This window comes from Sphaerisporangium album (assembly GCF_003323745.1).
GTDB lineage: Bacteria > Actinomycetota > Actinomycetes > Streptosporangiales > Streptosporangiaceae > Sphaerisporangium > Sphaerisporangium album.
In genome coordinates, this window is the sequence record NZ_QOIL01000028.1 from 1 (window position 1) to 44400 (window position 44400).

Sequence of the window (44400 nt, forward strand, 5' to 3'; positions counted from 1 at the left end):
GCCCTCCGGCGCCCGCCGTGTTGCCGGTGTGCCGACGTCCACTGTGGCTGTGGCTGTGTGTGTCGTGTTCCCACGCTCCGGGTGCTGACGGTTTCCGCGTGCCGCGGGAGGATGGGTCTCCCCGTTTCCTTCCCCGTTCCCGGGGTTCTGGCTTATGGGTGTTTCCGGGGTGGCGGGTGCGGGCTGGGGTTTGGTGTCAGCCGGGTTCTGGAGGGGGGTGTCCCTTTTCCGGGGCCCGGCTTTTGCATGTCCGGGGCCGGGTCGGCGCCGGGCCGGAGGATGGCCGGCGGGTGGCGGGTGGCGGGTGGCGGTGGGTGGTTGCCGGTGGACCGCCGTATCAGGCGCCGGGTTCGCCGACCCGCGTCCCGCCGCGCCGGCGCCAATGGCGACGAGCCATACCGCGGAGACTCGTCGAGACGGGCGTACGACGGAGAGCTACGACGGGGACGAAACGACAAGGGGGAACCGGAACGACGGGCCGTACGACGGAGACTCGAGACGGGCCGTACGGTGGAGTCTCGTCGAGACGGGCCGTACCACGGGGAGCTACGACGGGGACGAAACGACGAGGGGGAACCGGAAACGACGGGCCGTACGGCGGAGAATCGAGTGCGGGGTGTCGGGTCATACGTGGAGGTGGCCGGACCAGATGGTTATGGCTTGGCCTGCGAGGGCTACGCGGTCGTCTTGGACCGTGGTGTGGACGGTGCCGCCCCGTTGGGAGAGTTGGGCGCCTATGAGGGAGGCCGGGCCGAGCTTGGCGGTCCAGTAGGGGGCCAGCATGCAGTGGGCGGATCCGGTCACGGGGTCCTCGGGGATGCCGACGGCGGGGGCGAACACGCGGGAGACGTAGTCGGCCTCGCCTGACGGGTCGGCGGCGCGGGCGGTGACGCAGACGGCGCGGGCCGGCAGAGACGCCAGGGCGTCGATGTCCGGGGTCAACGTACGGACCGCGTCCTCGGACTCGAGCTCGGCCAGGATGTCGAAGCGACCCATGCCGACCCACGCCGGGAACGCCCCCAGGGCCTTGCCGAGGGCCTCCGGAGGGGATATCTCAGCCACCGGGATGGCCGGGAAATCCATCGAAATACGGTCGTGATCAAGCTTCTGAGTGGTCAGGATTCCACTCTTCGTAGAAAATTCGATCGAATCGGAGGCCGCTCCGATCGAATACAGCACGTGTGCGGATGCCAGGGTGGCGTGCCCGCACAATGCCACCTCGGCCGCGGGAGTGAACCAGCGCAGGGAGTACGGCCGGCCGTCGTCCTGCTCCAGAACGAACGCCGTCTCGGAGTGCCGCATCTCGCTGGCCAGGGCTTGCATCCACTCGTCGGATCGCGGACTCTCCAGCAGGCAGACGGCGGCGGGGTTACCCTTGAAGGCCTGATCGGTGAACGAATCGACGGTGAAGATACGCATGCCGGCGATCCTATCGACCCCCGGATAACCGGTCGAAACCGCTGTGCAACCCGTGCAAAATCAAAAGGACGTGGGCGTGTCGCACCCTCCCCGGCGGCGGGTCCGTTACGGTCATTTGTGTCGGGGCACGGCGAATGTGGCCGGTTCTCGCGGAAAGGACAGCCGATGGGGGCAGTGCGCAGGGTGGTGAGTTACCTTGGCCTGGGCGATGGGGATCAGTACGACGAGCCCTACGACTATGACGAGTACGAGGATGAGTGGATGCCCGCGTCGGAACGGGCCGCCAGGCGCTGGGGGTCGGGTGGGGATCCCGCACGGATCATCATGATCCGCCCGCGGAAGTACTCCGACGCGCTCATCGTGGGGCAGCACTTCCGGGACGGCCAGGCGGTCATCATGGACGTGGCCGGCATGTCCATGGCCGAGGCCACCCGTATGGTCGACTTCGCCGCCGGTCTCACCTACGGCTGCGAGGGGCGCATCGAGCGGATCGCCGACAAGGTGTTCCTGCTCGCCCCCGCCGACGTCGAGATCACGAACACGTAGGCCCAGGAGACAGATCGGGTCGTGTCCGGCGGTGGTGCTGCTGAGGACCTGGAGTCCCTGGGGCCTAGGGCTGTGGACGACGACGCGACGACGCCGGCCATGGAACGCCGCGCTGGGGATCCGGCGCCGCGTTCTTCGTTCGAGGAGAGGTACCTGGCGGGCTCAGTGAGCCTGCTCTACCAGGATGACGAACGAGGCCGTCGTGATGGGCGGCCTCGTTCTCGTATACGCCCCGTCTGGTACATGCCCGCCGCGAACCTCGTCGCGGCCGATCTGCCTCGGTCGCCGCCGGTCAGCGTGATGCGGGGGGACGCTGGTCGGCGACCGCCGGGCCTCGGCGCAGGAGGCGGGTGAGTGCCGTGAGGTTCTCCTGGGCGGTCGTGGACCGCTGCTCCGCCTCGCGCGCGTAGTCGTGCAACGCCCACACCGCCGCCTCGGCCTGCTCCCGCAGCCGGGTGATCTCGGCCTCGACGCGGCGGGCCTCGGCCTGCTCCCGGACGTTCGCGCGCCACAGCAGGAAGCCGGCGATGCCGCCAAGGACGAGAGAGGCGACGGCGAACAGCTCGGACACCGTGAAGGCCAGCACCAGGGCCGCGACGGGCAGCAGCGCGGGGCCGTACACCAGCCAGCGCGAGGAGCGGCGCGCGGCCCCCTCGGCGTGGATGGCCGCCTCGGCGGCGGTGAGGGAGGGCACGTCGGGGCCCTCGGGCCGAAGGATCACCTCGTGTCCGAGCAGGGGCACGGTGATCTCCGAGGGCGGCGCGACCCCGGTCGCCTCGGCCAGTTCCCCGGCGGCGGTGCGGACGACGGGCGCGGCGACGTGGAAGGCGATGGCCGCGAGGTACGGGTCCGAGCCGGGCTGGATGTCGTCCAGGAGGTGCGCGCTCAGCGCCCCGAGCGGTCCCGGTTCCTCCGCGTGGACGAGGGAGCGGAGAACGGTGAGCGGCTCTGTGTCGGGCCAGGGGCCGGGGCGCTCACCTCTGGGGATCAGCGGCGGGCGGGTGGAGGTGATCTCGGTGCAGCGTTCGAGCAGGCGCTTCAGGCGGGACGCGGCCCGTACCGGCTCGGCCAGCTCGGGGACATCGGCCAGCGCGGGCAGGGTGGTCATTGCGGGTGACGCGGCGGAGGCGTCCTCCGGGGCGAGGGCGCGCAGCCACAGGTCGGGCTCGATGGCCGAGGAGACGCCTGAGGCGTCGAGCTTGCGCAGCACGAAGATCTTGCCAGCGGGTCCGTACGCGCCTCGGGCGGCGGCGGTCCACAGGGCGCGCTGGCCTGGTGTCACGGGCCGGTCGGCGGACAGCTCGCCGAAGGCGGTGCCGAGCCACGAGGCGTGGATACGGTCGCCGTTGCCGCTGATGGCGAGGGCCAGACAGAGGAACAGGGCGGTCCCGGCCTCGTCGAGCTGCGCGGCGCGGCTGAGCGGCTCCAGGGCGTCGTCCCCGGAGAGGATGAGGACGAGTGCCTCGATCGCCGGGGCGAGCCAGGAGCCGGGCATGTGGAGGCCGCCCGGCGGCAGCGCCGGCGCGGTGCCGTCCGCGGCGAGCTGAGTGAACAGACCCTCGGCATACCGCCGCAACTCTGAGACGTCCCCGACACCGCTCCCCGAGAGGTCCCCGACGGCGGCGCCTGCGGCACCCCCGAAGGCAGGCCCGGAGAGGTCTGCGGCGTTGGGGCCCACGGCATCCCCGGGGCCACGTCCCAGGACGTTCCCGGCGGGGAGTCCTGTGGTGGTCCCGGCGGGAGGTTTCATGGCGTTCCCCGTGGTCGGAGCGGAGGGGCTCGCCGTGGGGGGTTCTGCTGGGGACCCCGCCGGGGCGGGGGTGGGGCGTGGGGGCGGCACGGGGTTCGCGGCGCCGGAGATGCCGGAGTTCTCGGTCAGGTCCATGCTCAAAGCGGGCAACTCCCCGAAGGCGTGAGGAAGGCCCCCGGTGGCGAGGGTTCGGCAGGCATTCCCATGACCGCGCCAAGGTTAGTTCTTTGGGCGCCGCCGTGTACGACGGCACGCCGACGTGCGGGGCGAGGATCGGGGACCGGGGGCGGAGCAGGTCAGATCGCGTGGTGCCGGCCGGGGGTGGGGGTGGGGGTGGTCACATGCGGTCGGGGACGGGGACGCCGAGGAGGTTCAGGCCGGACTGGAGGACGTGCAGGGCCAGGGCGCACAGGGCCAGGCGGGAGGTGCGGGTCGCCGGGTCGACGTCGTCCTTCAGGACCGGGCACTTCTCGTAGAAGGTGGTGAAGGCGCTCGCCGTCTCGTAGAGGTAGGCGCAGACGCGGTGGGGCTCGGCCGTGGCGGCGGCGTTCTCGACGACCGTGCCGAACCCCAGAAGCTGGAGCGCCAGGTCGCGCTCGGCCTGCTCGCCGAGGATGATCGGCCCGCTGACCTCGGACGGGTCGACGCCGCCCTTGCGGAAGATCGAGCGGATTCGCGCCGTGGCGTACTGCATGTACGGCCCGGTGTTGCCGGTGAAGGCCAGCATACGGTCGAAGTCGAAGATGTACTCGCTGTCGTGGCTGACCGACAGGTCGGCGTACTTCACCGCGCCGATGCCGACCGTGCGGGCGATCTCGGCGCGCGTCGCCTCGTCGTAGCCGCGCTCGGCGATGGCCGCGGAGGCACGCTCGACGGCTTCCTCCAGCAGGTCGGTGAGCTTGACGCTCTCGCCGCTGCGCGTGCGGAACCGGCGGCCGTCGGCGCCGAGCATCATGCCGATCTGGATGTGCTCGGCGGAGGCCTCGTCGGGCAGCCAGCCCGCCTGCCGGGCGGCGGCGAAGACCATCTGGAAGTGCAGGGCCTGATCGGCGCCCACGACGTACAGGATGCGGTCGGCCTTCAGGTCGCGCACGCGGTAGCGGATGGCGGTCATGTCGGTCGTCGCGTAGCCGTACCCGCCGTCGCTCTTCCTGATGATCAACGGCAGGGGCTTGTCGTCGCTGCCCTTGAAGCCGGGGGGGAACACGCACAGCGCGCCCTCGCTCATCACCGCGACCCCGGCGGCCTCCAGGTCGTCGCAGGTCTCGGCGAGCATGGGGTTGTACATGCTCTCGCCGGCGATGTCGGCGTCCGTCAGCGTGACGCCGAGCAGGGAGTAGACCCGGTTGAAGTAACGGATCGTGGCGTCCATGAACAGGTGCCACAGCCGGAGCGTCTCCGGGTCCTCCGACTGCAGGGTGCCCACACGGCGGCGCGAGCGCTCCTTGAAGGCCGGGTCGGCGTCGAACTTCGCCCGCGCCTCCTGGTAGTACTCGTTGGTCTCGCCGGACTCCAGGCGGGCGAGGGCGTTGGCCTCGCCGATGTCGAGCAGGTGCTCGATGAGCATGCCGAACTGGGTGCCCCAGTCGCCGAGGTGGTTCTGCCGGATGACCCGGTTGCCGAGGTGGTGCTGGATGCGCGCCAGCGAGTCGCCGACGATGGTCGTGCGCAGGTGCCCGACGTGCATCTCTTTGGCGGCGTTGGGCGCGGAGTAGTCGATGACGACGGTCTGCGGGGGCGTGGAGCGCCCGACGCCGCTGCGCGGGTCCTGGAGCGTGAGCCGGGCCTGCTCGGCGATCCAGTCGTCGTTCAGCGTGATGTTGAGGAAGCCGGGACCGCTGACCTCGATCTTGGAGAACGCGTCGCCGGCGCCGGCCGCGCCGAGGGCGTCGGCGATGGCCTGGGCGACCTCCCGCGGGGCACGTCGCAGCCGCTTGGCCAGGCTCAGCGCGACGTTCGCCTGGAAGTCGGCGAACTGGGAGGGCCGGATCAGCGGGTCGGCGCCCATGTACTCCGGACCGAAAGCGGTGGCCAGCGCCTGCTGGACCCGCTCGGTGAGCACGAGCTGCGGGTCGGTCATGCCCCCAAGGATATCGGCTGATCACCCGGCCCGCAGATGTTATCCACAGCCATGATCATCACGAGGGGGGCGCCTCGGGGTTGAGGGTCGGAGAGGGGTCGCCTTGGGCCTCGTACGGTACGTCCAGGGCGTCTCCAATGGGAGCGGTGGAGGGCTCAGCGGCGGCGCAGGGACTTGTGCCCGGCCGCGATGCGCTCTCCGACGTGGGTGACCGTGCCCTGGCGCGCGAGGGTGCGGGCGAGCACGCACGCCGCGGCCACGCCCTTGGCCGTCGAGGCGCCGTGCGCGATCACCACGGTGCCGTTCAGGCCGAGCAGCACTGCCCCGCCGTACACCTCGGGGTCGAGGCGTTTACGCAGGTCGCGCAGCCGTCCGCGCTGGAGCGCCGCCGCGAGTCGCGAGAGGCGCCCGGCTTCGAGGGTCTCGCGCAGTTCGGCGAAGGCGTACCGGACGGCCCCCTCCATGGTCTTGAGGGCGATGTTGCCGGTGAAGCCGTCGGTGACGATGACGTCGACGACGCCGTTCAGCAGGTCGTGCCCCTCGATGTTGCCGGTGAAGTTCAGGGTGGGGACGGCGGCGAGCAGTTCGTGGGCGCGTTTGGTGAGCTTGTTGCCCTTCTCGGCCTCGCCGCCGATCGTGAGCAGCCCGACGCGGGGCCGTTCGATGCCGAGGGCCGTCTCGGCGTACGCGGCGCCGAGGTGGGCGAACTGCACGAGGATCTCGGGTTTGACGTCGGCGGTCGCGCCGGCGTCCAGCAGGACGGTGGGGTGGGGCCTGGTCGGCAGGGGGACGGCGATGGCGGGCCGCAGCACGCCCTGCTGGGCCCTCAGCCGCAGCTTGCCGGTGGCCACGACCCCGGCCGTGGAGCCGGCGGAGACGACGGCGGAGGCGTCGCCCCGGCGCACGAGATGGCAGGCGACGGCGATGCTGGATCGGGGACGGCGCAGGCTGGCGAGGGCACCCTCGTCCATGGCGAGTGCCTCCTCCGCCCGGACGATCGGGATCTCTCCGACGGCGTCGTGCGCGGCGAGCGCCTCGGAGATCGTGCGGGGCGCGCCGACGAGCACGATGGGCACGCCGTGGTCCCGTACGGCCGCCACGGCTCCCGCCACGATCGCGCCAGGGGCGTTGTCGCCTCCCATGGCGTCCAGGGCTATCGGCGGAATGCCGTCCAAGCGGTCACCTCGTACGGAATCAGTGTGTGTCCCGCATCGTAGGTGGCCGAGCCGAGTGTTCTGCGCGCCAGGGCGGACGCCGGGGTGGTCAGGGTGGTCGTCAGCCGGACTGTCCGGGCCAGGGGCCGGAGTGCCCGGGCCAGTAGTGCCAGGGCCAGTGGGGAGCGCTGTCCCCGCGTGAGACGACGACCTTGCCGAACATCGCCCGCCCCGTCACCCGGATGAGCGGGCCGTTGGGGTCGCCCCCCTCGTTGCCGCCGGAGATGTGACGCTTGGAGAAGATGGCGCTGCCCTCGTCCATCACCCGGGCGTTCTCGGGGACGCGGACGATGAGCTTGCCGCAGAACGAGTTGAGCTCGAGGGTGACCTCGCGGCCGGGCAGTACGGCGTCGGTGAGGTCGATGATGAGCGCGCCGAAGGTGGAGCGCAGGACGGTGTGGCGACCGGCCACCCAGCGGCCTCCACGGATGATCTTGCTGAAGACGGCCGTGACCTCCTGCTGGTCCGCGCTGTAGCCGGACGTGGAAGCGGGGGCGAGGCCGGGCAGGTCGCGGGTGAGCGGGACCAGGTCGCCGACGGTGACGGCACTGTAGGCGGCCTCCAGCCTGTCGGCGTGCTCGACGCTGGTGAGGCGGCCGGTGGCCAGAGCCTCGCCCAGGATGGCGGCGATGTGATCGCGGTCGGCGTCGGACGCGCGCTGCGCGGTGTCGCCTGATTCGAAGGGCGTAAGAGAGCTCACACGGACCAGCGTAGCCCAACTCAAGATATGTCGCGATATCCGGAAGGTTTTACCAACGCTTTTCGGTCATACGGAACCAAGCCGACGCGTCGGCGCGTCCGTAAGAGCAACAGACGCACAACATGCGCATCAGGTTTACCGGACGGCCCCACAAGAGAGGAAAAATCTCGAGTGACTCTGACACAGGCCGGTACGCGAGGGTTCCGGGCCTACACGGCCAAGCATCTGGACGACCTACTACTGCGCGCGGGACTCGGCTCCGAGGCGCGGCTGCGCGTCCGGGCGGTGGCGTCGGTGCTGCCGTTCAGGACCAACCAATACGTCGTCGACCAGCTGATCGACTGGTCGGACATCCCAGGCGATCCCATCTACCGGCTGGTGTTCCCTCAGGAGGACATGCTGCCCGAGGAGGACGTGGCCTCCATCGCCGGCCTGCTGCGGGCCGGAGCGTCCCCCGCCGAGGTGCAGACGGCGGCGAACAGGGTGCGCATGAGGCTCAACCCGCATCCGGCCGGGCAGATGGAGCTCAACATGCCGCGGGTGGGGAACGAGCCGATGCCCGGCATCCAGCACAAGTATCCGGAGACCGTTCTCTTCTTCCCCAAGCAGGGGCAGACCTGCCACGCCTACTGCACGTACTGCTTCCGCTGGGCGCAGTTCGTCGGCGAGCCGGATCTCAAGATGGCCTCCGACGACGTCCAGGGCCTGGTGCGCTACCTGCGCGAGCACCCGGGGGTCACCAGCGTGCTGCTCACCGGCGGCGACCCGATGATCATGAGCGGCCCCGTGCTGCGGAGGTACGTCGAGCCGCTGCTCGGGGTGGAGCAGCTGGAGTCGATCCGCATCGGCACCAAGTCGCTGGCCTATTGGCCCGGCCGGTTCGTCACCGACCCCGACGCCCCGGACGTTCTGCGGCTGTTCTCCACGGTCGCCGAGTCCGGCAAGAACCTCGCCTTCATGGCGCACTTCTCGCACCCGCGCGAGATGGAGCCCGAGCTGGTGCAGACGGCCGTGCGGGCGATCCGGGACACCGGCGCGGTCGTCCGCACGCAGGCGCCGCTGATCCGTACGATCAACGACCACCCGGACACCTGGGCGCGCATGTGGAGGACCCAGCTCACGCTCGGCATGGTGCCGTACTACATGTTCGTCGAGCGCGACACGGGGCCGCAGGACTACTTCGCGGTGCCGCTGGCCCGCGCGCATGAGATCTTCCGCGACGCCTACGCTCAGGTCTCCGGGCTGTGCCGCACCGTGCGGGGCCCGTCGATGTCCTCGACGCCGGGGAAGGTGTGCGTGGACGGCGTCGCCGAGGTGGCGGGGCGGAAGGTCTTCGTGCTGCATCTCATCCAGGCGCGCGACCCCGCGCTCGTCGGGCGCCCCTTCTTCGCGGAGTACGACCCGAAGGCCGTGTGGATCAGCGATCTGCGCCCGGCCTTCGCCGACCGATTCCCGTTCGAGACCACTCCCCTGGATGAAGTACGCCTCCCGGTCGCGCCGGGCGGCCCGCTCGGCCGGCCGTAAGACCGCCCGGCGGGCCGGGAGGCACATCCGAACACACCGGCCGGCGCCTCGGGCGAGGCGCCGGCCGGTGTTCGAACGCCGAAGCGAATATCGGTGTGGTCGATGACTTGACTTGACTCAGGGGCAGATCTCTGTCAGGAGCCCGGATTGCGCACGTAGGTGCGGCGGGCGATCTGGGCCTGCAGGCGGGCCATCTGCCAGTGCAGCTCGATGAGCTGCTCGGCGAGCAGGCCACGTGGAATGTCCGAAGGGTCTTCCGCGGACAGGTGATCGATCGCGATCGCCAGCTCTTGCACCCCGCACCCCCACTCCATCACGTATCCCTCAGATCGAATCTTCGTTCGAATCATAGTGGAACGCCGTACGCGATGTCAGCAGATTCGGGGGCGCGTGTCGGACTTCTGTACGGTCTAGCCCGTCCGGCATCACCGGACCCGCGTGGCGCGGCGGACGCGCCGCGCCACGGCGGCGGACGTCCGTCACAGCCCGCGGGGGTCCGGGGCTCAGGTCTCGTAGATCGGGGCGATGTAGCCGCGGGCGAGCGTGTTGGCGGTGATGTTGAAGCCCACGACGGCGGCCGCGGGGTCGTCCCCGAGGTCGAGCTTCTCGGCGCCGAGCGCGTGGACGGCGAACAGGTAGCGGTGCGGCGTGCCGGGAGGCGGCGCGGCGCCGCCGTAGTGCTTCAGGCCGTAGTCGTTGCGCCCGTGGACGGCGCCCTCGGGCAGGCCCTGGAGGTCGGCCGACCCCGCGCCGGACGGCAGCTCGGTGACGTCGGCCGGGATGTCGTACACCAGCCAGTGCCAGAAGCCGCTGCCGGTCGGCGCGTCGGGGTCGAAGCACGTCACGGCGAAGCTCTTGGTACCCGAGGGCGCGCCGGACCAGCGCAGGTGCGGGGATACGTTGCCGCCGCCCATGCCCCAGCCGTCGAAGACCTGGGCGTCGGACAGGCGCTCGCCGTCCCTGACGTCATCGCTTTCGACGGTGAGCGGCGGGACCTCGGGCAGGAAGTCGTACGGAATCGGTGGTTGCTTGGCCACAGGGACCTCCGATGGAAGGACGTTGCTCGATCGCCCCCATCTTGCCGTGTATATGGCCGCACCTCCGGCACGCGCCTCCGGCACGCGCTTATGGCCGCGCCTCCGGCACGGCGGTTCGGAGCGCCTTAGAGGCGCCCCGAACAGTGCTTATGGCCGCGCCTGTGGCGCGGAGGTGCGGAGCGCCCTGGAGGTCCCGAATGATCAGGCGTTGTAGGCGGCGAGGACCGTTGTGGGGTCGCCGTCCATCTTGATCTGGCCCTTGTGCAGCCAGATGACCCGGTTGCAGGTCTCTTCGATGACGTCCAGGTTGTGGGCGACCAGGAACACCGTGCCGGCCTCCTTGCGCATCTGGTGGATGCGCTCCTGGCTCTTGCGCTTGAAGTCGCGGTCACCGGTGGCGAGGGCCTCGTCGATCAGCAGGACGTTGTGGGCCTTGGCCGAGGCGATGGCGAACCGCAGCCGGGCGCCCATGCCCGAGGAGTAGGTGGACATGGGGAACTGGACGAACTCGCCGATGCCGGAGAACTCGACGATCTCGTCGTAGCGCTCCCTGACCTGGGCGGGCGTCATGCCCATCGCGTAGCAGCCGAGCACGATGTTGCGCTCGCCGGTCAGCTCCTTCATCAGCGCGGCGTTGACGCCGAGCAGCGACGGCTGGCCGTCGGTGTAGACCGACCCCTTGTGCGGGGGCAGCAGGCCGGCGATGGCCCGCAGCAGGGTGGACTTGCCCGAGCCGTTGCGGCCGATGATGCCGATGGCGTCGCCGTGGCGGGCGATGAAGGAGACGCCCTTGACGGCGTGCACTTCCTTCATCTGCGGCCGGCCCTGGCGGCGGATGATGCGCATCAGGGCGTTGGCGGCGTTGCCCTTCTCGGCCTCGCTGGCCGCCCCGAACACGCGGTAGACGATGTGGAGGTCGTCGACGATGACCGTGGGCGCGCCTGGCTCGGCGGCGTCCTGCGGCGCGGCGTCGGCCTGGATCGCCTGCTCGTTCGCCATCTGGGACAGCTCCTTGGTCAGCTCAGCCACGGCCGTACCTCTCTTCGGCCCGCCAGAAGTACCAGAAGCCGCCGATCAGCGCGACCGCGGCCCAGAACGCAGCGTATAGCCACAGCTGGCCGAGGCTGCTGTGCGGGTAGCCGAACTTGTCGAGATCGCGAGGATACGTCGCGAGGAGCAGATGCCGCATCAGGTCGATGAAGACCGACGGCGGGTTGAACTCAAGCAGGATGCGGGCCCATGCGGGCTGGCCGTCCATCTTCGCCGGGATGCTGTAGAAGACGCCCGAGGTGTAGAGCCAGGTGCGGAGGATGAACGGGAGCAACTGGTTCATGTCACGCACGAACGCGCCGATGCGGGCGAGCAACAGGCTCATGCCGACGTTGAAGATCGTCTGCAGCAGCAGAACCACCGGGATCAGCAGCCACATCCAGGTGAGCGGCTCGCCGGTGACCAGAACGATCACCGCCAGCACGCCCATGGAGATGGCGAGCTGCTGGAACTCCTGGATCGTGTACGCCAGGGGGAGCGCCGCGCGGGGGAAATGGAGGGCCCGGATCAGCGAGAGGTTCCCCGAGATCGACTTGGCCCCGCCCGTGATCGACCGCTGGGTGTAGGAGTACACGAACACACCGGTGATGAGGAACGCGGTGTAGTTGGTGATGTCCTTCTTCTGACCCAGGATCAGGCCGAACATCAGGTAGTAGACGCCGGCGTTCAGCAGCGGCGTGAGCACCTGCCAGAGCTGGCCCAGCATCGAGTCGGAGTACTTCGAGACGTTACGCGACGTGGCGTACGTCAGGACGAAGTGCCGCCGCTCCCACAGTTGACGCAGGTAGACGGGCAGACTGGGGCGCGCGATGGCGCGTCGCAACCCGTGGCGCTCGGCGAGCGCGGACAGCGATTCCTTCCCGCTCTGGGAGGAGCCGCGAGCCCGGTCGCCCGCTCGGGAGTCCGCGACGGCGGATTCCGGCTGACTCATGGCATGGACTCTATTGGATCCGGGTGAATGAGATGCCTGCGGTGCCGTTCGATCAGGGCGCAGGTCTGGTACACGGGTGCGCGACAGGGCCCGCCGCCGGTCATGCGAGGCATGTCCGCGCAGGTGGGAGCCGGGAGGGGAGATGCCCGGAAGAGATGCCCCGGGTGCGACCATTGCCCAATTGTGTGTACCTTAGTGAGGACTTTGTGCCATATCAAGGCATTATTGACGGCCTAGATGGTATGCGTGTGACGCCGGACAGTGCCACGTGTGACCGAACTGCAATGCGCCAGAGACTCGCTGGTGAGAAGTAGTGAGGGATGCTCGCGGTCGACTGGCAGGGCGTCAACTGACTTGACCGTGTCCGCGAATTCCAGGGCCGGATCCCCTGGAGGCGTACGACACGGCGCGGTTCAGTGCCAACGCCCACCTTAGAGGGAGGATTAATCCACGATGCGTGTGACCAAGGGCGCACAGATCGTCACGGCGACCGCGTTGCTCGCGCTGGCGGTTGCGGCGTGTGGCGGCAGCAGTGACAACACGAGCACCAACTCCAGCACCGCCGCCGGTGGCGGGGCTGCGGGTGCGGTCAGGGTCGAGATCGCTGAGCCGCAGCACGACCTCATCCCGGGCAACACGACCGAAACCAGTGGCGCGGAGGTACTGAACGCCCTGTTCGTCGGACTTGTTGACTACGACGCGGACAAGAAGCCGTACAACCGCGTCGCCGAGTCCATCGAGTCCCCGGACTCCACGACGTGGACGATCAAGCTCAAGGACGGGTACAAGTGGCACAACGGTGAACCCGTCGTGGCCCAGAACTTCGTCGACTCCTGGAACTTCACGGCGAACGGCGCCAACGCCCAGGAGGGCAACTACTTCTTCGGGAGCATCGTCGGCTACGACGAGATGAACCCGGGCGAGGGCAAGACGCCGACGGCGACCTCCCTCAGCGGCCTGAAGGTCGTCGACGACAAGACCTTCACCGTCCAGCTCAAGAACCCGTTCTCGGGCTTCCCGACGATGCTGGGCTACACCGCGTTCTACCCGCTGCCCAAGGCGGCCTTCGAGTCCGAGGGCAAGCTGAAGGCCGACTACGGCTCCAACCCGGTCGGCAACGGGCCCTTCAAGATGTCCAAGGCCTGGAAGCGCGGCACGGACCAGACGATCTCCACGGTCCGCAACGAGGACTTCAAGGAGGGCAAGGCCAAGGTCGACGCGGTCGACTTCAAGATCTACACCGACCTCGCGACGGCCTTCAACGACCTGCGCGCCGGCAACCTGGACATCATGGACCAGCTGCCCGCCGAGGCGATCGCCACCGCCAAGACCGAGTTCGGCGACCGCTACATCGAGCAGCCCTCCTCCGGCATCGGCTACATCGGCTTCCCGATCGAGAGCGGCGCCAACTACGCGAAGAGCGCGGACGTCCGCAAGGCGATCTCCATGGCGATCGACCGCAAGACGATCACCGAGACCGTCTTCTCCGGCACCCGCGTCCCGGCCGACGACTTCATCAGCCCGGTCGTCTCCGGCTACCGCCAGGGCGCCTGCGGCGAGGCGTGCACCTACGACCCCGCCAAGGCCAAGGCCCTGTTCCAGCAGGCCGGCGGCGACAAGATGGACGAGATCGTCATCGGCTACAACGGTGACGGCGGCCACAAGGAGTGGATCGAGGCCATCGCCAACAACCTGCGCACCAACCTCGGTGCGAAGGTCACGCCGAAGCCGGTCGAGAAGTTCGCCACGATCCTCGACGACCTGGGCGCCAAGAAGTGGCCCGGCGCCTTCCGCATGGCGTGGATCATGGACTACCCGTCGCCCGAGAACTACCTGCGGCCGATCTTCGGCTCCGGCGGCAGCTCGAACTACTCCGGCTACAAGAGCAAGGAGTTCGACGACCTGCTGACCCAGGGCGACGCCGCCAAGTCGATCGACGAAGGCATCCAGTTCTACCAGAAGGCCGACGACCTGCTCCTCAAGGAGCTGCCGTACATTCCGGTCTACTTCTACCAGACCAACGGGGCTTACTCGCAGCACGTGAAGAACGTCAAGATTGACCCGTTCGAGCGGGTCGACCTGTTCACCGTAGAGAAGGCCTGACGCCGACCACTCCGGGTGGTTCGATACATTCGAACCACCCGGGGTGGAGGCCACCCACGAGGGCAGCCCAGAGGTTGCGGCGGGCTGCCCTTTGTAATGATCGGGAGTACTGAATGGGCCGCTACGTCCTACGGCGCCTGCTCCAGGCGATCCCTGTGTTGCTGGGCACCACCTTCCTCATCTTCGCCATCGTCTACGCCCTGCCGGGCGACCCCCTCCAAGCACTGGCCGGTGAGAAGCGCGTCGACCCCGTCTTCGCGGCGGCGATGAGGGAACAGTTCCATCTGAACGAACCGCTGCTCGTGCGGTACGGGTACTACCTCCGCGACATCCTCAGCGGTGACTTCGGGACCACGTTCCGCGGGCTCCCCGTCTCGACGATCTTCGAGGGCAAGTTCCAGGTCACGTTCAAGCTGTCGATGACCGCCCTCGTCTTCGAGGCCGTCATCGGCGTGGGCCTCGGATTCTGGGCCGCGCTGCGCCGCGGCAAGTGGGAGGACAAGGCGGTCCTGGCGTTCACGCTGCTGCTCGTCTCGATCCCGACCCTGGTCAGCGGCTTCGTGCTCCAGCTCCTCCTCGGCGTCAAGCTCAAGCTCGGCACGGGCATCGCCTTCTTCCCCGTCGCGGGAGTCCAGGACGGCCTGCGCAGCTACCTGCTGCCGGGATTCGTGCTCGCCACCGTCTCCATCGCCTACCTCACCCGCCTGACGCGGACGAGCCTGATGGAGACCCTGCGCGCCGACTACGTCCGGACGGCGGTCGCCAAGGGCATGCCGAAGAGCCGCGTGCTGGGGCGCCACGCGCTGCGCAACTCGCTGATCCCCATGGTGACCTACCTGGGCGCCGACCTCGGCACGCTCATGGGCGGCGCGGTCATCACCGAGACCATCTTCAACCTGCCCGGAATCGGCCAGCAGCTCTTCCAGTCGGTCTACCTGCAGGAGAACCCTGTCGTCGTAGGCATCGTGACGGTTCTGGTCCTGATCTACATCGTGGCCAACCTCGTGGTCGACATGCTGTACGCCGTCCTCGATCCCAGGATCCGCTATGAGTAACGACACCCTGCCCGCGACGGCGCCCGCCGCGCCGCCCGCGAAGACCCCCAAGAAGGAAAAGGCCGCCAGTCTCTGGTCGGACGCGTGGTACGACCTGCGGCGCAACCCGGTGTTCGTCATCGGCGCCGCCATGGTGGGGATCCTGGTCGTGATCTCGGCGTTCCCCGGCGTCTTCGACAGCGTGGGCGTGGACCCCTCCACCTGCAACCTGGCCAACGCGCGCAAGGGCATCACCTCCGAGCACTGGTTCGGCAGCGACAACCTGGGTTGTGACGTGTACTCCCGGGTCATCCACGGCGCGCGGGTGTCGATCCTGGTGGGCTTCATCAGCGCGGCCGTGACCGGCATCGTCGGTGGCGTCCTCGGCCTGCTGGCCGGCTTCTACGGCCGCTGGGTGGACATCATCCTGTCCCGCGTCGCGGAGATCTTCTTCGCCATCCCGTCGATCCTCGGCGCCCTGCTGATCCTGGCGGTGATCGGCCGCGACAACGCCGGCATCGGCAGCGTCGTCCTGGCCCTGGGCCTGCTCGCGTGGCCGATGGTCCTGCGCATCATGCGGGCCGCGGTCATCACGGCCAAGCACCAGGACTACGTCGTGGCCGCCCGGGCGCTCGGCGCGGGGCCGTGGCGCATCATGCTCAGGCACATCCTGCCCAACGCGCTCGCACCGGTGATCGTGGTGTCGACCATCAACCTCGGCGCGTTCATCGCCGCCGAGGCGGCCCTGTCCTTCCTGGGCGTCGGCATCCAGTCCCCGCAGATCTCCTGGGGCCTGATGATCGCGGACGCGCGCAACCGCTTCCTGGAGGCGCCGCTCCCGCTGCTGTTCCCCGCGCTGTTCCTGAGCCTGACCATCCTCAGCGTCGTCATGCTGGGTGACGCGGTTCGCGACGCGCTCGACCCCAAGCTGCGGTAGGAGAGGCACCGATGGTGAAGAACCCGTCAATCGACACGAGCCTGCTCCCCGCGGACGCGGCGACCGAGCCCCTGCTCGCGGTGGACAACCTGCACGTCGAGTTCACCACCCGCCAGGGCCTGGTCAGGGCCGTCAACGGCGTGAGCTACACGGTGAACGCCGGCGAGTCGCTGGCCGTCCTCGGAGAGTCGGGGTCCGGCAAGTCGGTGACCGCGCAGGCGATCATGGGCATTCTGGACATGCCGCCCGCGCGGATCCCCAAGGGCGAGGTCCGCTTCCGCGGCACCGACCTGCTCAAGCTGTCGGACCAGGCGCGCAGCCAGATCCGCGGCCAGCGCATCGCCATGATCTTCCAGGACGCCCTGTCGGCGCTGAACCCGGTGTTCACCGTCGGCTGGCAGATCAGCGAGATGTTCCGGGTGCACCGGGGCATGGGCAAGCGCGACGCCATGAAGAAGGCCGTCGAGCTCATGGACCGCGTGCGCATCCCGGCCGCCAAGCAGCGCGTCAACGACTACCCGCACCAGTTCTCCGGCGGCATGCGCCAGCGCATCATGATCGCGATGTCGATCGCGCTGGACCCCGAGGTGCTGATCGCCGACGAGCCGACCACCGCGCTGGACGTGACCGTCCAGGCGCAGATCATGGAACTGCTCGCCGAGCTTCAGCGCGAGAGCAACATGGGGCTCATCCTGATCACGCACGACCTCGGCGTGGTCGCGGACGTCGCCGACAAGATCGCGGTCATGTACGCCGGGCGCATCGTCGAGAACGCCCCCGTGCACGACCTCTACAAGAACCCGGGGCACCCCTACTCCAAGGGCCTTCTCGACTCGATCCCCCGGGTCGACCAGAAGGGCCAGGACCTGTACGCGATCAAGGGCCTGCCGCCGAACCTGCTCGACATGCCCCCGGGCTGTGCCTTCCACCCCCGCTGCCCGTACCGCCGCGACAACTGCGTGACCGACGTGCCCCCGCTGTACGAGATCAGCGGGACCCGCGGCAGCGCGTGCCACTACTACAGGGAGGTGCTCGATGGCACCGTCGAGTGAGGCCATCCTCGAGGTCCGTGATCTGGTCAAGCACTTTCCGCTGAGCCAGGGCATCGTCTTCAAGCGGCAGATCGGCGCGATCAAGGCGGTGGACGGGGTCTCCTTCGACCTGCACCGCGGTGAGACGCTCGGCGTGGTCGGCGAGTCCGGCTGCGGCAAGTCCACGCTGGCGAAGCTGCTGATGGCGCTGGAGCGGCCGACCTCGGGCCAGGCGAAGATCAACGGGGTCGACCTGGCCAAGGCGCGCGGATCCGAGCTCAAGCGGATGCGCCGCAACATCCAGATGGTCATGCAGGACCCGTACACCTCGCTGAACCCGCGGATGACGGTCGGCGACATCATCGGTGAGCCATACGAGATCCACTCCGAGGTGGCGCCCAAGGGCGACCGCCGCCGGAAGGTGCAGGAGCTGCTGGAGGTGGTCGGCCTCAACCCCGAGCACATCAACCGCTACCCGCACCAGTTCTCGGGCGGCCAGCGGCAGCGCATCGGCATCGCCCGCGGCCTGGCGCTCCAGCCCGAGATCATCATCTGTGACGAGCCCGTGTCGGCGCTGGACGTGTCGATCCAGGCGCAGGTGATGAACCTGCTGGAGAAGCTGCAGAACGAGTTCAACCTCGCGTACATCTTCATCGCGCACGACCTGTCGGTCGTCCGGCACATCTCCGACCGCGTGGCGGTGATGTACCTCGGCAAGATCGTGGAGCTCGGCAAGGACGCCGACATCTATGAGCGGCCGGCGCACCCGTACACGCAGGCGCTGCTGTCGGCCGTGCCGGTCCCCGACCCCGAGGGCCGGGAAGGGCGCGAGCGGATCATCCTGCAGGGTGACCCGCCCTCGCCGGCCGACCCGCCGTCCGGGTGCCGGTTCCGCACGCGCTGCTGGAAGGCGCAGGACATCTGCGCCGAGCAGGAGCCGCTGCTGGAGATCCGCGCGGGCGGCCACCTGAGCGCCTGCCACTTCGCCGAGGCGCACGACGTCATTAACGCCTGACCGTTCGGGCGCCTCCGGGCGCCCGAACATGCCGTGCCGGAGGCGCGGCCATGAACACCGTTCAAGGCAATAGGCACAGGCGGTGTCCATGGCCCGGCCCCATGAGACACCGCCCTGCCGATCATCCTTGCGTGGGTCAGAGGATGTCGATGTTGCCCACGCCGACGCCCACGAGGCCGCCGGTGCCCACGCCGACGTTGCCGCCGCCGTAGCCGCCGCCGTAACCCCCACCGTAGCCGCCGCCGTAGCCGTACCCACCGCCGTAGATGCCGCCGTAGCCGTAGCCGCCACCGTAGATGCCGCCGTAGCCGTAGCCGCCGTAGCCGACCGCGCCGACGCACGGGACGACGGCGGTCGGGACGACCGTCGCGGTGGGGACGATGGGGCAGCAGTTGGCCTTGGCGGCCTTGGCGGGACGCGCGGACGAAGCGGTGTCGGCGGAGGCGGCGGCGGCGGTGCCGACGAGGGCGATGCCGACGCATGCCGTAGTGACCAGAAGGCGGCGAATCATTGCACTTTCTCCTTACGAGAATCATCGGCGCATGGCGGCAGTGCGCACGCTCGGCGCGCCGATGACTACTGACTGTGACCGATCAGACAGTACCGATGGCGGCGGGGGATCGGCGCGAGACAAAGGTCAGACGAGAGCAATGATTGGCAGGCCATATCGCTGGAAAACAGGGGCGCACGCCGCAGGGGCACGGTCAACCACAAGGTCAGCGCACATGCCGGGTGATCTTCTCTCCCATGGGACATCCTTGTGGGCGTGGCTGTCGCACCGCGAAGTTGACCGAATCTTTGCCCGCCGGGCCGTTCATGGTTTCGGGTGAGACGGAGGCTTTCGCCCGGTCTACGGGGGCGGGCACCCGGAGGGCTTCACGTTCAGGGCACGCGTGAGAGCCGCACATGCGCGCCCGGAGGCAGGCCCAGGCGCTGCGCGGCGTCCCCTGAGTTGATCGCGACCGAGACCATGCCGGCCGAGTCGGTGAACGCGACGAGGTCGCCCGGCGGGACGGCCGCGTAGGTGTCGCGGAAGGGCACCGTGATCTGCCGCCTGCCCATCGACACCGCCAGCGCGTCGCCGACCTGGATGCCGAGGGTCGCGAGGTCGTCCGCGGTCACGGAGAGCTGGACGTTGCCGTAGCGGTCCAGCGAGAGGACCTCGCCCTCGGCCGCGCCCTCCCCGATGCGGGCGGTCGGCGTGGGCAGTGACAGCAGCCGGTCGAGCGGGATCCGCGGCCCGAGCTCGTCGGGCCTGCGGCCGGCTACCAGGTGGGCGGCCACGGGCGCGTACACGTCCCGCCCGTGGAAGGTGGGCGAGACGGGCGTGAGGAACAGCTCCTTGTTGGTGATCTCGTACGCGACCCGCGCGCCGCCCGAGGCGAGCAGGGCCCACGACAGCAGGCCGTTGTCCGGGCCGATGAAGATCCGCTGCCCGGCCTCCACGGCGATCGAGCGCCGGGCGCTCGCGGCCGACGGGTCGACCGCGGCGATGTGCACGCCGGCCGGCAGGTACGGCAGCGTCTGGGCGAGGATCGCGGCGCCGCGCCGGATGTCCCCGGCGGGGACCAGATGGCAGACGTCGATGATGCGCGCCTCCGGGGTGATCCCGATGATCACCCCGTGGCACGACGCCACGAAGCCGTCTTCCAGCCCGTAGTCGGTGAGTAGCGTGATGACTGAGGTCACACTTGGTGACCTTACGTCGTGCGCTCGCGGTGTCATAGAGGCGGCCCACAGGTCTCCCGAAGTGTCATGAACAGCCGCGAATTCCCGACTACCATGGCCACGGGTCGCACGCGCGCGGCGCGGCCCAGGGTCGCGCTCGCCCGGGCGCACGTTCGCTGGTCTCCCGCTTCCCCCGCCCGGCCTGCCGTCCGCCTCTCCGCGTGCCCGACCGAGGAGGACCTGATGGACACCGCGCCGGATCCTGGTGACAGCGACCCCGAGGAAGGGCCGGCTCCCCGCGTCGCCGGGGAACTGACCGCCCGGGAGCGCGAGCTCCTCGCCTTCGAACGTCAGTGGTGGCGGTACGCGGGCGCCAAGGAGCAGGCGATCCGCGAGACCTTCGAGATCTCCGCGACCCGCTACTACCAGCTCCTCGGCCAGCTCATCGACCGTCCCGAGGCACTGGCCCACGACCCGATGACGGTGAAGCGGCTGAGGCGGCTGCGGGCCTCGCGTCAGCGCGAGCGCGCGGCGCGGCGTCTCGGTATGCGCCCCTGACCGATGGGGTAGTGCTCCCCGCGTGACTCATGACCTGTTGCCGGACAACGCCGGTTTAGCGGCCATCAAGGCGGATCCCGCGGGCGCGGTGATCGGACTCGACTTCGACGGCACGCTCGCCCCGATTGTCCCCGACCCCGCCGACGCGCGCGTCGCCCCCGAGGCCGCCGCCGCGCTGGCGCGTCTCGGCGCCCTGGTGCGCGCCGTCGTCATCGTGACGGGCCGCCCCGCGGCCACGGCCGTCGAGTACGGGCAGGTGGCGGGCGGGCCGGGCCTCGCGGACGTCCCCGGCCTGGTGGTGCTCGGCCAGTACGGCCTCGAGCGCTGGGAGGCCGGGCAGGTGACCTCGCCCCCGCCCCCGCCGGAGATCGACCGCGTGCGCGCCGAGGTGCCCGCCCTGGTCACGTCGCTCGGGTTCGCGGTCACCGACGGATCCGTGCCCGGCGTGACGATCGAGGACAAGGGACGGGCCGTCGCCGTCCACACCCGGCGGGCCCCCGACCCCGAGGGGACGCTGCGGGCCCTGCGCGAGCCGCTCGGCAAGTTCGCCGCGGCGGCCGGGCTGACCGTCGAGCCCGGGCGGCTGGTCCTGGAGCTGCGGCCCGCGGGCATGGACAAGGGGCACGCCCTCGGCGCCTTCCTCGCCGAGCGCGCGGCGAGGTCCGTGCTGTTCGCCGGGGACGACCTCGGCGACCTCGCGGCGTTCGAGGCCGTGCGCCTGTCCGGGCTGCCGGGTGTGACGGTGTGCAGCGCCTCCGCGGAGGTCACGGAGCTGGCCCGGCGCGCCGACGTGGTCGTGGAGGGCCCGGCCGGGGTCGCCGCCCTGCTCACATCGCTGGCGGACGCGATTCCCCCGCCTGCCGCGCGCTGAGCGCGATGCCCGCGATGGCGCAGGCGATCAGCACCGGCACCATGAGGAACGCCGTGTGGGTGCCGAAGCCGTCCGCCAGTGCCCCGAGCAGGAACGGGCCCGCGCCGACCGCGACCGAGGCCCAGATGGACGCCGCCGCGCTCGCCTCGTCCGGCCGCCCGCCGGACGAGGCGATGACCCGGGAGAGGCCGAGCGGGAACTGCACCGCGACGCCGAGGCCGCTCAGCACCAGGCCCGCGTAGCAGAACAGGGGCCGGTCGCCGAGCCAGAACACCGTCCAGCCGGCCAGCGTCACCAGCAGCGCGCCGCTCAGCAGCCGCGTGGGGTCGACGCGCAGCGCCAGCCGCCCGGCCGCGAACCTGCCGGCGGCGATGCCGATGGTGAACGCCGTCAGCCCGGTGGCTGCGGTCGCGGGGGACATGCCCGTCTGGTCGGCCAGCAGTTCGGCGGCCCAGACGTTGAACAGGAACTCCATGGCGACCAGGCAGAACAGCACGCCGCACGCGGCGTGGAACCGCCAGTCGTAGCGCGACTTCGCCGGGACGGGGGTCGGAGAGAGCGTGTCCGGGCCGCGCGAAGGAGCCGCCGACGGCACCCACACCCGGCCCATGAGCACGAGCAGCAGGAACGTCGCCACGGGAGTGACCAGGATGCCGGCGCGCCAGCCGAGCGGGGTGGGCGCCAGCGCGCTGATCAGGTAGGACACGCCCATGCCGATCGTCACGGCGACCGCGTTGGCCTCGTTGATGGCGGCGGGCCCCGCCGCGCCGTGGTGGTCGCTCAGCACGGACATGCCGATGTACAGCGCGATCGAGCCGCCGCCGCTGGCCACGCCGAACCCGAGCAGGGTGACGGGCAGCGCCGTGGTGGCCGCGACGAGCAGGACGCCACAGGTCATCGTGGCCAGGCCGAGCCAGGTCGCCCTGCGCCTGCCGACCTTGGCGATCACGCGGGGCATGAAGAGCCCGGCGATGATGCCGCCCACGGCCATGGCCGTGCCGTGCAGCCCGGCGACCGCCTGCGACACGCCCTGGTCGATGCGGAGCAGCGGGAGCGCGGCGGACAGGCCGTACAGATACGTCGCGAAGGTGGCGAGTTGGAAGTAGATCAGCCAGGTCGGGCGGTCGCGGGCGAGCGATCGGACGACTGCGGTCGAGCTCACTGATCCCCCGTGCCTCGAAGCCCTCGAACGAGCACGAAAGTATCACTACGCGGATGTTCGCCGTGATCCACCCCAAGGTCAGAAACCCCCTACCCTCGGACCTCGGGCCCGCCCCGAACCCGCCGAGCGGAGCGGAACGACTCAGGTGTCCAGGGCGGCTAGTTGGTCGGCGAACCAGCGGTGCGGCGGCAGGGCGGTCGCGGCCGCGCGCAGGCGGGCCCCGCGCTTGGCGCGTTCCTCCTCCGGGAGCACCAGCGCGTCGTGCAGGGCGTTCGCCGTGCCGGACACGTCGTAGGGGTTCACCATCAGGGCGTCGGCCCCCAGCTCGCTGGCGGCCCCGGCCTCGCGGGACAGCACCAGCGCGCAGTGGGGCGCGAGGATGGGCCCCTCCTTGGCGACGAGGTTCATGCCGTCCCGGATCGGGTTCACCAGCAGCACGTCCGCCATGCGGTAGGCCGCGAGCGAGCGTGCGTAGTCGTCGTTGACGTTGAGGATCAGCGGATCCCAGTCCTCGCCGCCGAACTCGTCCTCGATCTCGGTGGCGCAGCGCTGCACGGCCGCGGTGTACTCACGGTATTCGGGCAGGTCGTGCCGGGAGGGATAGGCGAACGCCAGGTGCACGACCTTGCCGTGCCACTCCGGATGGTCGGTCAGGAACTGCTTGTAGGCGAGCAGGCCCCGGACGATGTTCTTCGACAGCTCCGTCCTGTCGATGCGTACGATGAGCTTCTTGTCGCCCACGCGCTCGCGCAGCGCCGTCATGTGCGACTCGACGTCCGGCTCCAGCGCGCGGGCCCACAGCGCGTCGCCGTCCACGCCGAGCGGGTGCACGCCGACGTGCGTCGTGCGGCCCTCGTACGCGATGGTGCGGGCGGCGCGGTCGACCCGGGCGCCGAGCAGCACCTCGCAGCAGTCCATGAACGCCGACGCCCACCGCGCGGTGAGGAAGCCGGCGCGGTCGGCCCCGAGGATGCCCGACAGCAGCTCGGCCGAGATGTCGTCGGGAAGCAGCGAGAAGTACTCCGGTGGGGCCCACGGTGTGTGCGAGAAGTGGGATATGCGCAGGTCCGGGCGTTCCACGCGGAGCATCGCGGGGGCCAGGGTCAGGTGGTAGTCCTGGATCATGACACGGGCGCCGTGCGCGGCCTCCTCGGCCAGGGCCAGCGCGAACGCGGCGTTGTAGTCCTGGTAGGACTCCCACTCGCGGCGGAAGCGGGTGTCGAACTGCGGCGAGTTCGGGGTGTCGTAGAGCAGGTGGTTGACGAACCACAGCGTCGAGTTGGCCACCGCGTTGTACGCGCGGTGGAAGGTGGCGGGCGGGATGTCCAGCATGCGCACCGCGCCGGTGTCGTATCCCGCCTGGTCGAGCCGGCCGCCCGGTGCCCGGCGCACGGCGCTGCGGTCGCCGTCGGAGAGCGCGGCGCACACCCACAGCACGTCGGCGTCCTTGGCGATCTCGGACAGGCCGGACACCATGCCGCCTCCGCCCCTGCGCATGGTCAGCGTGCCATCGTCGGCGAGCGTGAACGAGACAGGGCCCCGGTTGGAGGCCATGAGAACCGTGTTCATCCGCTTACCACTCCTCGTCCGCCGTGTGGCGGCCGTCCCTCGCCGTTCTTCTCCGCTGGGATGCTCACCTGGCCGCAGATTATTTAAATTTAACGCTCCCAATAGGATGGGCTGGTGGTGGTCAGGGCGAGGCAAGGGGCTTGCGGCCGAGGAGGGCTCCGACATGGCGCTTGACGAGACGACCGAGGAGCTTGCCCGTGCCGCCGCCCAAGGCGACCACCGGTCCCTCGGGGAGCTTCTCCGCCGCATCGAGCCCGATGTGCTTCGCCACTGCGCGCGGCTGCTGCCGTACCACCAGGACGCGGAAGAGGCTAGCCAGGATACTTTGCTGGCGGTCGCCCGCAACATCGGCAGGTTCGAGGGCAGGGCACGTTTTTCCACCTGGTTGCACATCGTCACGGCCAACTGCGCCCGCACCACCTACCGCTCGCTGAAGCGGCGGGCCGCCGAGCAGACGTCCGACGAACTGCCGGAGTCACGTGCCGACCCGCGCAGGGTGAGCGTCATCGCCGGGTCCCGGCTCGACCTGCTCGACGCGATGGAGGCCCTGGAGGCCGACAAGCCGGAGCTCGCGCAGGCGCTGGTGCTGCGCGACATCTGCGAGCTGGACTACAACCAGGTGGCCGACCAGCTCGGCATCCCGCTCGGCACCGCCAAGTCGCGCATCCACCAGGCGCGCAAGTACGTCCAGGGCGTCCTCGGCGACGAGTACGGCAGGTTCACCTGACCGGTCCGCGGTCGTGGACGTCTCGCCGTTTGAGACGGCGGGTCCTCGCCGCTGGGCGGCGAGGTACAGTGACGTTGACCTGCCTGTGATGTCGGCGGGTCTTACAACTGCATATTGCTCATCCAGAGGGGTGGAGGGACCGGCCCTGCGAAGCCCCGGCAACCCTCTCGGCTGTGGTCATCGCGTCTCCGAATGTCGCGGCACTAGACCAGTGAGACCGGCCGGGACAGGTGCCAATTCCGGCCCGTGACCAAGGTGGTCCGGGCGAAGATGAGGGAAAGGCCTCGCTTCATGGCGCTCGCAACAGCTGAGATCACCACCTCCAACGACTTCGGTCCCGCCGTGGCGCTCTCCTGCCGCGAATGCGGCACCCGGTACGACCTCGGCCCCACCTTCGCCTGTATCGAGTGTTTCGGGCCACTCGAAGTGGCCTACACCTGGAACAGCCCGGACTTCGACGGCACCGCGCCGGTCACGCGGGAGCAGATCGCGGCCGGGCCCGCGAACATCTGGCGTTACCGGGCGCTGCTGCCGGTGCCCGTGGACGTCGGCGTCAAGCCCAACCTCGCCCCCGGCTGGACCAAGCTGGTCAAGGTCGACAACCTGGCCCGCGAGCTGGGCCTGCGCAGCCTTCACGTCAAGGACGACTCCGGCAACCCGACCCACTCCTTCAAGGACCGGGTCGTCGCCATCGCCCTGGAGGCGGCGCGAACCTTCGGTTTCCACACCCTGTCGTGCTCGTCCACCGGCAACCTCGCCGGCGCGGTCACCGCCGCGGCCGCCCGTGCCGGGCTCGACGCCTGCGTCTTCATCCCCGCCGACCTCGAACAGCCCAAGATCGTCATGGCCTCGGTGTACGGCGGCCGCCTGGTCGGCATCCAGGGCACCTACGACGAGGTCAACCGCTTCTGCTCCGAGCTCATCGGCGACCCGCTGGGCGACCGGTGGGGTTTCGTCAACGTGAACCTGCGGCCGTACTACGCCGAGGGCTCCAAGACGCTCGCCTACGAGATCGCCGAGCAGCTCGGGTGGCGCGTCCCCGACCAGATCGTCATCCCGGTCGCCTCCGGCTCCCAGCTCACCAAGGTGGACAAGGGCTTCAAGGAGCTGATCAGGCTCGGCCTGGTCGAGGACAAGCCGTACAAGATCTTCGGTGCGCAGGCCGAGGGGTGCTCGCCGGTGTCGGCCGCGTACAAGGCCGGGCGCGACGTCGTGCAGCCGGTCAAGCCCGACACCATCGCCAAGTCGCTGGCCATCGGCAACCCCGCGGACGGGCCCTACGTGCTCGACATCGCCCGCCGCACGGGCGGCGCGGTGGAGGACGTCACCGACGCCGAGATCGTGGACGCCATCCGGCTGCTCGCGCGCACGGAGGGCATCTTCGGCGAGACGGCGGGCGGCGTCACCGTCGGAGTGCTGCGCAAGCTGGTGGACAAGGGGTTGCTGGACCCCGCCGCCGAGACAGTGGTGCTCAACACCGGCGACGGCCTGAAGACGCTGGACGCGGTCTCCGCCGAGGCCCGGCCCACCGCGGTCATCCGTCCCTCGCTCGACGCATTCCGTACGGCTGTCGTCGAAAACTCCTGAAAGGTCCCGATAAATGAGCGTTTCTGTGCGGATTCCGACGATTCTGCGTACGTACACCGACGGTGCCGCCGAGGTGAAGGGCGAAGGGGCGACGCTTCGCGACGTGTTGCAGAAGCTCGACGCGGACTTCCCCGGAATCGGGGCCCGTATTCTGGACGAAACGGGCAACCTCCGCCGTTTTGTCAACGTGTATGTCGGAGAAGAGGACGTCCGTTTCATCGACGGACTTGACACGGTGACGCCGGACGGCGTGCAGGTCTCGGTGATCCCGGCGGTCGCCGGAGGCTGACCGCCGGCGGTGTCAGACGCCCGCGCGTCCCTCGGGACGCGCGGGCGTTCGCGCGTTCCGGGGCCGTGAACGGCCCTGCTATCACAATAGAAGCTCTTACTGGGCCCTCCCAGTAGTGTAATTGTCAACTAACTAAACGCAAGTACGAAATAGTCACGTACCGCTTAGAGCGAACGTCAAGAAGTAGTTTCGTGACTGACTCTGTTGCGCCAAGGCATGCCACAGGTATGGTCGAGAACGATCGACGTGGCCGAGAAGTTCGCATGCGTCTCGGTTCCGAAGGTCGCGGGCCTCGCGGAGGAGTGGGCGGGGTCCGGAGCCCAGCAAGAGGAGTCGGAAAGTGGCGCAGGGCACCGTCAAATGGTTTAACGCGGACAAGGGCTACGGCTTCATCGCGGTAGACGGTGGTAAGGACGTGTTTGTCCACTACTCAGCGATCCTGGCGGAGGGATACCGTTCGCTCGAACAGGGTCAGCGGGTGGAGTTCGAGATCACACAGGGCCAGAAGGGTCCACAGGCAGAGTCCGTGCGGACTGTGTGACGCGGCCGGCGTAGTCCGAGCCGCGGCGGGAGATCCACTGGTCTACCCACAGTCACGAGTTGGAAGGCCCGGTCCGCGCTCCATTGCGGGCCGGGCCTTCTCTCGTCCGGCCCGCCCATGCGCGCCGCTTCCCATCTGCGGGTTCCCGGCCGCGCGTTCGCCGCCGATGAGCTCAGGTCCAATATTGGGCATACGGTCGGACAAATCGCTGCGCCTCCCAGGTCATAGGGGTGGTCGCTTGCACTCGACCGGGTAGAGTGCTAAACAGTTCGTTGGCACTCTCGTGTGGAGAGTGACAAACCTGGATCGAGGCGATGGGGCCCGGCTGATCCACGGCGACAGGTGCCGTGGAAATCGGGTCTACATGCCGTCGCGGGCGTCGGCTCGATCCGCCGCAAGCCACCCTGTATCTGGGAGGTCTAGCCGTATGGCAGCCAAGATGATCGCGTTCAACGAGGACGCCCGGCGCGGTCTCGAGCGCGGTATGAACCAGCTCGCCGACGCCGTCAAGGTGACCCTGGGTCCCAAGGGCCGCAACGTCGTGCTGGAGAAGAAGTGGGGCGCTCCCACCATCACCAACGACGGTGTCTCCATCGCCAAGGAGATCGAGCTCGAGGACCCGTGGGAGAAGATCGGGGCCGAGCTCGTCAAGGAGGTCGCGAAGAAGACCGACGACGTCGCGGGTGACGGCACCACCACCGCCACCGTGCTCGCCCAGGCGCTCGTACGCGAGGGCCTGCGCAACGTCGCCGCGGGCGCCAACCCGATGTCCCTGAAGAAGGGCATCGAGGCCGCCGTCGAGCGCGTGAGCGAGGAGCTCTCGAAGATCGCGAAGGACGTGGAGACGAAGGAGCAGATCGCTTCGACCGCCTCCATCTCCGCCGGCGACACCCAGATCGGCGAGATGATCGCCGAGGCGATGGACAAGGTCGGCAAGGAAGGCGTCATCACCGTCGAGGAGAGCAACGCCTTCGGGCTCGAGCTCGAGCTCACCGAGGGCATGCGCTTCGACAAGGGCTACATCTCCGGTTACTTCGTGACCGACCCGGAGCGTATGGAGGCCGTCCTCGACGACCCCTACATCCTGATCGTCAACTCCAAGATCTCCGCGAACAAGGACCTGCTGCCGCTGCTCGACAAGGTCGTGCAGGCCGGCAAGCCGCTCGTGATCATCGCCGAGGACGTCGAGGGCGAGGCCCTGGCCACCCTGGTCGTCAACAAGATCCGCGGCCTGTTCAAGTCCGTCGCCGTCAAGGCCCCGGGCTTCGGTGACCGCCGCAAGGCCATGCTGAGCGACATCGCCACCCTCACCGGCGGCCAGGTCATCAGCGAGGACGTCGGCCTCAAGCTGGAGACCGCCACCCTGGACCTGCTCGGCCGCGCGCGCCAGGTCATCGTCACCAAGGACGAGACCACCATCGTGGACGGCGCAGGCGACCCCGAGCAGATCGCGGGCCGCGTGAACCAGATCCGCGTCGAGATCGAGAACACCGACTCCGACTACGACCGCGAGAAGCTCCAGGAGCGTCTCGCCAAGCTGGCCGGCGGCGTGGCCGTCATCAAGGCCGGCGCGGCCACCGAGGTCGAGCTCAAGGAGCGCAAGCACCGCATCGAGGACGCCGTTCGCAACGCGAAGGCGGCCGTCGAGGAGGGCATCGTCCCCGGCGGTGGCGTGGCCCTGATCCAGGCGGGCGCGAAGGCGTTCGACAAGCTGGAGCTCTTCAACGACGAGGCCACCGGTGCGGCCATCGTGCGCAAGGCGCTCGAGGAGCCGCTGAAGCAGATCGCCGTGAACGCCGGCCTTGAGGGTGGCGTCGTGGTGGAGCGGGTCCGCAACCTGGAGCCCGGCGTCGGCCTGAACGCCGCCACCGGCGAGTACGTGAACCTGCTCGAGGCCGGCATCATCGACCCGGCCAAGGTGACCCGCTCGGCGCTGCAGAACGCCGCGTCCATCGCGGCCCTGTTCCTCACCACCGAGGCGGTCATCGCCGAGAAGCCCGAGAAGACCCCGGCCGCTCCCGCCATGCCCGGCGGCGGCGACATGGACTTCTGAGCCTCGGCTCTCAGATAACGCGAAAGGGCCATTCCCGAACCTCCGGGAGTGGCCCTTTCGCGTTCCCGGGGGTCGCGGAGCGCTAAGGCTTGACGGCGCGTGTGCCGGCGCAGGCCGAGCTGTTCTCCCATGCTCCGATCTAGAAGTGGAGCGGCACCACGGTTGGTGCCGCTCCACCACCGGCCTCAGGCCCCGCCGGTGGGCAGCGGCTTGACCCAGCGGGCGCAGTCGTCCTGGCGCGTGTACCCGGCGGCGGTCCACGCCTGGTGGGCAAGGGTATTGGCGTGCAGGACCATCGCGTCGGCCCGCGTTCCGCCGAACTCCGCGAAGCGCCGCTCGGCGGCGTCCAGCAGGGCGCGGGCGACGCCCTGGCGGCGGTGCGCCGGGTCGACGGCGAGGCGGTACAGGTGGCAGCGCCAGCCGTCCCACCCGGCGATGAGCGTGCCCGCGATCCGCCCGTCCAGCTCGGCGATCAGCAACGCGTCCGGGTCGCGCTCGATGAGCCGGCGCACTCCGGCGGCGGTGTCGTGGCGGTCGGTCCCCTCGGCGGCCCTGAGCCAGAACGTCAGCACGGCGTCCACGTCCTCGTCGGCGGCGGTGCGGATGTGCGGGCCCGATCGTCCCTGTTCGGCCATGGCCACGAACGTAACAGGAGAGGGCCCCGGATCGCGTCCGGTTATCGGGCCGGGAGGCGCGGTGACGCTACGTGGTCTGTGGTCCGGTCCGGGGTCATCCGGGGTGTACGGCCTCGGTACGGGGCTGTCATCATCGCCGATGTAACTCTGCGTGGGAGCATCCTGGCGATCGCCGCTTCGCCGAACGATTCCGAACTCCTATGTCGATCCGGGCGCGGCCCGTTCGACGCGTCAGCAGAAGGCCGGGAGGGCAGCCACCGGCACATATCGAGGAGAGAGCATGCGGAAGATCGTTGTGGGCCAGTTCATGTCGCTCGACGGCGTCGTCGAGGCCCCCGAGACCTGGCACTTCCCCTACTTCAACGACGAGATGGGCGAGCAGGTGACGTCCCAGCTCACCGAGGCGGACGCGCTGCTGTTCGGGCGGGTGAGCTTCGAGACCTTCCGGGAGGCGTTCGCCACCGCCTCCGATGACCCGGTCGCCGATTCGATGAACAGCACGGCCAAGTACGTCGTGTCCACCACCCTGCGTGACCCCGGCTGGGCGGGCACGACGGTGATCGGCGGCAACGCCATCGAGGAGATCGCCAAGCTCAAGGAGCAGCCCGGGGCGAACATCAGCATCAACGGCAGCACCACGCTTGTCCGGGCGCTGCTGCGCGAGGGCCTGGTGGACGAGCTGCGCCTGCTGGTCCACCCGATCGTGGTCGGCAAGGGCGTGCGCCTGTTCGAGGACGGCAACGACAAGCAGATCCCGCTGAAGCTCGCCGAATCCAGGACCTTCACCACGGGCGTCCTGTCCCTCACCTACGAGCGCGCCTGACCTGCGCCACCCGCGTCCCCCTCTCCGCCCCCCACGACCGGGCGGCGGGGAGGAGGACGCCGGATCAGACGTCGCCGGAGACCCCGCACTCCCCGTCCGGCAGCTTGGGGGACGCCTCGTCGTACGGGTCATCCTCGGGTCCCGTGCCGCCGCCGTTGCTGTAGAAGTCCGGGCGCAGGAAATCGTCGTCCGGCTCGCACAGCGAGTTGAACGTCTCGTAGCTGGTGTCGCCTATCCAGTGCCGCAGTTTCCCCTTCGGCTCGTCCCGCCAGAACTGGAACGCGCCCTTGACGTGCTGCATCGTCCGGTCGACCGGCGTGCTCTTCCCTTTCGGCCGCACGGCGTAGACGATGCGGTAATCCCACAGGACGTTGATCTGGCGGTCGCCGTCCTCCACCGCTGATATGGCCGAGATCGTGCCCTTCACCTTGATGACGTCGCCCACCAGATCGACGAATCCCGGCGCGAAGCTGGTCACCCAGCCCCGGGTGTTCTTACTTGGGTCCTTGTTGTCCAGGTCTTTCAGGAAATGCTTGCGCTGCTCGGGGTCGAGCATGTCCGCGAAGCCGTCCGTACGGCCGTCGACCAGGACCTTTGGGTCGAGATACGCGGCCACCAGCAATTCCTTGCTCGTCTTGTACGCGGTCTCGACGTCCTTCTTCGAGTAGCCCTTCACGGCCTGGGCCGCCGGGATGACGATGCCCTTCGGGCCGTCGCCGAAATGCTCCGAGGGAGAGTTCGCGAACGGTCGTTCCGGGTCGATGATCTCCTTGTTAGTGAGCTGCGAGGCCATGAAGTCGCTGCTTCCGCAGCCCGTCACCGCGACGGCTATGAAAGTGGCCACGGTCAGGCGGCGTAATGTTGACGATGTTCGTGACACAAGGGGGATGCTAGGGCCGCCCGGACGCGTTGATCAACTATGTGCCGGCGCCGGTGAGCTGGGCCGGCAGGTCGGCGGTGTGGAGGACCGTGAGGCTGGTGACCGCGCGGGTGAGGACGACGTAGAGGCGGGCGAGGCCGCGGTCCTCGGCGGCGACGATGTCGGCGGGCTCGACGACGATGACGTGGTCGTACTCCAGGCCCTTGGCGAGCGTGGCGGGGATCAACGACAGCCGTTCCCCGGGGGAGGAGTCCGGGCCGAGGACGTCGTGGACGACTCCCCGGGAGGTGAGGGCCGCCGAGAAGGCGGGGACGGAGGCGTCCGCGGCGATCAGCCCGATCGACCCCTCACGCGCGGCCGTCCGCTGCACGGCCGCCGCCACGGCGGACGTCAGGTCGTCCGCCCGCAGGACCGAAAGCGAGCCCGCGCCGGGGCGCAGCGATCGCGGCGCGGCCAGGGCCGGGGCGACGGAGGGCAGCAGGCGCGCGGCGAAGTCGAGCACCTCGCGCGGGACGCGGAAGCCCAGCGTCAGCTCGGTGACCATGCCCTCGGTGAACCCGAGGTGGTGCAGCACTTCCTCCCACGAACGCGCCGACCACGGGGTCGTCCCCTGGGCGAGGTCGCCGAGGACGGTCGCCGAGCCGGTGCGGCAGCGCCGCCCGAGAGCGCGCAGTTGCATGGCGGAAAGGTCCTGCGCCTCGTCCACGACGACGTGCCCGAGCATGGGGGTGCGTTCGATGAGGTCGCCCAGCTCGTCCAGCAGCGCGGCGTCGGCGGCCGACCACTTGGCGGACTTCCACGACCGCGGGGGCTTCGGCCACAGGAGCGTCCGCCGCTCCTCGGCGGTGAGGCCGTCGCGGGCGGCGCGGGCCAGGAACTCGCCGTCGGAGAGCAGGCGGAACAGCACCTGCTGCGGCGTGACGCGCGGCCAGACGGCGTCCATGAGCTGTTTGACGGGCTTGGACCGGGCCACGGCGTCCTGCACGCGGTCGTCGGGGGACTCGCCGCGCTGCTCCATGCGCACCAGCACGGCGTGGGCCAGCCGCTGGGCGAGCGCAGCGCGTCCGGGGCCGTACCGGGTGGTGCCGCGCAGGGACGCGACGATCTCGCGCACCTCGTGGTCGGGGACGCGGAACCGGTTGACGCCGCGGGTGATCAGCAGGCCCTCCTCGGGTTTGCTGATGTGCAGCCAGAGCGCGCGGTGGAGCACGGGCGCCATGCGCGCGTCGCCCTTGAGCGTGGCGACGGCGGCGTCCTCGTGGGCGGTGTGGTCGCCGAGGATGCCGGCCACGGTCTTCTGGTCGACCCGGACCTCGCCGAGGGCGGGCAGGACGGAGGAGATGTAGGAGAGGAAGGCGCGGTTCGGCCCGACGATCATGACGCCCGAGCGCGACAGCTTCTCGCGGTGCGTGAACAGCAGGTAGGCGGCCCGGTGCAGGCCGACGGCGGTCTTCCCCGTGCCGGGGGCGCCCTGGACGCAGACCGTGCTGCCGAGGTCGGCGCGGACGATCTCGTCCTGGTCGGGCTGTATGGTCGCCACGATGTCGCGCATCGGGCCCGTGCGAGGACGCTCGATCTCCTCGGTGAGGATGCGGGACTCCTGGAGCGTCGTGCCCTGGTCCAGCGGCTCGTCCTCGTACGCGGTGAGCGCGCCGCCCTGGAACCCGAACCTGCGGCGGCGCCTGACGCCCATCGGGTCGGACGGGCGGGCCTGGTAGAAAGCCCGGGACACTGGCGCGCGCCAGTCGATCACCAGGGGACGGCTGCTGTCGTCGTGCACGTGACGGCGGCCGACGTGGATCGTGTGAGGGAGGTCGTCGTCGCCGGAGCGGTCGAGGCGGCCGAAGAACAGCGGGGTGTCGGGGTGGTCGGCGAGGGCGGCCACGCGCTGGTCGAGCAGGCCTTGGAGCACCTGCTGGGACACCCAGTCGCCGGCGGCGTCGGCCGACAGGGACTGCGCGTGCTCGCGCATGGCCCGCAGCGCGGCGCGGGAGGCGGCGAGGTGGGCGCGTTCGGCCTCCAGGACGTCGGCCGGGTCCGGGGAGTGCCCGTCGGCGGAGGCGGAGGGGTCGGCGGAGGCGGTGGCGGTGGCGGTGGGGTCGGGGGAGGGTTTGCCGGGGTCGGCGTCGGGGGAATCAGGGTTCTGGTCCGGTATGTCAGGGGCCAGTTGATGTCCGGGCATGCGGACGTGCTCCTTGAGGTCGGAGGTGGTCGTCAAAACGCGCGAATCCACAAGCCTAGTACGTCCGAGCCCTCACGCGCCGTGTTGCCAGAGTGGCGCGTGTCCGCGGACGTGTGCGATGTGGCGCTTGCCCTGGCGTTTGCAGAGAGTTGGCGTTTGGGTAAGCCGTGGGGGTGACGACGCGTACTCCGGGGGCGGTCTCTCCGGTCATCCCGGCCCTGGCGAACATGCTCCTCGGCGGGCTGTGGGTTGTCTCGGTCTTCGCGGGCTGGGGTTTCCAGGCGTTCTGCGGTAGCGGTGAGTCCACCGAGTCCTGCGTGGACCGGCTCGCCATGGTGTCCCTGCTGTCCGGCCTGTTCGCCGTGGCCGCCGCGACGTGCACGGCGGCGGCGCTTCTTCCACCCCTATTCCGGAAATACCCAGAAAAGTCCCTCCTGTTGGTAGGGATCGCCACGGCTTCCTGGCTAATCGCGCTGGCGGTGCTTTACGTCGGCGGGTTAGTCGGTCGGTGATCTGTCCGACACGTTGCGTCGCCGTATACCAAAATCCCGAAAAAGCGGGACAATCCCTGTGATTTGGTTAGATCATAGGGTATGTCGCAGTTGGCGCTGTGGGAGCCAATGGGCGAGGGGGTGATGGTGGTGTCCAGGGGTATTTCGTGGATCTGAATGTCTGTCTTGGCTGAAAGTTTTCCCGAGACAGCATTTGGGGGGGACGACGGCGTGCCGCTCAGCGTGTTATTCGCTGGCGGGCACGTCGTCGGCGTCGATGATTTGGTACGCGTAACCCTGCTCCGCCAGAAAGCGCTGCCGGTGCGCGGCGAAATCCTGGTCCACCGTGTCCCTGCTCACCACCGAGTAGAACCGCGCCCCGCCGCCGTCCGACTTCGGGCGCAGCACCCGGCCGAGCCGCTGGGCCTCCTCCTGGCGTGAGCCGAACGTCCCCGACACCTGGATGGCCACCGACGCCTCCGGCAGGTCGATCGAGAAGTTCGCGACCTTCGAGACGACCAGGACCTGGATCTCCTTGTCGCGGAACGCCTGGAACAGCCGCTCGCGCTCCTTCACCCGCGTCTCGCCCTTGATCACCGGCGCGCCCAGATGCTCGGCCAGCTCGTCGAGCTGGTCGATGTACTGCCCGATGACCAGCACCTGGTCACCCGCGTGCCGCCGCACCAGCGTCTCGGTGACCCGGGTCTTGGACGGCGTCGTCGCGCAGAAGCGGTAGCGCTCCTCGGGCTCGGCCATCGCGTACGCCAGCCGCTCGGCGTCCGTGAGCGTGACCCGCACCTCGACGCAGTCGGCGGGCGCGATCCAGCCCTGGTTCTCCATCTCCTTCCACGGCGCGTCGTACCGCTTCGGGCCGATGAGGGAGAACACGTCACCCTCGCGGCCGTCCTCGCGGACCAGCGTCGCGGTGAGGCCGATGCGCCGCCGGGCCTGCAGGTCGGCGGTCATCCGGAAGATCGGCGCGGGCAGCAGGTGGACCTCGTCGTACACGACCAGCCCCCAGTCCCGCGCGTCGAACAGCTCCAGATGCCGGTACGTGCCCTGCCGCCGGGTCGTCATCACCTGGTAGGTCGCGATGGTCACCGGGCGGATCTCCTTCTTGGTGCCCGAGTACTCGCCGATCTCCTCCTCGGTGAGCGAGGTGCGCTTGAGCAGCTCCTGCTTCCACTGGTGGGCCGAGACCGTGTTGGTGACCAGGATCAGCGTCGTCGCCTGCGCGTGGGCCATGGCCGCCGCGCCCACGAGCGTCTTGCCCGCGCCACAGGGCAGCACGACCACCCCGGAGCCGCCGTGCCAGAACGCGTCCGCCGCCTCCCGCTGGTAGGGGCGCAGCGTCCACGTCTCCTCGGCCAGGAAGATCGGGTGGTGCTCGCCGTCGACGTACCCCGCCAGGTCCTCGGCGGGCCAGCCGAGCTTCAGCAGCGCCTGCTTGATGTTGCCCCGCTCGCTCGGGTGCACGGCGACGCCGTCGTCCCCGATGCGCGCGCCCAGCATCGGCTGCACCTTCTTGGACCGCAGCACCTCTTCGAGCACGGCCTTGTCGGTGCTGGTCAGCGTGAGCCCGTGCTGCTCGCTCTTCTCCAGCCTCAGCCGGCCGTACCGGGACATCGTCTCGGCGATGTCGACCAGCAGCGCGTGCGGCACCGGGTAGCGGCTGTGGCTGATCAACGCGTCCACGACCTGCTCGGCGTCGTGCCCGGCGGCACGCGCGTTCCACAGCGCCAGCGGGGTGATCCGGTAGGTGTGAACGTGCTCCGGCGCCCGCTCCAGCTCGGCGAAGGGCGCGATCGCCTTGCGGCACTCGTCCGCCCTCGCGTGGTCCACTTCGAGCAGCAGCGTCTTGTCCGACTGGACGATCAGCGGGCCATCAGACACGTTTCCTCTTCTCCCCTGGTTCTCCCCGGGCCCGCACACGGGCCGCCGGTTCGTACGCCTATCCAACAAGACGGCGGGCCGGATCAGTCCCGTTATCCCTCGGCGCGACGCGGTCGTACCACCATACGGACGCTGTGTTCATGGCCGAGCCTCCGGCTCGGCGGTTCGGGGCGCTCTTGCGACGCCCGAACAGTCAGTTCACGTCGGCGACGCCGGTGATGCGGTGCAGGGCGAAGCGGTGGACGGCCGCGCGCGTCTCGTCGTACGCGGTGAGGTAGCCGCCCTCCATGCGCGCGGGTTCGAGGATACGGCTGGTGGCCTGGCCCTGGGAGTCCAGGTAGCCGATCCAGACCCGCGAGCCCTGCCGGATCGCCTCCTGGAGCAGGGTGATCGTCCCCGTCGAGGGCGTGCGCGGCACCTGCCCGTCGGGCGCCGCGGACGGCTGCCGGCGCGCCTGGTGGGCCTCGTCCCCGGCCCGCATCGCCCGCACGGCCGCCGCCACCAGGTCGGCGTCCGGGCCCGAGGCGCCGAGCGGGGGACGCACGGACGGCGGCCGCTCGGTGCGCCGCGCGTCGGCCCGGGTCACCAGCACGTCACCCTCCGGCGACTCGGCGACGGGGGAGTAGCCGAAGGCGCGCAGCGAGTCGACCACGACCGCCCGCGAGCTGCGGGACGCGATGACCGTGGGCGCCAGGCGGCGCAGCCGCAGCGGCACCGCGCGCTTGTCGGCCATCACCTCGTCCAGCACGGCCGGATCGTCGCAGCGCACGTACGAGCTGGCCGTGCCCACCCGGACGCGGCCGTGCCGGCGCGCGACGTCGGAGACCAGGTAGCGCAGCGGCTGGGGGACCGGCGTGGCCGAGTGCTTCTCCAGCATGGACACCAGCTCGTCCGCGCTCGACCCGGCGTCCAGCGCGCGGCGGATCGAGTCCTCGGAGAAGCGGTACACCGTCGCCCCGCCCTTGGACTCCACGTCGGCCGCCAGCGACAGCCAGCGCCCGAGATCGCTGGTCAGCGGGCCGGGGGCGACGGCCGTGAGGTCCGCCTGGAGCAGCACGTGGTCCACCGGCTCGGGCAGCAGCGGCGCCAGCAGCCCCGCGGGACCGTTCTTCCCCTGGACCTGCCCCGGCAGCAGCGGACGGCCGAACAGCGACAGCGCGCCGAGCCCGGTCAGCCCGAGCTGCTCGGCCTCGCGCAGCGTGAAGTGCACCAGTTGATCACGGTAGGAGCCGCGGCGGCGCGGCTGCTCGAAGGCGAGCCGCTCGCGCACCGACTCGGCGGACGGCGCGAGGCCCGGATCGGCCGAGGCGAGCACCCGCAGCGTCCGCACCCGCACCTCGGCGGCGGTGGGCCTGCGCAGCTCGGGGTGCAGGACGTTCAGCAGGCGGTCGCGGTCGTCCCGCTCGCCGACCAGGCCGGGCACGCGGTCGCTGGTCAGCCAGGCCGACGCCAGGACCTCCCAGCGGTCCTCGGTGGCCTTCACCCGCCAGGCGTCGTAGGACGTCGTGGGCAGCCACTCGCCGTCGGTGGGCGCGCTGGAGGCGATCAGGCCCGCCGCGTGCGCGGACTCGATCACCAGCGCGGCCGTCCACTCGGGCAGGTCCAGGAGCTGGGCGGTCTTCTTCAGATCGCGCACGGCCAGGCCGCCCGTGCGCAGCGTGCCCGGCGGGTCGACGCCCCAGCGCTCGCACAGCTCCTCGGTCGTGCGGACGAACGTGAACGCCTGCCCGGCCGCCGTGCGGTCGGCCAGGGCCTGGTCGCGGGCCGTCCCGGCGAGCGGCGGCGCGCCCGGCCGCAGGTCGCGGTGCACCCGGCCGCCGCGCAGGACCAGCCCGACCTCGCGGGGCAGCACGACCGACTCCTCGCCGGTCGCGGCGAGCAGCCCCCGGGCGAGCAGCTCCTCGATGGGCGACTGCGCGGTGGCGACGCTGACCTCGCGCCGGGCGTTCGGCAGGCGGCCGGCCGGAGGGCCCCACGCGAGCTCGTCCAGGGCCGCGCGTGCCTGCGGGCCGATGTCCGCCAGCAGGCGCTCGACGATGCCGCCCTCGGCCAGGAGCCCGGCCAGGCGTTCGGCAACGGCCTCGTCCCGGCCCGTGCCTCCCCGGTGGATCGCCCGGACCAGCTCCTCCAGGCGCTCGGGCGGGTGGTGCCGGAACACCTCGGCGGCCGGGGGCCCGAGCCCGGCCGGCGCCTCCGAGACGTCGCGGACGCCGGGGGCGGGACGCAGCGCGTCGTCCTGGCCGTACACCAGGGCCAGCGCGCGCAGCCGGTCGACGGCCTCCCGCAGCGGCCCGTCCAGCGGCCCGGCGTCGGGCGGCACGGACCTGGCCACCGCCGCGCGCAGCTCCTGGTACGGCACGCCGGGACCGTCCTCGGCGGTCATGACCAGCAGCGTCTCGACCACCGCCAGCGCGAAGCGGTCGAGCCGGTCCAGCGCCCGGCCCGTCGCCGAGGGGCTGGTCGCTCGGATCACCAGACCTTCGAGGTGGGCGGGGACGGGGGTGATCAGCTCGGGACGCCCGGCCACCAGCGCGCGCAGCCGCTCGTCCGGCAGGCCGCGCAGCCATTCAGTGAACCGGGTGTCCATCACGCGCCACCGAACCCTCTGTCCACCGTCACCGCAAACGCCCGCTCGCCGTAGATACCGTTTCCTCCATCGTAGGAGGCCGCGCGTGGTCGCACACCGGGCGGGCGATCAACGGCGCCGGAAAACCGCGGGTTCGTGGTGATGCCCGTTTCGGCGAAACAGCGCGTGGGCGCGGCGGGCTGGGGCAGTATGACGAGAATGATCGAGCGCGCCGACCAGCTCGTCCTGGAGTACGTCAGCAGGGTCGCCGACCTCTGCCACGGCGTGCTGCGCACCGATCAGCGCCTCGATTTCGTCCGGCGGCTGCGCGCCCGCATCGAGGAGGAGCGCGGCGGCCGGGAGGACGTCGCGTCCGTCCGCAAGGTGATCGCCAGGTTCGGCGACCCGGCGGTGCTGATCCAGCGGGAGCTCCAGCGGCTGTCCGACGCCGAGCCGGAGGGGGTGCGGCCCGCGCGCGGGCGTCCCCGGGGTGTAGCGCCCGCCCGGGTGCCGCCGCGCGGGCCGGGTGGGGTGACCTCGGCCGCCGGGGTGGCGGGGGACGATTTCGGCGACGACGACACCGCGGTCATTCCCGTCGTCATAGACGATTCGCCCACGATGGTGTCCCCGCCGCGACGGCCGCTCCCCTCGCCCCGGCCTCCCAGCCCCTGGCCGTCCAGCGCCGGCCGCCCGCCTCGTACCGGCCGCCCGCCCCCGCCGGTCGGGCGTGTTCCCGGGCCGTTGATGGACCGCCTGCGCGGCGCCGCGTCGGGAGCGAGGGCCACCGACGGGCGGGACGCGCGAACCGTCCTGCGCAACGACCGCCGCGAGGTGATCGGGATGGGCCTGCTCCTGCTGGCCGGGCTGCTCATCCCGCCGCCCCTGCCGTACGTCGCGATCTTCCCGATCCCGGTGCTGGTGTGGGCGCTCGGCGCGCTGACCGTGCTGGCGTCCGAGGGCTGGGTCTTCGGGGACCGCCTGACCGGCGCGCTCGCGCCGGTGGGCGCCTACGTCGTCGGCGGGGTGGTGCTCGGCGCCGTCAGGACGCCCGAGGCGGCCGGGGACGGCTTCCAGGCGTTCATCACCGCGTTCTTCGACGTCAGCGGCCTGATGTTCATGTTCGGGGCCGTGGCGGGGGTCCTCTGGCTGGGCTACCGCCTGTTCAACCCGCCGCCCCCGCCGCCCCGGCGTCTGCCGCGCTGAGCCGGGTGGCGCCCGATTCACGGTCCGCGCCGAGTCCGTAGACGAGTAAGTCCATTCCGCGGGCCCGGGTTCTGTAACCGCGGGGAGTGCGCGGGGCATCGCGGGATTTGGCATCCTTCAAGGGTGTATTCAGTAGGCTTTGATCTTGATCTCACGCTCGCGGACACCCGGGCGGGAATCGCGGCGGTTTACGACGAGGTGGCGAGCCGTCTCGGCGTCGTCATCGACAGCGCCGCCGTCGTCGCACGCCTGGGCCCGCCGCTGGAACAGGAGCTGGCCCACTGGCTGCCGCCCGAGGGTGTCCCCGAGGCCGCCGTCCTGTACCGCTCGCTCTATCCGGAGATCGCGATCCCGATGACCACGCTCATGCCGGGCGCCGCCGACGCCGTCGCCCTGGTACGCCGCCACGGCGGCCGCGTCAGCGTCGTGACCGCCAAGTACGAGCCGAGCGCCCATCGCACGCTCGCGGCGCTGGGGCTGGACGTCGACGATGTGGCGGGGGCGGTCTTCGGCGCGGCGAAGGGAACCGCCATCGCGTCCTTCGGGGCCGCCGCCTACGTCGGAGATCATCTGGGCGACATCTCGGCGGCGCGGGCGGGCGGCGCGCTCAGCGTCGGCGTGGCCACGGGCGCCTACACCGCCGATGCCCTGCGTGATCACGGAGCCGACGTGGTCCTGCAGGATTTGACGGGGTTCGGGCCGTGGTACGACCGCTGGCGCGTCGCCGAAATCGGGGCCGTTTCGACGGTCATCTGATGCCCCGCGCGGGCATAACCTACTTCCGTTATCATTCATGACAGTCTGAACGAGGTCACCCTGTGCCTACTGGCAAGGTCAAGTGGTACGACGCTGACAAGGGCTTCGGTTTCCTCACCCGCGACGACGGCGGTGAGGTCTTCGTGCATTCCTCAGCGCTTCCCAAGGGCGTGGAAGCGCTCAAGCCCGGTCAGAAGGTCGAGTTCGGTGTCGCCGAGGGGCGCCGTGGCCAGCAGGCTCTTTCAGTCCGCGTGCTGGAGCAGCCGCCCACGCTCGCCAAGACGGTGAAACCAAAGGCCAAGCGCAAGAAGCCGGACGAACTCGTCGTCATCGTCGAAGACCTGATAAAGCTGCTGGACGACGTCTCCAATTCCTACCAGCGCGGCAAACACCCCGACGCCGCGCACGCGAGGAAGATCGCGACCGTGCTCCGTGCCGTCGCCGACGACCTCGATGCCTGAGACGGCGCGCGTTCTCCTCCCCGCCGCCTGATCCCGGTCCGCCATCCGCTCACGCCTGGTCCGGCACGTGGGAGACACATCCCGTACGGGCGGCTCATCCGTGCGGGTTGGTCAGTGGTTTGGTCCCGCCCGGCCTCGGGCCGTCCGCGTACGGCTCGGGGCCCGCGGGGCGCAGGTCCGCGGTGTGGGTCCATGCCTCCGGCTCGGGCTGCGGCGGGGTGTGCGGCGGGGGCTTCGGTGTGGCCGGAGCGGGGGCGTGCGGGACGGGTCGTGGACGGGCGCGCAGCCGTCGCCGCCGCGTGGTGAGCACCCACGTGAGCGCGGCGATCAGCGCGGCGGCGACGATCGCCAGCCCGATCGGCCCGGCCGAGCGTCCGGACGGCAGGGACAGCAGCAGCCCGACCAGCCCGCCGGCCACCCAGGCGATCTGCAGCAGCGCCTCGACCACGCCGAACGTCGAGGACCGGACCTCCTCACCGATCTCCCGCTGCACGACCGCGTCCAGCGCCAGCTTGCCGACCTCCTGCGCGAACCCGGCGACGAGCGCGACCACGACGGCCGTCCACAGCGAGAAGAAGAACGCCGACGCGGCCGCCGTCACCGTGGCGAAGCCGAGCGCGAACAGGACGATCACCTGCGGCGGGCGTCCGCGTATCCAGGAGGCCACCGCCGCGCCGAGCAGGCCGCCCGCGCCCGCGCCGCCCGCGAGGATCGCGATCAGCGCCTCCTGAGGAAGACCGTTCCCGCGCAGGTGCCCGTCCTTGACCAGGAAGAGCAGGAAGAACACCAGGAAACCGGACAGGACGCGCAGGGCGGCGTTGGCGCGCATCGCCTCGCCGACCACCGGGCCGATGCTCAACAGCGTGCGCCAGCGTGGCCGCCGCGCCTCACCGGACTCCCCCTCCTCGGCCTCCTCCAGGTCCGGCGCGTCGACGTGGCGCGGCAGCCGTACGGCCCCCACCCCGGCCGCGATGAAGATCACCATGGTGCCGCGCAGCACCCACTCCGCGCCGAGCCACGCCGTCAGCCCCGCCGCCACGGGGGCGGCCACCCCCGCCGAGACCAGGGCGAACAGGGCGACCCGCGCGTTCGCGGTCACCAGGCCGATGTCGGCGGGCAGGACGCTCGGCATGGTCGCCGCCCGCGACACGTTGTACGCCTTGGACAGCACCAGGACGGCGAGCGCGGCGGGGAAGAGCGTGAGCCCGTCCGCCGGGCCGATCGCGGCGGCCATGCCCCAGCAGAGCAGGCCGCGGGCCAGCAGCGTCCCCGCCATGATGTAGCGGCGGCCGGACCTGAACCGGTCGAGGACCGGGCCGACGAAGGGCGCGACGACGGTGAACGGCACCATCGTGATCAGCAGGTAGAGCGCCACCTGGCCGCGGGCCTGGTCGACCGGCAGCCCGAACAGCAGGGTGCCCGCCAGGGCGACCGTCACCATGGCGTCGCCGGCGCTGTGGGCGGCGGTCAGCTCGATGAGCCGGCCGAGGCCCGTGCGGCCCGCGCCCTGGGCGTGGGTGAGCCTGCGGGTGGCGCGGCCGACGCCCCGGCCCGCGCGGGCCGTCCCCCGTACGGCGGCGCCTCCGGCGTGGGCGGTTCTCCTGGCGGCCGTGCGCCCGGCGCGGAAGGTGCCCCGCCCGGCGCCCGCGGTGGCGCGCGCGGCGCGTGAGATCGACCTGCGGGCGCGGTCCCAGCCCTCCGCCATCACGCGCGCGCGGACAGGGCACCGCGACCGGTGACCGGATCGTCCACGCTCCCTCCTTCCGCGCGCTCACGTCGGATACAGCCGACTAGTGCCCGCTCTTCCCCTTAGCGATGCTCGCGGTGATCTGACCGGCGGCACCATGGTCGGCCCGTCGCCCGTCCTCCCCAAGACTCCCGGCCCGATCCTTGGCCATGGATCTCCGCGATCGTGCCCACCTCTTTGGTTTACAGTCCTACCCGACCGGTAGGCGTGTTGTCCGGTCCCGGCATGGGTGAGAATTGACGTGTGAACCGCACTCGTTCCCGCACCTTTGCCGTCGACCAAGCCTGCGCCGCCGCTGTGGAGCCGGCCAGGGCCGCCGCCGAAGACATCGCCCGCCCGGGCGAGGTGGGCGAGCACCTGGGCTTCGAGGCCGAGGGCGAGCGCGTCGTCACCCACTACTTCGCCTGCCTCGACCGCGCCTACCGCGGGTGGCGGTGGGCGGTGACGGTCGCGCGCGCCTCCCGCGCCCGCAACGTGACCGTCAGCGAGACCGTGCTGCTGCCCGGCGGCGAGGCCCTGCTGCCCCCGGCGTGGGTCCCGTGGAGCGAGCGGCTGCTGCCCGGCGACCTCGGCGTGGGCGACCTGCTGCCCACCTCCGACGACGACGACCGGCTCGCCCCCGGATACACCGCGACCGGCGACGAAGACTCCGACCAGCAGATGATCTTCGAGTACGGGCTCGGCCGGGCGCGCGTCCTGTCGCCCATCGGCCGCGACCGCGCGGTGCACCGCTGGCACGCCGGCGACTCCGGGCCGCACACCCCGCTCGCCCACGCCGCGCCCGCGCAGTGCTCCACCTGCGGGTTCTACTGGCCGCTCGCCGGCGCGCTGCGGCTCGGCTTCGGCGTCTGCGCCAACGAGTACGCCCCCGACGACGGCAAGGTCGTCGCCGCCGACCACGGCTGCGGCGCCCACTCCGAGGCGGCCGTGGTCGCCCCCGGCGTCGAGCAGGCGGTGCCGATCCTGGACGACCTGGGCTACGACCTCATGGAAGAGGGCGCCCCGGCCGCCGGGTCGGTCGAGGAAGAGCGCGCCGAGCCGCTCGGCCACTCCTGACCCCGTTCGGGGCTCGGACTCGGCGGGACCCAAAGGCGCCCCGAACCTCCGAGCGGAGCGAGGCCATGAGCGCCGAGCGGAGCGAGGCCATGAACACAGAAGCCCGCCGGGCCGGCGTTTCGGGCGATCGCCGGAAAGTGTCCGAGGGCCGCGCCATGATATCTGCGGAAATCCACGCGTTTCCGGCTGTGCGGCAGCCGGCCACCCTCCACCTTGGGACATGACTGGTGACTGACATCTTTGGCACCGAACGCATGCGCACGACGGTCCTGGCCGCCTGGACGGCCTCGCCCGCCCGGTTCCGCGAGGAC

Annotated in this window: 40 protein-coding genes and 1 riboswitch; of the genes, 21 read left to right on the plus strand and 19 right to left on the minus strand. The window is 70.4% G+C overall.

Translation table 11 applies throughout. The features are described 5' to 3' along the window. Nucleotides 1-624 precede the first annotated feature (624 nt). Nucleotides 625-1419, minus strand: coding sequence for a PhzF family phenazine biosynthesis protein (locus DQ384_RS35225; protein ID WP_114033220.1), 795 nt, complete (start codon nt 1417-1419; stop codon nt 625-627). A 165-nt stretch (nt 1420-1584) separates the two neighbouring features. Here DQ384_RS35225 and DQ384_RS35230 point away from each other — a divergent pair, with 165 nt between their 5' ends. Continuing rightward, nucleotides 1585-1965: a cell division protein SepF gene (locus DQ384_RS35230; RefSeq protein ID WP_114033221.1), complete on the plus strand. Its 381-nt coding sequence runs from the start codon at nt 1585-1587 to the stop codon at nt 1963-1965. Nucleotides 1966-2257: 292 nt separating this feature from the next. Here DQ384_RS35230 and DQ384_RS35235 read toward each other — a convergent pair whose 3' ends face one another. After that, nucleotides 2258-3541: a hypothetical protein gene (locus DQ384_RS35235; RefSeq protein ID WP_114033222.1), complete on the minus strand. Its 1284-nt coding sequence runs from the start codon at nt 3539-3541 to the stop codon at nt 2258-2260. 172 nt (nt 3542-3713) lie between these two features. Here DQ384_RS35235 and DQ384_RS41755 point away from each other — a divergent pair, with 172 nt between their 5' ends. Beyond that, entirely contained in the window at nt 3714-3881 is a 168-nt protein-coding gene (locus tag DQ384_RS41755; RefSeq protein ID WP_181871590.1) for a hypothetical protein, read from the plus strand. Between the two features lie 171 nt (nt 3882-4052). Here the strand turns inward: DQ384_RS41755 and argS are convergent, their stop codons facing one another. The 3 genes from argS to DQ384_RS35255 all read right to left on the minus strand — a co-directional run bounded on the left by argS (nt 4053) and on the right by DQ384_RS35255 (nt 7709). Further along, nucleotides 4053-5795, minus strand: coding sequence for an arginine--tRNA ligase (gene argS, locus DQ384_RS35245; protein ID WP_114033224.1), 1743 nt, complete (start codon nt 5793-5795; stop codon nt 4053-4055). A 155-nt stretch (nt 5796-5950) separates the two neighbouring features. Next, complete coding sequence (gene plsX / locus DQ384_RS35250; RefSeq protein WP_281274165.1) at nt 5951-6970, minus strand: phosphate acyltransferase PlsX; 1020 nt, start codon at nt 6968-6970, stop codon at nt 5951-5953. Between the two features lie 100 nt (nt 6971-7070). Continuing rightward, nucleotides 7071-7709 (minus strand): DUF1707 SHOCT-like domain-containing protein, encoded by a 639-nt coding sequence (locus DQ384_RS35255; RefSeq protein WP_114033225.1) that lies wholly within the window; start codon nt 7707-7709, stop codon nt 7071-7073. Between the two features lie 171 nt (nt 7710-7880). Here DQ384_RS35255 and DQ384_RS35260 point away from each other — a divergent pair, with 171 nt between their 5' ends. Further along, entirely contained in the window at nt 7881-9233 is a 1353-nt protein-coding gene (locus tag DQ384_RS35260; RefSeq protein ID WP_114033226.1) for a KamA family radical SAM protein, read from the plus strand. Between the two features lie 134 nt (nt 9234-9367). On the opposite strand, the gene DQ384_RS35265 is transcribed toward DQ384_RS35260, so the two are convergent. The 4 genes from DQ384_RS35265 to DQ384_RS35280 form a co-directional block, all read right to left on the minus strand. Further along, nucleotides 9368-9547, minus strand: coding sequence for a hypothetical protein (locus DQ384_RS35265; protein ID WP_114033227.1), 180 nt, complete (start codon nt 9545-9547; stop codon nt 9368-9370). A 189-nt stretch (nt 9548-9736) separates the two neighbouring features. Next, the gene (locus DQ384_RS35270) at nt 9737-10270 is read right to left on the minus strand and encodes a YbhB/YbcL family Raf kinase inhibitor-like protein (protein WP_114033228.1); all 534 of its coding nucleotides are present in this window, start codon (nt 10268-10270) and stop codon (nt 9737-9739) included. 201 nt (nt 10271-10471) lie between these two features. Further along, a complete protein-coding gene (locus DQ384_RS35275) occupies nt 10472-11269 on the minus strand; it encodes an ABC transporter ATP-binding protein (RefSeq protein WP_114033312.1) in 798 nt (265 codons plus the stop codon). A 22-nt stretch (nt 11270-11291) separates the two neighbouring features. Beyond that, complete coding sequence (locus tag DQ384_RS35280) at nt 11292-12251, minus strand: ABC transporter permease (protein ID WP_114033229.1); 960 nt, start codon at nt 12249-12251, stop codon at nt 11292-11294. A gap of 453 nt (nt 12252-12704) precedes the next feature. Between DQ384_RS35280 and DQ384_RS35285 the strand changes: the two genes are divergently transcribed. The 5 genes from DQ384_RS35285 to DQ384_RS35305 all read left to right on the plus strand — a co-directional run bounded on the left by DQ384_RS35285 (nt 12705) and on the right by DQ384_RS35305 (nt 18371). Next, a complete protein-coding gene (locus DQ384_RS35285) occupies nt 12705-14354 on the plus strand; it encodes a peptide ABC transporter substrate-binding protein (RefSeq protein ID WP_114033230.1) in 1650 nt (549 codons plus the stop codon). Nucleotides 14355-14467: 113 nt separating this feature from the next. After that, the gene (locus DQ384_RS35290) at nt 14468-15409 is read left to right on the plus strand and encodes an ABC transporter permease (protein WP_114033231.1); all 942 of its coding nucleotides are present in this window, start codon (nt 14468-14470) and stop codon (nt 15407-15409) included. After that, nucleotides 15402-16325, plus strand: a complete 924-nt coding sequence (locus DQ384_RS35295) for an ABC transporter permease (protein ID WP_114033232.1) — start codon at nt 15402-15404, stop codon at nt 16323-16325. Before DQ384_RS35290 ends, DQ384_RS35295 begins: the two co-directional genes overlap by 8 nt. Nucleotides 16326-16336: 11 nt before the next feature. Continuing rightward, nucleotides 16337-17377 carry an ABC transporter ATP-binding protein gene (locus tag DQ384_RS35300; RefSeq protein WP_114033233.1) on the plus strand — a complete coding sequence of 347 codons (1041 nt, stop codon included), beginning with the start codon at nt 16337-16339 and terminating at the stop codon, nt 17375-17377. Next, nucleotides 17361-18371: an ABC transporter ATP-binding protein gene (locus DQ384_RS35305; protein WP_114033234.1), complete on the plus strand. Its 1011-nt coding sequence runs from the start codon at nt 17361-17363 to the stop codon at nt 18369-18371. Before DQ384_RS35300 ends, DQ384_RS35305 begins: the two co-directional genes overlap by 17 nt. Nucleotides 18372-18507: 136 nt before the next feature. Here the strand turns inward: DQ384_RS35305 and DQ384_RS41760 are convergent, their stop codons facing one another. Beyond that, nucleotides 18508-18882 (minus strand): hypothetical protein, encoded by a 375-nt coding sequence (locus DQ384_RS41760; RefSeq protein WP_181871591.1) that lies wholly within the window; start codon nt 18880-18882, stop codon nt 18508-18510. A gap of 371 nt (nt 18883-19253) precedes the next feature. Continuing rightward, on the minus strand, nt 19254-20060 hold the full coding sequence (locus DQ384_RS35315; RefSeq protein WP_114033235.1) for an SAM hydrolase/SAM-dependent halogenase family protein: 807 nt from the start codon (nt 20058-20060) through the stop codon (nt 19254-19256). Nucleotides 20061-20282: 222 nt separating this feature from the next. Here DQ384_RS35315 and DQ384_RS35320 point away from each other — a divergent pair, with 222 nt between their 5' ends. Both DQ384_RS35320 and otsB read left to right on the plus strand, forming a co-directional pair. Then, nucleotides 20283-20597 (plus strand): DUF3263 domain-containing protein, encoded by a 315-nt coding sequence (locus tag DQ384_RS35320; protein ID WP_114033236.1) that lies wholly within the window; start codon nt 20283-20285, stop codon nt 20595-20597. A 22-nt stretch (nt 20598-20619) separates the two neighbouring features. After that, on the plus strand, nt 20620-21468 hold the full coding sequence (gene otsB, locus DQ384_RS35325; protein WP_245967013.1) for a trehalose-phosphatase: 849 nt from the start codon (nt 20620-20622) through the stop codon (nt 21466-21468). Here otsB and DQ384_RS35330 read toward each other — a convergent pair. After that, a complete protein-coding gene (locus tag DQ384_RS35330) occupies nt 21425-22630 on the minus strand; it encodes an MFS transporter (protein WP_114033237.1) in 1206 nt (401 codons plus the stop codon). The genes otsB and DQ384_RS35330 overlap by 44 nt on opposite strands. A gap of 141 nt (nt 22631-22771) precedes the next feature. After that, complete coding sequence (locus DQ384_RS35335) at nt 22772-24199, minus strand: alpha,alpha-trehalose-phosphate synthase (UDP-forming) (RefSeq protein WP_114033238.1); 1428 nt, start codon at nt 24197-24199, stop codon at nt 22772-22774. 163 nt (nt 24200-24362) lie between these two features. On the opposite strand from DQ384_RS35335, the gene DQ384_RS35340 reads away from it, so the two are divergent. The 5 genes from DQ384_RS35340 to groL all read left to right on the plus strand — a co-directional run bounded on the left by DQ384_RS35340 (nt 24363) and on the right by groL (nt 29396). Continuing rightward, nucleotides 24363-24926: an RNA polymerase sigma factor gene (locus tag DQ384_RS35340; RefSeq protein ID WP_114033239.1), complete on the plus strand. Its 564-nt coding sequence runs from the start codon at nt 24363-24365 to the stop codon at nt 24924-24926. Nucleotides 24927-25041: 115 nt separating this feature from the next. Continuing rightward, nucleotides 25042-25203: riboswitch (SAM riboswitch) on the plus strand. A 14-nt stretch (nt 25204-25217) separates the two neighbouring features. Continuing rightward, nucleotides 25218-26513, plus strand: a complete 1296-nt coding sequence (gene thrC, locus DQ384_RS35345) for a threonine synthase (protein WP_114033240.1) — start codon at nt 25218-25220, stop codon at nt 26511-26513. 13 nt (nt 26514-26526) lie between these two features. Next, the gene (locus tag DQ384_RS35350; protein ID WP_114033241.1) at nt 26527-26802 is read left to right on the plus strand and encodes a MoaD/ThiS family protein; all 276 of its coding nucleotides are present in this window, start codon (nt 26527-26529) and stop codon (nt 26800-26802) included. Between the two features lie 340 nt (nt 26803-27142). Beyond that, nucleotides 27143-27343 carry a cold-shock protein gene (locus DQ384_RS35355; RefSeq protein WP_114033242.1) on the plus strand — a complete coding sequence of 67 codons (201 nt, stop codon included), beginning with the start codon at nt 27143-27145 and terminating at the stop codon, nt 27341-27343. A 427-nt stretch (nt 27344-27770) separates the two neighbouring features. After that, the gene (gene groL / locus DQ384_RS35360) at nt 27771-29396 is read left to right on the plus strand and encodes a chaperonin GroEL (RefSeq protein ID WP_114033243.1); all 1626 of its coding nucleotides are present in this window, start codon (nt 27771-27773) and stop codon (nt 29394-29396) included. Nucleotides 29397-29581: 185 nt separating this feature from the next. Here groL and DQ384_RS35365 read toward each other — a convergent pair whose 3' ends face one another. Next, nucleotides 29582-30031, minus strand: a complete 450-nt coding sequence (locus tag DQ384_RS35365; protein WP_114033244.1) for a GNAT family N-acetyltransferase — start codon at nt 30029-30031, stop codon at nt 29582-29584. A 280-nt stretch (nt 30032-30311) separates the two neighbouring features. Between DQ384_RS35365 and DQ384_RS35370 the strand changes: the two genes are divergently transcribed. Next, nucleotides 30312-30854 carry a dihydrofolate reductase family protein gene (locus DQ384_RS35370; RefSeq protein WP_114033245.1) on the plus strand — a complete coding sequence of 181 codons (543 nt, stop codon included), beginning with the start codon at nt 30312-30314 and terminating at the stop codon, nt 30852-30854. A gap of 64 nt (nt 30855-30918) precedes the next feature. Here DQ384_RS35370 and DQ384_RS35375 read toward each other — a convergent pair whose 3' ends face one another. Then, nucleotides 30919-31698 carry a hypothetical protein gene (locus DQ384_RS35375; RefSeq protein ID WP_114033246.1) on the minus strand — a complete coding sequence of 260 codons (780 nt, stop codon included), beginning with the start codon at nt 31696-31698 and terminating at the stop codon, nt 30919-30921. Between the two features lie 73 nt (nt 31699-31771). Next, complete coding sequence (locus DQ384_RS35380; protein WP_114033314.1) at nt 31772-33916, minus strand: HelD family protein; 2145 nt, start codon at nt 33914-33916, stop codon at nt 31772-31774. 173 nt (nt 33917-34089) lie between these two features. Between DQ384_RS35380 and DQ384_RS35385 the strand changes: the two genes are divergently transcribed. Beyond that, a complete protein-coding gene (locus tag DQ384_RS35385; RefSeq protein ID WP_147269004.1) occupies nt 34090-34428 on the plus strand; it encodes a hypothetical protein in 339 nt (112 codons plus the stop codon). 225 nt (nt 34429-34653) lie between these two features. Here the strand turns inward: DQ384_RS35385 and DQ384_RS35390 are convergent, their stop codons facing one another. After that, complete coding sequence (locus DQ384_RS35390; RefSeq protein WP_114033248.1) at nt 34654-36300, minus strand: DNA repair helicase XPB; 1647 nt, start codon at nt 36298-36300, stop codon at nt 34654-34656. Nucleotides 36301-36493: 193 nt separating this feature from the next. Continuing rightward, nucleotides 36494-38887 (minus strand): helicase C-terminal domain-containing protein, encoded by a 2394-nt coding sequence (locus tag DQ384_RS35395; RefSeq protein WP_114033249.1) that lies wholly within the window; start codon nt 38885-38887, stop codon nt 36494-36496. Nucleotides 38888-39085: 198 nt separating this feature from the next. On the opposite strand from DQ384_RS35395, the gene DQ384_RS35400 reads away from it, so the two are divergent. The 3 genes from DQ384_RS35400 to DQ384_RS35410 all read left to right on the plus strand — a co-directional run bounded on the left by DQ384_RS35400 (nt 39086) and on the right by DQ384_RS35410 (nt 41286). Then, on the plus strand, nt 39086-40069 hold the full coding sequence (locus DQ384_RS35400) for a hypothetical protein (protein WP_114033250.1): 984 nt from the start codon (nt 39086-39088) through the stop codon (nt 40067-40069). 123 nt (nt 40070-40192) lie between these two features. Continuing rightward, nucleotides 40193-40825 carry an HAD family hydrolase gene (locus tag DQ384_RS35405; RefSeq protein ID WP_114033251.1) on the plus strand — a complete coding sequence of 211 codons (633 nt, stop codon included), beginning with the start codon at nt 40193-40195 and terminating at the stop codon, nt 40823-40825. Nucleotides 40826-40887: 62 nt separating this feature from the next. Next, a complete protein-coding gene (locus tag DQ384_RS35410; protein ID WP_114033252.1) occupies nt 40888-41286 on the plus strand; it encodes a cold-shock protein in 399 nt (132 codons plus the stop codon). Between the two features lie 94 nt (nt 41287-41380). On the opposite strand, the gene DQ384_RS35415 is transcribed toward DQ384_RS35410, so the two are convergent. Further along, nucleotides 41381-42991, minus strand: coding sequence for an MFS transporter (locus tag DQ384_RS35415; RefSeq protein WP_114033315.1), 1611 nt, complete (start codon nt 42989-42991; stop codon nt 41381-41383). Between the two features lie 285 nt (nt 42992-43276). Here DQ384_RS35415 and DQ384_RS35420 point away from each other — a divergent pair, with 285 nt between their 5' ends. Next, the gene (locus tag DQ384_RS35420) at nt 43277-44089 is read left to right on the plus strand and encodes a DUF3027 domain-containing protein (RefSeq protein WP_114033253.1); all 813 of its coding nucleotides are present in this window, start codon (nt 43277-43279) and stop codon (nt 44087-44089) included. The last annotated feature ends 311 nt before the right edge of the window (nt 44090-44400 follow it).

Coding starts and splice junctions, on each gene's coding strand:
- DQ384_RS35320 (WP_114033236.1), top strand. CDS start 20,283: ATGGACACCGCGCCGGATCCTGGTGACAGCGACCCCGAGGAAGGGCCG.
- DQ384_RS35290 (WP_114033231.1), top strand. CDS start 14,468: ATGGGCCGCTACGTCCTACGGCGCCTGCTCCAGGCGATCCCTGTGTTG.
- DQ384_RS35230 (WP_114033221.1), top strand. CDS start 1,585: ATGGGGGCAGTGCGCAGGGTGGTGAGTTACCTTGGCCTGGGCGATGGG.
- DQ384_RS35305 (WP_114033234.1), top strand. CDS start 17,361: ATGGCACCGTCGAGTGAGGCCATCCTCGAGGTCCGTGATCTGGTCAAG.
- thrC (WP_114033240.1), top strand. CDS start 25,218: ATGGCGCTCGCAACAGCTGAGATCACCACCTCCAACGACTTCGGTCCC.
- DQ384_RS35400 (WP_114033250.1), top strand. CDS start 39,086: ATGATCGAGCGCGCCGACCAGCTCGTCCTGGAGTACGTCAGCAGGGTC.
- DQ384_RS41755 (WP_181871590.1), top strand. CDS start 3,714: ATGGCGTTCCCCGTGGTCGGAGCGGAGGGGCTCGCCGTGGGGGGTTCT.
- DQ384_RS35225 (WP_114033220.1), bottom strand. CDS start 1,419: ATGCGTATCTTCACCGTCGATTCGTTCACCGATCAGGCCTTCAAGGGT.
- DQ384_RS35285 (WP_114033230.1), top strand. CDS start 12,705: ATGCGTGTGACCAAGGGCGCACAGATCGTCACGGCGACCGCGTTGCTC.
- DQ384_RS35370 (WP_114033245.1), top strand. CDS start 30,312: ATGCGGAAGATCGTTGTGGGCCAGTTCATGTCGCTCGACGGCGTCGTC.
- DQ384_RS35350 (WP_114033241.1), top strand. CDS start 26,527: ATGAGCGTTTCTGTGCGGATTCCGACGATTCTGCGTACGTACACCGAC.
- DQ384_RS35340 (WP_114033239.1), top strand. CDS start 24,363: ATGGCGCTTGACGAGACGACCGAGGAGCTTGCCCGTGCCGCCGCCCAA.
- DQ384_RS35380 (WP_114033314.1), bottom strand. CDS start 33,916: ATGCCCGGACATCAACTGGCCCCTGACATACCGGACCAGAACCCTGAT.
- DQ384_RS35280 (WP_114033229.1), bottom strand. CDS start 12,251: ATGAGTCAGCCGGAATCCGCCGTCGCGGACTCCCGAGCGGGCGACCGG.
- groL (WP_114033243.1), top strand. CDS start 27,771: ATGGCAGCCAAGATGATCGCGTTCAACGAGGACGCCCGGCGCGGTCTC.
- DQ384_RS35265 (WP_114033227.1), bottom strand. CDS start 9,547: ATGGAGTGGGGGTGCGGGGTGCAAGAGCTGGCGATCGCGATCGATCAC.
- DQ384_RS41760 (WP_181871591.1), bottom strand. CDS start 18,882: ATGATTCGCCGCCTTCTGGTCACTACGGCATGCGTCGGCATCGCCCTC.
- DQ384_RS35395 (WP_114033249.1), bottom strand. CDS start 38,887: ATGGACACCCGGTTCACTGAATGGCTGCGCGGCCTGCCGGACGAGCGG.
- DQ384_RS35335 (WP_114033238.1), bottom strand. CDS start 24,199: ATGAACACGGTTCTCATGGCCTCCAACCGGGGCCCTGTCTCGTTCACG.
- DQ384_RS35365 (WP_114033244.1), bottom strand. CDS start 30,031: ATGGCCGAACAGGGACGATCGGGCCCGCACATCCGCACCGCCGCCGAC.
- DQ384_RS35300 (WP_114033233.1), top strand. CDS start 16,337: ATGGTGAAGAACCCGTCAATCGACACGAGCCTGCTCCCCGCGGACGCG.
- argS (WP_114033224.1), bottom strand. CDS start 5,795: ATGACCGACCCGCAGCTCGTGCTCACCGAGCGGGTCCAGCAGGCGCTG.
- DQ384_RS35295 (WP_114033232.1), top strand. CDS start 15,402: ATGAGTAACGACACCCTGCCCGCGACGGCGCCCGCCGCGCCGCCCGCG.
- DQ384_RS35415 (WP_114033315.1), bottom strand. CDS start 42,991: ATGGCGGAGGGCTGGGACCGCGCCCGCAGGTCGATCTCACGCGCCGCG.
- DQ384_RS35275 (WP_114033312.1), bottom strand. CDS start 11,269: ATGGCGAACGAGCAGGCGATCCAGGCCGACGCCGCGCCGCAGGACGCC.